Source organism: Gilliamella sp. X-60, assembly GCF_057063585.1.
This window is the reverse complement of the sequence record NZ_JBXSQJ010000024.1, coordinates 1-44832: the sequence shown is the minus strand read 5'-3', so window position 1 is coordinate 44832 and position 44832 is coordinate 1. Positions and strand designations below refer to the sequence as shown.

The window sequence follows — 44832 nt, the reverse complement described above, 5'->3', positions numbered from 1 at the left end:
GGCAGTCTACGTGTGCGTAGTGACGAGTTGGTGTGTCATATTCAACGTGTGAAGTGTTGATGGTGATACCACGTGCTTTTTCTTCTGGTGCGTTATCGATTTGATCGAATGCACGAGCTTGACCGCCGTATTTTTTAGCAAGTACAGAAGTAATTGCCGCAGTTAAAGTTGTTTTACCGTGGTCAACGTGGCCGATTGTACCAACGTTAACGTGGGGTTTTGTACGTTCAAATTTTTCTTTAGACATCGATTGTCCCTCAAATGTAATACAAATCGGTGGTGATTCACCACATTAACCAAGTATCATATTTAATATCAACATAATACTAACTTAAAATTAGCTCTGAATGATAACAGATAAAGCTATCTAGTGACAAGCATTAAAGCAGGCAAATTCGATATTTTTAGAAGTTTAGGAAATTAACAAGAATGGTGCTGATAGGCAGATTTGAACTGCCGACCTCACCCTTACCAAGGGTGCGCTCTACCAACTGAGCTATATCAGCAATTGGAGCGGGCAGCGGGAATCGAACCCGCATCATCAGCTTGGAAGGCTGAGGTAATAGCCATTATACGATGCCCGCATGTTCAAACTCGGCTACCTAAATGCTTCAATTAGCTATTGCTAATATTAGATGATGGTGGTGGGGGAAGGATTCGAACCTTCGAAGTGTGACACGGCAGATTTACAGTCTGCTCCCTTTGGCCGCTCGGGAACCCCACCCCGAATCTTTATAAATTTGTCTACTTAGGAAAATGGTGCCGGCTGCCGGAATCGAACTGGCGACCTACTGATTACAAGTCAGTTGCTCTACCTACTGAGCTAAGCCGGCCTAAGTGCTGCGCATTATGGACTAGAATATTTAACCTTGCAAGCAAAAAAAACAAATTTTATTTTGTTTGCTTAAAAAAAAATCAAAAACATAAAAAAGGCCTGAAACATAAGCTATTTCAGACCTTTTTTTAATCAAAAAATTAATTTATATTATTTCTTTTTAGCAACTTTTTTCTTAGGGGTCTCAACACCTTTTGCTGCGGTATGTACAGCAACATCCTCACTAATGTCCCCTTTGTCCTGATATGCACGACCATAATAGGTATCAAGCAGAATTTGTTTTAACTCTGCAATTAAAGGATAACGAGGATTAGCGCCTGTACATTGGTCATCAAAGGCATCAACCGCTAATTGATCGACTTGAGCCAAGAAAGTTTTTTCATCCACACCAAATTCTTTGATAGAAAATGGGATATCAAGATCTTTTCTAAGTTGATCTAACCAACCAATTAATTTCTCGACTTTCTTCTCATCTTTATCAGTAGCTGCGGTTAAACCTAAATGATCAGCAACTTCTGCATAGCGGATAATTGCTTTTGGATAACCGTATTGGCTAAATGTGCCTTGCTTAGTTGGTTTGTCAGTTGCATTAAAACGCACCACATTACTAATTAACATCGCATTTGCCACACCATGTGGAATATGGAAAGCAGCACCAATTTTATGCGCCATTGAGTGACAAACACCAAGGAATGCCTGAGCAAAAGCAACCCCTGCTAATGTCGCTGCACTATGTACTTTTTCTCGGGCAACAGGATTTTTAGCACCTTCCCGATAACTTGTAGGTAGATAAGTTTTAAGTATGCTTAGAGCTTGTAATGCTTGTCCATCAGAAAACTCACTAGCCATGACTGATACATAAGCCTCTAATGCATGCGTTACGGCATCATAACCACCAGCAGCACAAAGCGAGCGAGGCATATTCATCACTAAATTAGCATCAACAATAGCCATGTGTGGCGTAATTGCATAATCGGCTAATGGATATTTTTGCCCCGTTGCATCATCGGTAACAACTGCAAATGGTGTCACTTCAGAACCCGTACCTGATGTCGTTGTTACACAAATTAATTTTGCTTTTTGACCCATATTTGGGAAGTGGCAAGCACGTTTACGGATATCCATAAAGCGCAATGCTAATTCTTCGAATTTGGTTTCAGGATGCTCATATAAAACCCACATGATTTTAGCCGCATCCATTGGTGAACCACCACCTAAAGCGATAATTGTATCCGGTTGGAATGCTTGCATTGAGTCGGTACCTTTACGGACAACACTTAATGTAGGATCTGCTTCAACATCAAAGAAAGTTTCGCAAATAACACCTTGCGCTTCTAATTGGTCAGTGATTTGTTTTGAGTAGCCGTTATTAAATAAAAATTTATCTGTTACCAAAAATACACGTTTTGCACCTTGCTCAACTACTTCATTTAAAGCTATAGGTAGTGAGCCACGTTTAAAATAGATAGAACTTGGTAATTTATGCCACAACATATTTTCTGCTCTCTTAGCGATTGTTTTCTTATTGATTAAGTGCTTCGGTCCAACATTTTCAGATACCGAGTTTCCACCCCAAGAGCCACATCCTAAAGTTAAAGATGGCGCTAAATCAAAATTATACAAATCACCAATACCACCATGAGCCGCTGGTTGATTAATTAAAATACGGCAAGTTTTCATTTTACTACCAAAATAAGCAATACGTTCACGGTTGCTATCTTGATCAGTGTAAAGAACAGAAGTATGCCCCATTCCCCCCATTTCAACTAATTTTTCCGCTTTATCTACCGCTTCAGTAAAATCTTTCGCTTTAAACATGGCTAGCGTTGGCGAAAGTTTTTCATGGGCAAATGGTTCAGATAAATCGACTTTACTCACTTCACCAACAAGGACTTTTGAACCTGCAGGCACTTTAAAACCAGCCATTTCAGCAATTTTTGTTGCTGGTTGACCAACAATATTGGCATTTAATGCACCTTTATCGTTTAAAATGATGCCTTGCACTGCTTTCGTTTCTTTAGCATTTAAAACATATGCGCCATATTGGGTTAATAAACGGCGCACTTCATCATACACAGAATCAACAACCACAATAGCTTGTTCTGAAGCACAAATCATACCATTATCAAAGGTTTTAGACATAAGTACAGAAGCCACAGCACGTTTTAAATCAGCTGTTTCATCAATAACAACAGGTGTATTACCGGCTCCAACACCTAATGCTGGTTTACCAGAACTATAAGCTGCTTTAACCATACCCGGTCCGCCCGTTGCTAAAATAGCTGCCACATTATCGTGATGCATTAATGCATTTGATAATTCGATAGATGGTTCATCAATCCAACCAATAATATCTTTTGGTGCACCGGCTTTTATTGCCGCATCTAACACAATTCGAGCAGCTTCAATCGTTGATTTTTTGGCTCTAGGATGTGGAGAGAAGACAATTGCGTTACGTGTTTTTAGACTAATTAGAGATTTGAAAATTGCGGTAGAAGTTGGATTAGTGGTAGGAACAATTCCACAAATAATACCAAGTGGTTCTGCTATAGTAATAGTACCAAATGGTTCATTCTCTGCCACGACGCCACATGTCTTATCGTGACGATATTTATTTAAAATATACTCAGCAGCAAAAAGATTTTTTATGACTTTATCTTCAACAATTCCCATTCCTGACTCAGCAACAGCTTGCTGTGCAAGAGGGATACGTGCAGCGGCAGCGGCGGTTGCTGCTGCCACAAAGATTTTGTCAACTTGCTCTTGAGTATAAGTTGAATAAGTCTCCTGTGCTTTTTTGACTCGAGCCATTAACTCATTTAACTCATTCATATTAGTTACTGCCATAGATTTCTCCTTGAAATTAAAAAATAAATCGGGATCGTTTGGCGTCTTCCATGAAACTATTTAATGCTTAAGCATAATAACAAAACGAAATTGACGTTATCGTAAATCAGATTTTTACTTTATACAATAATATATTGCATAAAAAAAGCATGTTAATAAAAGTAACTAATTGATTTATGCTTTGAGCTACTGAAAAAGAAAAGAAGTCATTAGGCAGTAAACAAAAGGGTAACTACTTGTAATAAATAAGTAGTTATCTTTTAATACGATTTGTGATGAAGAAAAAAGTGATTAGTTCTAAAAAGTTATACGTTACACAATTTATTTAACACATAACTAACGGCCACAAAACCAAAGGTAGCAGTAACTGTTGTAATTGCTCCAAACCCCGATTCACAGTCCATTTTTTTAGGTCCTTCAGCATCACTTTTTGTAAAACATATCTGCCCGTTTTTAGCTGGATACGTTAATTGTTCGGTTGAAAATACACAAGGAATAGCATATTTGCCTTTACTATCTTTATTTAATTTATAATTATGCTTTAGCTTTTCACGTAATTTCGCTGCTAATGGATCTTGAATAGTTTTGGCTAAATCAGCAATTTTAATTTGTGTTGGATCTTTTTGCCCACCAGCCCCGCCAATGGTAATTACTTTTAATTTTTGTCGCTTACAATATGCAAGTACCGCTGCTTTATCATTTACACTATCAATTGCATCGATAATATAGTTATACCGTGGTGATTGCTTTGTTCCCAAATATTCGCCGACATTATCTATATTAATAAAATCATCAATTTCATTCACCACACATTCAGGATTAATTTGTAAAATACGCTCTGCCATCACTGAAGTTTTAGCTTTACCTATATTAGATTTTAAGGCATGAATTTGACGATTAGTATTTGTCACGCATACATCATCCATATCAATTAAGGTAATTTGACCAATTCCGCTACGCGCAAGCGCTTCTGCAACCCAAGATCCCACACCGCCAATGCCAATTACACAAATATGCGCTTGCGAAAAGCGTTGCAAAGCCGACTGACCATAAAGCCTTGCAACACCACTAAAACGTTGAAGATAAGATTCTGTATTCATAGACAATGATTAATGGTGCTTATACTCAAACACCTACTCTCCTGAAACTTTTTCACAAATTATAACTGCAATATTATTTTATAAACAAGTTATTAATAAGTATTAGTGATACTATACCTTTTCAAGAATAAAAAACTAAATTTCTAGCTCTCATAAAGATCAACTAAATCATCCCGATGATGCGCAATAAGTAGGATATTATTTGTCATTAATTGTATTCGTTTGAGTTATTAATTTTCCCTACAATAAAACGTTGTTAACTATAATTAAAGAGGAAATAAAGAATGCGCAAACCTAAAAAACTACTTAATGATCCCAATAATATCAGACAAGAAGTCATGCAGGGATTGATCTATGCCTATCAGGGTAGATTAACTGCAATTTCTGAGCATTGTGCCGTTTATGGTAACCATATTGCCAGCGATCAAGTAGTTATTGTCTCAGGTGGTGGTAGTGGTCACGAACCAACCTTTGCAGGATTTATTGGTAAAGGCGGAATTGATGGCTGTGCAATTGGCGAAGTTTTCACATCGCCATCTCCAGATCAAATTATTGAAGTAACCAAAGCTATAGAAAAAGGAAAAGGCGTACTATTTTTGTTTGGCAACTATTCTGGTGACGGAATGAATTTTGATATTGCAGCCGAAATATTAGAAGAAGAAAATGTTGTCATCAAAACGATTCGAGCAACAGATGATATTGCCTCGGCACCATTATCTAAGATTTCTGATCGCCGTGGCGTTGCTGGTATTATGTTTTTATACAAAATTGCGGGGGCTGCCGCACAATTTGAAAAATACGACCTTGAAAATCTCTACCAAGTTGTATCAAAAGCAAACAACAATGTGCGTACCATAGGTGTCGCCCTAGATGGATGTGCATTACCTCAATCAAATCATTTCAATTTTGAATTAGATGATAACGAAATTGAAATTGGTATTGGTATTCATGGTGAAGCTGGATTGCGTCGACAAGCTATAACATCATCTGATGAAGTTGTTAAAGAGATGATAGACAGCCTGTGTGATGATTTACCGTTTAAAAAAGGCGACCGCGTGTGTGTATTAATTAATAATTTAGGCGCACTGAGTAACGCCGAACTGTTCATTGTAACACGTAAAGTCGGTATTGAGCTGGATACACGCGGCATAATCAGCCACGATGTCGTTGTTGGCCATTTTTGTACATCCCTTGAAATGTCTGGTTTTTCAATTAGCTTAATGAAATTAGATGAAGAATTACAACATCTTTATGATTTACCTTGCCAAACACTAGGATGGAGAAAATAGAATGAATTTATTACAAGTTCGTAAAATGATGTTATTTACCGCCCAAAAAATGATCGAAAGTGAACCAACATTAACCGCTTTAGATCAATTAGTGGGCGATGGCGATCACGGCATCGGTATGAAACGTGGATTTACGGCTATCATGGTGCTACTACAAGACGAAAAATTTCAACCAACTAATATAGGTGATTTTTTTACGCAAATTGGTACAAAATTAATGATAAGTATGGGCGGAGCTTCTGGTGCTATTTTTGGTACTTTATTTAGAGCGGGCGGAAAAAGTATTACAGGCGTAACAGAGTTTGATTCTGATACATTATCAAAGCTCCTTAACGAAGGTTGGCAGGCAGTCTATCAACGCGGAAAAGCCAAACCAGGGGATAAGACTATGGTTGATGCCTTAGCCGCTAGTGCAACAACCGCAAGTCAATTAACATCTTCGAAGTTAATCGATGCGCTCCCTAAAATAGCACAATCTGCTATGGAAGGCGCAGAAAAAACGAAACAGATGATCGCTGTATTTGGACGAACTAAAAATTTAGGCGAACGCGCAATTGGTCACATGGATCCGGGAGCGGCTTCAATGGCGTATATCTTAAAATATATGAATGAATATATCCAAACCCAATAAAACAATAAATCCGCCGATATCATCGGCGGACATCATCATCGCAATATCGATAAAAGAATATTCTAAGTATTATTGATAAAATGTCTAAGTATTCAAACAACATCTAATTTTTTAAAATAAAATTTTTTACTGATTCACTATTTTTCTATTAGTTGACTAAAATAAATAAACTAAAAATTATTTTTTAAATTTAATTTGTGAAGGATACGCCCAGCTTTGTAACTCCTGTGAAGGAAACCCTCCGGGATCTTTGCCACCATTAATAAGTAGAGCGTGATAGTAAATTTCAGCCATTTCTTCAATATATGCAGCTTTTAATACAGCTTCATAAGGGTCTTTGTCTACGGCAATAGCACCATGCTTTTCCATTAAAATGGCATCAGCTCGTTTTATGGGTTCTATAACGCTATTTGAAAGGTCTGGAGTACCTGGTCGTCCATAGGGTGCAACAGGAATCACACCATCTTTTAAATTAAGAATTGCACACTCATAAACAACGGCAGGAATAGGTTTTGCTAATACAGCAAATGACGTTGCAAAAATAGAATGCGTGTGTGAAATAGCAAAAACATCTGGACGAGCTTTATAAATCTCAAGATGCATTAAACACTCACTGGTTGGTCTCAATCCAGAATCTGCTTCAATAACGTTAGCATCAAGATCCATCACAACAATATCCCGAATTGTTAACAACTTTTTATCAATTGTTGTTGGCGTGACAAGAACATACCCCGAATCTTTATCACGAACACTAGAATTACCTGCTTTATGTTTACAAAGCCCCCACTCACTCGATTTTTTAGCCATATCGACCACATATTGTTTTTGTATCTCTAGCATTTTATAGCTCCTATTTTGATAAGATATTCATTGATAATTGGCAAACAATTCCCAAATTTCATTGCTATTTTTGGCATTTCGTATGCGAGTTGCGCCTTCGTGAAATTCTAGTAATTCATTTAATTGGGCAAGTGCTTTAAGGTGTTTTTGTGGATTATTTGTTGCTAAAACAACAATTAAATCAGCTTGCATATAACCACAAATAGTGATTCTTTCTGATAGCTTAAGTAAAGACATAGCGACTTTATTTACACCATCATCAATACCAGCATGGGCAATAATTAACCCATCGACCAGCATAATATAAGGTTGTTCAAGTTGGATTTTGTTAACCATTCTTTCAAGATAACAACTTTCTATGGATTGGTTGTGTAACAATGGTTGGGCGGCTAATGCCAATGCATCCTCCCATGCTATATTCACTTTTTCTATAATGTTGATATGTTCTTTTTGCATTAAGTCGGCTAATGAAGGAATTTCTTGTTGTGTTATTAATACGGGGTTATCATTCATTTCGTCGTTATAAAGATATGCAGTTAACTCCTTTTGCAGCGCTTTTTGATCTTTGATATTGCTATATTTTTCAATAATTAACATCAGCTCATCAATTTGAATAATGCTAGGATCAATACCTTGTAAAGTACCAATCACTTGATGACGAAAAGCATTTTTATGAAAATTATTCAGTGAAGGATTAACAATAAATAATAATTTATCGGTAGATAAATGTGAGGTAGAAAAAACAATATCGTAATAGTGATGATATTTTTCAAACTCACGTTTAGACATGGCATCAGAAAAATGTAATTCTGGCAGCAATACTTGTAAAGTCAGGTAAAGATAAGTTGAGACAGTTGCACTATTTTCACAAACAAAAATAGCGATCTTCTTTGTTTTAATTCGATTAATCAAACCTTCTCGAGTTAACCAACCGCCCAATAGTACCGTAATAAAAGCGACTTCTTCATCTGGCATATTACAATGCAATATTTTTTCAAAAGGGGAAATTGCTTTTCGTACCATTTCATGTAAGTGACCAAATTCTTGCAATACGATGTCATATACACTGTTGATATTAGAAATATGATATCGAATACGATAATAAGCTGGTTTCCAATGCTGATAAATACGTTCAATCAGTTCGCTCTTATCTTTAAAGGTGATACAACTAATCTGTTCAAAATTAGCAATAACCTCAACGACACTTTCTAATAGCACCGCATCTAAATGGAAATATTTATCGGATAGCGTTTGTATATTAGAGCTTTGTACTAATACCATTAAAAAAATTTGCTCATTAAGATCAGTGATACCAAATTTTTCAATGAGCTTTTTCAATAATTGAAAATCACGACCATTTGCAACTTCAGTATAATTTTCAGGCAAATGCTCAATTTTTTTATCGGTTTCTATGCGCTGTAACATAAAACAAATAAAGTAAGTCAGCTCTTGCAACTGTTCATCAGTAAAAACAATTTTTAATTTTTTTTCTATTTCACAAAAAACCTGCCCTACTTGTTCTAAACGACCTTGGGTAATAATCTCATTTTCTCTAAAAATTTTGTCAGCTATTGGCATACTAATAATTCGACGAATTAATTTTAGCAACAAATAACGTTTGTCAATTTCATTACCGATAATACGATAACCATTCTCGCGGTCATAGTTGATTTGTAAATGATATTGAACAATCATTGCTTGTACTTTTTTGATATCATTGATAACGGTGTTTTGACTGACAGTAAGCGAAGAAGAAAGATGTATTAACGACATCCTTTCCGTTCTAATTAACAGAAAAAAGAGTAGTAAATGAACTCGTTCATCTTCAGAATAAATATAACGTCCAATAGCAAGCGATACAGGCTCATCCCTAAAGGTTTCGATCACTAATTTAGGAACACTAAACTTACCTGTTTTAAATCGTTTAATTAATTCAAGATTAGATGATTCAAGAAAGTCATTAATTTTCTTAATGGTATAACTAAGCTGTTTACGAGTTAACCCAAATTCAGATTGAAGCTCAACGCCACTCATATTTGGATTATGAATTAATGCTTTTAAAACAGCATGAATTCGCTTATCGACAACCATATAATAATTACCTTATTGTTCGTTGTCTGATGGTAATTAACATTACCATCAGATTTACGGCAAAAGATGTTCAACGAATACTTTATAACTCATTTATTCATTATTTTTTTCCGCTATATCCTGCATGGTCTCTTTACGCAGTTCACGAGCATAAAAGAAATATCCCGTACACCAATAAATAGCGAAAAACAACGGTACAAAATAGCCTTGCATGCATTGCCAAATAAATGAAAATGCATAAGTAAAAATAGGTGCATCGATAGAACTATTTGAAATTAACTGATGGTCTGGAATATCAATAGCCTTAGTTGTTAATCCTAAATCGGTAATAATCGGTGCAAATTGAGTTCCAACAAATAAGAAAAATGGCACACCAATAATGGCTAAAATCACCATTCTTAATGTGTTTCCTTTAGTTAAAATATATGCAGGAACAATAAGAGCCAAATTGATAATGCCAGCAAAAGGGAGAAGTTTGTTACCTGGTAAAATAACAGCCCAAATTAAGGTAAAAGGAATAGCAACAATTACTGTAAACCAAATCTCGCTCGAACCACCCATAAATGGCCAGTCCAAACCCACAAATAATTTACGCCCAGCAAATCGTTTATTCATATAATCACTAATTGCTTCAGAAATTGGCGATAATGCCTGCATAAATAACTTAGAGATCATTGGGAATAACATAAGCGCAGTAGCGGCTTGTACACCTAGCATTAAGATAGCGGCAACATCATAACCAGCAATGATCCCGAAAATCACACCTAATAAAAAACCAATCACATGATTTTCAGCAAATATACCAATTTTGGAACGTAATGTTGCTGCGTCCATTGGTTTATTTAAAATAGGTATTTTGCGAAGAAGAAGATCAAAAGGATAATAAATCGCACTGAAAAACAACATTCTATGAGTACAAGTAACCCCCGGAATACCTGTGAGTTTTTCAATTCGATGTTGGTTAATATCCCCCGAATTAAGCTCTAATATGATCTGCAAAGTAGCAATAACAAAGGCAAGAGGCAAAGCCGCAACAGCACCTAAAATTGGGGTAGCGACGGCAACCACAATAAATGCGGTAAAAATTTTTCCCCACACATTCCATAAGTCTGCGTTAAAGGTATCAGTCTTTTTTAATACCAACATTAAAATATTGACCCCCACTTGCAAAGGAAACATAAGAAAAGCATATGGCCAAGCCCAAGATACATTCGCCATAGTTGTCCAACCGCCATCGATAATACTCAATTCAATTCCTGTTCGCTCCATCATAGTTTGCGCAGCTAAGCCAATAGCTCCCACCATAAAACCAATCAACATACTCATACCAACAAATGCTACACCTAGCGTAATGGCAGCCGAAGCACCATCTCTAAATTTCATGCGTACAATTAAACCCGCAATGAGCATAATGAATGGTACAAAAACTGGTGCACCTAAATTCAAAATATAATTTATAATTGTTCCTAAAAATTCCATATTTGTACTCCTATTTACAGGCATCAATAATTTTTTGTAGCTCCGCTTCCATATTTATTCCTGTTAGAAACGCAATACCATTGATGACAGGAATAGGGTACTGTTTTTCAATTTTAGTTATCGCTATATAAGCAGCACTATTTTTAATGTGAGTATCGACAGATTTCAGATCTACAACTTCTACTTTTATCTCATCAAGATTCCGTTCTTTTAATAAACGAGTAACCTTGCTGGCGACGGTTTGTGATGTGGCCACTCCGCTGCCACATGCAACAATAACTTTTTTCATAATGCCTCCTTATAAATTGATATTGGATGTCAATAGTGTAAAAATTTCATGTTCAGTTTTTGCGTGATAAAGTTCTTCTAAAAAACGCGAATTCACAAAGCAGGACATCAATTTTTGCAATAAATCAATATGCCCATCCTTTTGATTAAACCCTAGCAAAAACACAAAGTTAGCCTTTAACACATGGTCATTATTTGCCATTTCACGCCATGGAATGGTTTCTTTGGCTCGAGTAAAAAAGATAAACGGTCTAATAACATGTTCGACATCAGTATGCGGCATCGCAACCACATAAGGCTCAGTTGGTAATGCGGTAGGAAATGAAGACTCTCTTTGTTTAATTGCATCTAAAAAGGAATGATTTACATAACCACCACTTTTTAAAATAGGAAAAGTAAAATCGAAAAATTGATTTGTATCTTGAAAGTCTTTATCTAAAAGAATCAAATCTTGAAAAAACATTTGGTCGTTAGATTCATTTCCCATTTCATCCTCCATCATGATGTGATCAGCAAACTTTTAGAAATATTGTTAATTTGCTATTGCTAGAGTTAAATCAACACTAATTTGATAGCATCAATTGTAGGAAATTAAGATAAAAGAAACGAATGGAATTGATACCAAATAATATCCATGATATTGCTCATCACAGGGACAATGATGTAGCTCTCCCTTAAACTATTGCAACTCAAAAGTAGCAATTCGCTATTATAAAAACAGAAGGGAGTAAACTAGAAAACCATGATGAAGCACCAAATTGTATCAATATAAAAAAGCAAGCGCTGGCATTCGAGTTAAATCTCTATGCTATGGAGTGGCCTCTAAATAATTTAAATAAGGTGCGTTAATCAACGGCATTGTTAATGATAACAAACTGTTGCTTGACAGCAACGTGAAATCGGGTAAGGATATTGTTTAATATTTTCTCTATTTTAATGTTGTTACTATGAATCAAACGCACTTATCTTACCCTGTCTCTCCCCTTGATTTTAGTGATGATCAGATAAATGTTAGCTACCTTAAACAGCAACTTGATGAGTTTCAGCAATGGTCAATGGCTCAATTTGAGCAACAAACAGATATTGATATATTAGTGCATTTGCGCAGCCAATTTATTGACCGTTTACTTCAGCGTTTATGGTGTTTTTACCAAATTCCTAAACATGTCTCTTCTTTTTTCAAACGCAATCGCATCGCTTTGGTTGCCGTTGGGGGCTATGGTCGGGCTGAATTACATCCATTGTCAGATATTGATATTTTGATTCTAAGTGACTACCCATTGACTAAAGAGATTGAAAAACAGATCGGTGATTTGGTTCGCTTGTTATGGGATTTGCATTTAGATATAGGTCACAGTGTTAGAACATTGAGAATTTGTCTACAAGAAGCGAAAAATGATATCACCATAATGAGTAATTTGATTGAATCAAGACTTATCTCTGGCAATCAATTACTATTAGATGAATTACACAAACAAATTTTTAGCGATAAGATATGGCCTTCTCGTGCTTTTTATAAAGCAAAAATTAAAGAACAACAAAATCGCCACCAGCAGTATCACAGTACCTCTTATAATCTAGAACCTGATTTGAAAAATAGCCCAGGCGGATTGCGCGATATGCAGATAATCCAATGGATCGCCATTCGCCATTTTGGGGGTGAATTTTTACAAAAAATGGCTGACTTCAATTATTTAACCCCTGAAGATATTGAAGACTTCAAAACTTGCCGTAAATTTTTATGGCGAATGCGTTTTGCCTTACACTGCGTGATCTCACGTTATGATAACCGCTTGCTTTTTGATCGGCAGCTTAGCATTGCCAATATGCTAGGTTACAAAGGTGAAGGTAACACACCAGTAGAAAAAATGATGCACGACTACTACCGTGTCGCTCACAATATTACTGAACTCAATCAGATGTTATTACAACTGTTTTATGAATCGATACTTGAGCATAACCCAAAAAATAAGCCTTATGATATTGATGAATATTTTCAAATTAGAGAAAACTTAATTGATATAAAAGATGATAACCTCTTTAAAAAAGATCCTGTCATGATTATGCAGCTTTTTTATACTATTTTGCTTAATCCACAAATTACAGGGCTTTATTCAAACACCATTAGGCAGTTACGTTCGGCAAGAAGAAAATTAAAAGCTTTGCTATGTGAAGATCCTAAATCTCGGCAAATTTTTATGATGATCATCAAACACCCTGACGCAATAAAAAAAGCCATTTTACCCATGCATCAATATGGCATATTAGCCGCATATATTCCAGACTGGAAGCATATCGCTGGCATGATGCAATTTGATCTTTTTCATGCTTATACCGTTGATGAACATACCATTCGATTGCTAATTGAATTAGATAACCTAAAAACAGATAGCGGCAAACAAAAGCATCCTAATAGTTCTAGGGTATTTGCTAAATTATCCAAACCCGAACTACTTATTATCACAGGTTTATTTCATGATATAGGTAAAGGTCGCCATGGTGATCATTCTGAAATAGGTGCACAGCTCGTTGAAAAATTTTGTCAATTACACCAGCTAGATGCCAAAGATACCGATTTAATTATTTGGTTAGTACGCTATCACTTACTGATGTCGGTAACCGCACAAAGTCGCGATTTGCAAGATCCCGCCGTCATTAGAGAATTTATTCAACAAGTAAAAAGTAAGCGCCGCTTACAGTATTTGCTCTGTTTAACTATTGCCGATGTTTGTGCAACCAATGAAACGCTTTGGAATAGTTGGAAGCAAAGCCTAATGCGTGAGCTCTATTTTACCGCAATGCGATCTTTTGATTCAGGTATCCACCAAATTCCAGAGCAACGAAGTATTGCAAGGCAACACAAACAAGAAGCACTCGCGACTTTACTCAAACAAAATTACGATGAATGGCAAATCAAGAATCTTTGGCAAGACTGTCGAGTTGACTACTTTCTGCGGTATACAACAGAACAAATTGTTATACATGCTCAAAATTTATTACATCATGATTTAACGCAAACCTTAGTGTTAATCAATCCAAATCCATATCATGGTGGCAGTGAGATTTTTATTTATTCGCCAGATAGACCTTATCTATTTGCAACTGTTTGTAATACACTCAGTATGCATAATTTAACTATTCATGATGCACTCATTATTACCAATAAAAAAGGATTTGCCCTTGATACATTTATTGTACTTGAACCAAATGGGCAAACAGTGCAAGCAGATCGGCATCAAGGCATTATCAAAGCTCTAGAAAAGGCACTACAACACCCTGTTTATCAAGGAGTGACAATTAAACCACCAAAGAAAAGATTGCAATCTTTTTCTGTACCAACACAAGTCAATTTTTTATCCGCTTTCAATGAAAGGCAAACGTATATGGAGCTCATTGCATTAGACATGCCTGGCTTACTTGCTTGTGTCGGCGAGATATTTGCTAATTTAGATTTATCATTACGGAGTGCTAAAATTGCCACTATTGGTGAACATATTGAAGATTTATTTATCTTAACAGATAAATACAACAATGCACTGGATGACACTACCTGTAATCAATTACGAGAATTGATCGTAACTACCATTGATTCAATGAACTAATTAATCAAATTAAAGACATCGCTTATGCAATTTTTTATTATTTTGTTTCCCATTTTTGCTATTTTTATTGTCGGGTTTATCGCACAAAAAGCCTTAAATTTTGATGTTGCTAATCTATCAAAAATGTCACTTTATGTACTATCCCCATTTTTGGCATTTAAAACATTTTATACGCATACGTTAACAGCCGATTATTTATTTTATATCTGTTATATTTTTGGTCTCTGTTTTTCATTAGTCCTTATCATTTCCATTTGGTCTATGATGATGAAATATTCAGCCAAAGAGCGCTGTGCCATGATTTTAAGTTCATGTTTTATGAATAATGGTAATTATGGTACTCCCGTACTGTTAGTCTTTTTTGGCACCGTGGGATTTGACCTTGGCGTGATTATGATGGTATTGCAACAATTTGTAATGAGCACAGTTGGCATCTATTATGCAGCAAAAGGCAGTGCCCGTAGTGATATTGTCAGTCAAAAAGATGTCATCAATAAAGTTATCCGCATGCCTGTAGCTTATGGCGCTTTATTAGGTATGCTTTTTCAGTTGTGCCATATTCCTTTGTCCAAATCCATAATGACATCCATTGGCATGATTGGTGATTCTTCAATCGTTGTCATTATGATTATTTTGGGAATGCAATTAGCCAAAATCAAGATCCAACAACTGGATTATCCTAAACTTTCATTTTCATTACTAACCCGAATGATCATTTCACCGCTAGTCGCATTTGGCATGGTCTATTTTATGCCTATTTTGCCAGTTTATAAGCAAATATTAATCGTATTAGCGGCCATGCCGAGTGCCGCCAATACAACTCTCATGTCAGTACAGTTTGATACTCATCCAGAACTGGTATCAAGTGCAACCTTAGTTAGTACATTATTAAGCTTAATCACATTACCTATTGTGCTATGGCTTGTTGGTGCACCAATACCGTTTTAATCGTAAAAAGCGCTCTCTAGTAAGAGAGCGTTGCGCCAGATAGTTTAAAATCCGTTTTACAGTCGCCAAAATCATTGCCCACACTTTACCGTTTATAAAAAATAAAACAGCAACTAATTAATCCTTACCTAGCCACTCTTTTTCAAACTGATTTACAAACTGAACCAAAAAATGATGCCGTTGCTCAGCGAGCTTTTTAGCTATTGGGGTATTCATTTTATCTTTAAGCAAAAAAAGCTTTTCATAAAAATGATTAATGACGGTATTGCCTTGTTTATAATTATCTTCATTCAATGCAGCTCGTGGTGAAATATCAGGATCGTACATAATATGATGTTTATTGCCGCCATAATAGAAGGTGCGAGCAATACCAATTGCTCCCAATGCATCTAACCGATCAGCATCTTGCACAATTTGCCCTTCTAATGATAATGTTTTTTTCTGATTAAGATTTTTTCGATATGACATATTTTCAATAATGTCAAAAATCATTTTAATTTCGCTATCAGTTAACGCCTGTAATATTAAATAATCACGCAACTCCATAACAGCTTGATTCACATCTGCAACCACTTTTTCATCAATCACGTCATGTAAATAAGCACTAACAATCACAATAAAGCCATTCGCTTTTGGCTCATGCTTTAAAATCTGCTCGGCCAATCTCACCACTCGCTCAATATGCGCCATATCATGACCGGAAAAATCATTAGCCAATTTTTGTTTAACAAAAGCTTGTATGGCTTGAATCACACTCTGTTTATGCTCATTTATTTTATTATTCATAATATTATATCGCTTATTTAATTAACACAAACTGTATTTCCAGACGCCCAATAGCCAACCGACCCCATATTGCTGTATATTAAAAGATTATAAGGTTTAGTGCCTTGATATGTATTTTGAGTCCAATAAACCTCATTACTTTTGAAATTACTACCAGGGTAGCTGTTAGCAGACTCATAAATTTCTCCCCATTCTGCCAATAATCCCCCACCAATACGGCGTTGATAATTATTCCTCTGACCTGCTAAACCTTGATTCCACTCTCGAGAATTAGCATTAGTCAGTTGATCAACTGTAGGTATTTGATAGCCTAACTGATTACAGTATTGTACAGCTTGAGCATAACTACGATTGCTACCACTATAATCCTTTCTTGCGATAAACCATTTTTTGATGGTAAAACTATATACTTTATTAGTTTTGGCTTTATCGGAATATAAGAAAAAGGTCGTCGGCAGTGCGGTTGCTGCCTCGGCGGCGCTAGCCCCCTCTTTGGGTCCGACTAATCGAATCTTGGCAATACTGCCATTGCCCGTTATAGTTAAATCAATGCCCGATGTTGCTGGTGACTTGTCAAACGTCATCTCACTACCTAAGCTATCAACCATATCCATGGTAAAAAATAGCCCATACGCCCCCATGGTTGGAAAGTTTGATGCCGGATTATTTAAATCTTGACGTTTAAAGCCTTTTGCATCGTCCCATTCGCTCGGTGGCCCTGAATAATTCGACCCACCCCAATTATGTTTGCGACTATTACTTAAAGACAAATTAGGCTTGGCAGAATAAGTACAAGCGCCTTTGGGTGGATTTAGGTAATAAGTGGCGCTATTAGCCGCTATTCGAATTGAATTTGGGTAGCCATAAGCCGTTGATAAAATACTATGATCACTCTGCATTGTTACACTATATGGCGCATTGCAATCCTGAAAGGTATCATCTAATCCCATTTCGGCACCATTGGCATCTCGACCAATAATGGTTAAATTCCCTGTTGCGGTAATATCACCATCACCATCTTTATCGGCCCAAAAACCATTATTATTCAACAAATCGGTCATTGAAATAGTATTTTGACCCGTTGGAATGAGCGTCTTAATATCGCTGAGTTTTAAGCCATCACGTGACAATGGTAGCGGATTGGCTTTAGATGAGGGATTGTTTTTTGGGGTTAGCACCTGACCATCAGGTAGCTCGATATCTAAAAATCTATCCGTATCCCATGATTGGGTTTGCCCACCATCAAACGTTAAATAAGGCGCCGAACCCTGTATTGCTTTTGCGGTTTTTGCGGGTTCAACATTAGGTAACTGAGCAAATAAAGGATGATTAATGCCTATACAACAATACAAAAATAAAATGGATTTAAAAGTAATGACCTTTTTTTGCAATATCAACGGTAAATCACTACAGGAACATAATCGACACAGATAAAAAGACCGAAAGTAACTTAATGCCAACTGCTTAACTAACCAACTTTTGCTCTTCTTTTTTATTCTAACTCGTTGCTCCTTTAACTTCATGATGATGTTCCTTTACATTGATATCCACATCATACAAACGCTATACTACAACGCTGCTAGCATAGTTTATTGCCAACTTATCATATCGTGTAACACTTGCATGGTAATGTTTTATTTTTGCAAATACATTTTCAACAAAAAGATCTAATTTCATAAATTAAAAATTAAGTCAATACCATTATAATATAAAATACTGTTTTTTAACAGAAGATTTTCAATAAAATGATTATCTATCACATGTAAAAAAGCATATTCCTACCGCCTAAACATAATATTAGCAAGTTAAATGCGCTTTCTATGGTAACTTAATCTTATATGGCTAAAATAAATACACCGCCGTTAATAGTAAAATTTCAGTAATTAATGTTTTTTTATTGTTTCTTTATTTTCTTTCGATTGTTTTCAGTAGATTGGAAAGGTAGAATGCGCAGATCTCAGGCATCATGAAAGCAAATTTTGGAGTTCACCTAGTGAAAACATTAGTACGCAAGGTTTTGCCATGGCAGTTCATTGAACGCTTCACTCGATACCGCCAACGTCTAGCTTTATTACTAGGGCTATCTATCTTTTTTATTGCATTAATGATTTGTTGGAATCTATTAAAAGAAATTAATCTGAGAGATTTAAAACAAGCCTTTCGAGATCTTCCAATTAACGCAATTTTATTTTCTTGCTTATCGGCTGTTGGTAGTTATTTTATGTTGATTTGTTATGAATGGTCAGCAGCCCGTTATGCGGGAGTCAAATTAAAAGCATCAATGTTAATTCTTGGCGCAATTTGTGCCTCTGCAATTGGTAATGCTATAGGTTTGTCTGTTTTATCTGGGGGAGCTGTGCGATGCCGCCTTTATTTTAAACAAGGCTTAACCGCCATAGATGTGGCCAGAATGTCACTTTTTGTGACGTTATCATTAGGTTGTTCATTACCTTTATTTGCAACAATTGCCGCATTAATCCACACACAACAAACAATGCTAGCGCTTCATATGTCAAAAAATGGCATATGGTTAACCGCAATATCGATATTTTGTGTTTATGCCTTAGTTTTTGTTTTTTTGTATCGACATCAATTACCCGAAAAACCCAATAAAGACACAAGGCTATTTCAACTATTCCGCTGGACAATTCGCTTACCAAGCATCCGCTTAGCAATCTGTCAGCTTATTATCACGTTATTTGATGCTATTTTAGCTGGTGCTATTCTCTACTTTTTATTACCAACACAGCCTAATTTCATCACTTTTATTATGGTTTACATTTTAGCTTTAGTTGCTGGCGTACTAAGCCATGTCCCTGGAGGGGTAGGTGTTTTTGAAGCAATTATGTTAGCGGCATTATCATCAGAAATTGGTGCTGCACCATTAACCGTTGCGCTTGTTATTTATCGAACTATTTATATTTTAATCCCACTTATTCCCGCAGGGATCTTATTACTGGTTAATGAAGGCAAGCACTATTTAACTGCACCACAGGTAAAACAGACCGAAACAGGTATTGCTGCGTTGGTCATGGCCTCTACCGTGTTTTTCGCAGGTGTTGTCATGATGTTTTCAAGCGTATTACCCGGTTTTAATCATGACTTAGTTAACACATTGATTCCCAAAAAAGTGATCAACATTGCCCATTTAATTGCGAGTTTAATCGGTATTTTATGTTTATTGCTCGCAATGGGATTACGTCGTCGGCTCTTTTCGGCTTGGTGGGGTGCGGTCATATTATTAATAATAGGAAGTGTGCTTTCCTTATTACGGGGATTACATTGGATCGAAGCTACCATATTATTAAGCATTGCCCTCTTATTAATCAATTTTAGGCACTCTTTTTATCGAAAAAGCCGCTTGATGATCATTCCTTTTTCTTTTAAATTTTTTGCCATCTGTTTTGGTATGATCGCACTGTTTGTATGGGTGATTTTATTTATCTACCAAGATATACCTTATAGTCATGCTTTATGGTGGCAATTTGAATTAGACAGCAAAGTGCCACGAGCATTACGTGCCGCCTTGGGCAGCTTTATTTTATTAAGTTGTGTGATGCTATTTTGGATTTTTCGCCCAGCATTACCTATTTTAACTAAACCCAACAAAGCACAGCTTAGCAAGGCTTACCAAATTATGCTAGATTCCAAACAGCCTGAAGGCGGGCTTGCTATGACTGGAGATAAGTCATTACTGTTTAATGAGGCCGAAACCTCATTTATTATGTACGCAAGGCGTGGGCGAAGTATGATTGCACTTTATGACCCCATTGGCGATAATGCTGATCGTGCTGATTTAATTTGGGCTTTTCGTGATCTTTGTGATCAACATAATCTTCGCCCTGTTTTTTATCAAGTCAAAGCAGCAAATTTACCTTTTTATATGGATATTGGTTTACGTACCGTTAAATTAGGTGAAGAAGCCTTAGTCAATTTAAAAATATTTGATTTGGCGTCAAAAGATTATAAAGATCTTCGCTATACTTGGAACCGAGGGCAACGTGATGGACTTTCGCTAAAGTTTTATCCACCAGGAGCAGCACCGATCGATGAATTAAAAGCCGTCTCTGATGCATGGCTAAAAAACAAACATTCGAAAGAAAAAGGGTTCTCATTAGGATCGTTTTCTAAACAATATTTGGATAATTTCACCATCGCGGCCATTACCTATGAAGATCGCATTATTGCTTTTGTCAATCTGTTAGAAACCAAGCAACACCATTCAGCGAGTATTGATTTAATGCGAGTGGTGCAAGATATACCTAAATTAACCATGGAATTTTTAATGGTTGGATTAATTTTACATTATCAAGAAAAAGGATATAAATATTTTAGCCTAGGCATGGTACCCCTTGCTGGCATGCAAAGGCGCCGAGGTGCTCCCATGATTCAAAGACTAGGTGCATTAGTTTTTCGCCGTGGTGGGCGTTTTTATAATTTCCAAGGCCTACGTCGCTTTAAAGAAAAGTTTGCAACGCATTGGGAACCCCGTTATATGGCAGTGCCTGCTGGACTGGATCCTTTAGTTGCACTCATTGACACAACCATGCTTATTTCAGGCGGCATAACGGGTCTAAAAAAGAATAAGAATCCATAATATGAAAAAAATCATACGTTGTATTTTATTTTTAATTATCATGCTCCTCATAACCTTGCTGGGCTTGGTTGGTTGGTATCTGATAAAAAACCAAAGCAGTGCATCAGTAAACGTCATCACTATCAACAATGATCTGTCTATTATATCGGCAAGTCCTAAACAAACTGCTGAAGCAGCAGCTGTTATAGTGGCCACCAAAGATAATCATTTTACAGAACAACAACTATTAAATTTATCAGAAAAAACGGGCGCAAAACTGGTTCAGTTTGAATTAAAGCCACAGGCAAGCTGTGCCGAACAAAAAAATCGGTTTAAACAAGCCGTAAAAGTGTTAGACGAGTCTAATTTTGCTGTCGCAGGTATGCAAGAAGGAGCTGCTTTTGCATACCGTTGGTTAGCCGAACAACAAAGTGATGATGCTAAAGCACTATCAATTGAATTCACACTCGATCATAAAGATTGTGATGCTGCGCTACCAACACAAGCAAACCACGGGGCATGGCAAGTAATTTGGAATAATCCTCCCGAAGAAGAAGTGGCTGTATTTCCTCGTGAGCAAAAAAAAATCGCTGTTACAACGGCAATTGGAGAATATCAGGCTTCGCCAGTGGAACTACTGAGTATACACCTTGCGTCGATTTTATTTGGCAAACATGAACAGCTACCTGTTATTGAATTACCCGCAACTAGCAAAGAAGTTCACCCTAATATGGTTACGCTTTATTATTCGGGTGATGGTGGCTGGCGTGATTTAGATAAGGTATCAGCCGAGTATATGGCTTCGCACGGTTATTCGGTAGTGGGGGTTGATGCATTAAAACTATTTTGGCAACATCGTTCTGTTGAACGTAGTGCAAAAGATCTTGCTTACTTAATGCAACAATATCGTGAAAAATGGGGAACAACCCGTTTTGTGCTTGCCGGGTATTCATTTGGCGGAGATATCTTACCTGCACTTTACAATCGTTTATCAAGCGCAGATCAAAATAGCGTTCAAGCCATTGTGATGATCGCATTTTCAAAAAATGCTAATTTTGAAATTGAAATCAGTGGTTGGCTTGGTCAATCGGGTAACGAAATGAAAACAGCTCCAGAAGTCAATAGCATTCCTGCCAGCAAACTATTTTGTATTTATGGTGAAGAAGAAATAAATGATACTGGATGCTTACAACCAGAAATGAAAGGAGAAACATTTAAATTACCCGGTGGACACCATTTCGATGAAAATTATGAACATTTGGGTAAAATTATCATGGATGCCATTGATAAAAGAATGCAATAATTCGATTCATAATACCAAAATGTTTTAAAAAATGATTAAACAGGCGCTAATGCGCCTGTTCATATTCAATTTAGCAAAAACGGCTTATTTTCTTTTTACGCTGATTTTGCCTTCTGATAATAACACGCCACAAAGCGTAAACAATGTCCCAATAGCGGCAATCCAAGTAAACGGCTCATGCAAAATCACAACGGCAGCGATAATAGTAAGAATCGGAACCAAATATAAATAAATACTAATCTTAACTGCTCCTACTAATTTAACGGCATAATTCCAAGATGCAAAACAAATGGCCGAAGCGCCAACACCTAAAAACAAAATATTGAGTAGATTTACAGGATCGGTAAAACGAGACAATTGCCATTCAAAATCGAAGAAAGGCAATACAGGAAGCATCAACATCAAACCATAAAAAAAGAATCTTCTTGTTAATAAAATTGTATTGTAACCATAATTACTACTCTTTTTTACTAAAATTGAATAACAAGCCCAAAACAAACAAGCTAACATAGTTAGCAGATCACCAAGGGGATTGAGCGAAAGAACAAACTTGCCATTAAAGCTAATGATCCCAACACCAACAACGGCAAATAAACAACCAATATAAAAACGCTTCGGCGGCGTTTCGATCTTTAAAAAGAATATCGATAATATCGCAGTAAATATTGGTGCTAAAGTAGTAATAACCCCAACGTTAGACGCTGTTGTATAGGTTAATGCAATATTTTCGCACAAAAAATAACAAGTAACACCACACAGCCCAGCACACAAAAACATAACCTCTTTTTTAAAACCCTGCCATGCAAAAAAACGTGGTGCTAAGATCCAAAGAGTTAGATAACCAAGTCCAAATCGAAAAAACAAGATCTCAACCGGTTTAAAATCAATTAATAATATCTTAGTTGCGATAAATGTTGTTCCCCAAAGAAACACTGTCATTAATGCAATTAAGTGTCCTTGTGTCCTGTTTGAAAATAACATAATAATTCTCTCTGCTCACATAACGATTTCGCAACCCAAGCACAGCTTATTGCCTAAGCTATTATTAAAAATAATGATACTCAAAATAGTTTTAAACAATTTTTTGAAAAGGCTTGATAACGAATAAAAAGGCGCTATTTAAATAACCAAAATTTTAGCAATACTATCTTTCTGCCTATATAAGCGCAAATTATTTCTAGCAAAAATAATAAAAAAACTAGCGCCAACTGTTAATAATAAATAAAGGATTTAATAAATTACTTTAGAGGGGAAAATATAAGACAAAAAAAATCCACTCGAAGATTCGAGTGGAAGGCAAAAAATGAAAAACGTAATCTGTTAATATAGACAGATTAAACGGCAAAAAGTTCAATTTAATTTCATATATTTTTTAACTTTTAACCAAATAACAATTAATACATTGATTTTAAATAATAATTATTTTCAAAAATATTTAAAAATAGTTATAAATATTATAAAACTTGCTCATTCACCTTCATCAAAATACAAAATAATTAGCGTGTTATATACCTAATTTGTAAAAAATGTGGTTATGCCACATCACCATAAAAATCCCTATACTTTCGATTTGCCCATTCACTTGTTGGCTGGTGGGTTTTATGAATGTTTGATTGATACCATGGTTATTACACGATCTAATAAATACTGCAAAGTCGCAATGGATCACGAAACGGTATAGAATCCTGAATATTTTTTACAAAAAAATATAACCTGAAAAGCAAATATCACATATTCACTAAAGTCTCTATCGCTTTCAGCTTGCCCATTCATTTATTGGCTGGTGGGTTTTATGAATGTTTGATTAATACCATGGTTATTACACGATCTAATAAATACTGCAAAGTCTCAATGGTTCACGAAACGGTATAGAATCCTGAATATTTTTTACAAAAAAATATAACCTGAAAAGCAAACCTCACATCTTCACTAAAGCACCTATCGCTTTTCGGATTGCCCATTCATTTGTTGGCTGGCGGGTTTTATGAATGTTTGATTGATACCATGGTTATTACACAATTTAATAAATAGAGACTGAAAATTCTCAAATAACCATGAAACGGTATAGAATCCTGAATATTTTTTACAAAAAATTTAGCCTGAAATCAGACTTTTTTAGCGTGTTATATATGGTCAAACGACTGAAACATTGTGGCGGTTATTTTTCTTTATGATATAAACGCTATATCGCTTGTCTGTGATTTGACGTTAGTTTTGTTTTTTATATCTATTTATAACTTATAACATTCGTTTCTCAAATTACAGTAAATAACGCGATTAATTCCGAAACCTAATTTAACTGTTACAAACTTTATTTTTATACTGAAACACATAGTTACCTGAAACTTTTTTACAAAATTAAAATTGGTAAATTTTGATTAAATAGCAAGCCTAAAACGATCGCGATATACTCCGCTCAAAAATCGGGCTAACTCAGATCTTGCCTAACTTGTATTCCATCTTGAATTCACCTATAATGCCCTGATATTGTGCTTAGGTACAATTCACAATTGGGGCTGATTCTGGATTCGACGGGATTTGCGAAACCCAAGGTGCATGCCGAGGTGCGGTAGGCCTCGTAAATAAACCGCAAAAAAATAGTCGCAAACGACGAAAACTACGCACTAGCAGCTTAATAACCTGTATAGAGCCTTCTCTCCCTAGCCTCCGCTCGTAGGACGGGGATCAAGAGGAGTCAAACCCAAACGAGATCGTGTGGAAGCCTTGCTTGGGGCGGAAGCATTAAATTTAATCAAGCTAGTTTATCAGTGGCGTGTTTGTTCGCAGCGGGTAGATGAAATTCAAAAACAAACTACGCATGTAGTACCGAGGATGTAGAGATTTCGGACGCGGGTTCAACTCCCGCCAGCTCCACCACTTCAATATTTTGTAAGATTTTTTAAAACCCACTAAAGCCCCCCAGAAATAACAAGCGTTAGAGACAGTTTTATCACTCTGTAAGTATTAACAAGATACATTTACAACCAAAATTTTAGGTATATGCTTAGTTATACAGGTAGTATATAACTAAAAAATCGTATAACGACCTCATTGACAGATACTCAACTCAACCCAAAACAGCCAAACCCTAGGGTAAAGATTATTCATTGACGACAATAACGGATTATATTTAATGATTGAAGACTTGAACTTATAAATCTCCTCTAGAGCATATAACTATATCTAATTTTTAAGATATTCTTCTAAAGAAATTCAAAAAAGAAATTTTAGTATTTAGTCACTGTAACTTGAAAATAATATAATATTTTTTAATTGAATTCTGCAAGTTACCAAATTTTGTTATAATTACAGCTAAAAATCTCCTTCTCAAGTAACCAACGTTGGTAAAGATAATGAAATTTAATGAAGATACTCGCGTAAAAATTCCTGTTATTCTGCATTTAGTCCGTTTAGACTATCAATATCTATCACTCAAAACCCAGCAATGGGATAAAAATACCAACATATTTCCAGTTCAATTTCATGAAGCCATGACTCGAATTAATCCTGAGCTAACTCAGGATGATATTAATCGTCTGTTGCAAGATATTAGCCTGAGCCTTGATAATGAAGACCTTGGTAAAGCTTTTTATGAAATGTTAATCAATCGTTCAGGTATCAAGTTAATTGATTTTGAAAATTTTAATAATAATAGCTTTCATGTTGTGACAGAGTTGACCTATCAAAACGAAGATGAAGAGTTTCGTCCAGATATTACCTTATTGATTAATGGATTACCGCTTATTTTCATTGAAGTAAAAAAACCGAACAATCGGAAAGGGATGCAAGATGAGTATAATCGCATCAATAGACGTTTTCAAAATAAAAAATTTAGGCGTTTTATTAATATAACTCAGTTTATGATTTTTTCTAATAATATGGAATATGATGAAAACGCATTGCAGCCAATTGATGGCGCATTTTATGCTAGCCCATCTTACCATAAACTGAGTTTTAACTATTTCCGAGAAGAAGAAGATTTAAACTTTACAACGTTACTTAAACCATTAAATGAAGAACAAGAGCTGGTCATCTTAAAAGATAACAACTTGGAAGTTATTCGTGCCAGTTCGGAATTTGATATTAATAAAGACCCCAATCGACCAACTAATCGAATTTGTACGTCCCTAGTAAGTCGGCAACGCTTAGCTTTCATCTTACAATATGCTTTAGCTTATGTTTCTGAGCGTGATGGTTTGCAAAAACATATCATGCGTTATCCGCAGATCTTTGCTACTAAAGCTATTGAAGAGCGACTTAATAGCAATATTAAAAAGGGTATTATTTGGCACACTCAAGGTAGTGGAAAAACCGCATTAACCTATTATAATGTCCGATTTTTAACCGATTATTTCCAAAAAAAGCAAATTATTCCTAAGTTCTATTTTATTGTGGATCGGATTGATTTGCTGGAACAAGCTCAACGCGAATTTACTAACCGAGGATTAGTCGTCCATATTATTAATTCTCGAGAGCAGTTTAGCCAAGAAATTAAAAATCAAAAAGTGATTCATAATCATAGTGGCCGTCCTGAAATTACGGTAGTTAATATTCAGAAATTTAAAGACGATCCTGATGTTATTTTAAATAACGATTATAACCTTTCGATTCAGCGTATTTATTTTCTAGATGAAGTCCATCGCAGCTACAAACCCACGGGTAGTTTTTTAGCCAATCTTACTGAGTCTGATCGAGATGCCATTCATATTGGTCTAACCGGAACACCACTGTTAGGCGACAATAACTCACGTCGTTTATTTGGTAATTATATTCATAAATACTATTACAACGCCTCTATTTCTGATGGTTATACATTACGTTTAATTCGTGAAGATATTGCAACACGTTATAAACATTCGTTACAAAAAGCGATTGATGAAATTGAAGTTAAGCAAGGTGAAATTAACCGTTCTTTAGTGTATGCCGATCCCCATTTTGTCGAGCCAATGCTTGATTACATTATTACTGACTTTGAAACCAGTCGTCATGCCTATAATGACGCATCAATTGGCGGTATGGTAATTTGTGATAGTGCCGAACAAGCAAAGCAAATGTTTGCGATTTTTAATGAAAAATACACGGGGCAATCAAGACAAGCACCACTCAAGGCGGCCAATGAAAGTATTTATTCCGTTTTAAAAATCGCAGAACCGAACAGCCATTATGAGACTAAAAAATGGCAAAATTGTCGGGTGAATTCTGCTGCACTAATTTTACATGATGTTGGAACCAAAGAAGATCGTAAAATATTGGTAGAAGAATTTAAAGCAGGAAATATTGATTTTCTATTTGTTTACAATATGTTACTTACTGGTTTTGATGCCAAACGGCTTAAAAAGCTCTATCTTGGACGTATTATTCGCCAACATAACTTGCTACAGGCACTCACACGAGTTAACCGACCTTATAAAGATTTTCGTTATGGCTATGTTGTCGATTTTGCGGATATACGTAAAGAGTTCGATGCAACAAATCGCGCTTATTTTAATGAGCTACAAGAGGAGTTGGGTGATGAAATTGAGCATTATTCACACTTATTTAAGTCGTCTGAAGAAATTGCAGCAGAAATCGAGCATATCAAAGATGTATTATTCCGTTTTGATTGTGAAAATGCAGAAATTTTTAGTGATCAAATCAATCAAATTGATGATAAAAAAACGTTAAATATATTAAAAAGAGCGTTAGAGGATGCCAGAAGCCTTTATAATATTATTCGTTTACAACAAGATTATGCTTTTTTAACTCACCTTGATTTTGAAAAGCTCAATCATCTTTATCGAATGACGGTCGATAGGTTAACTACTTTAAATTATAAAGAAAGCATTGAACAAGGCCGTGATGATCTCAACTTAATCAATATCGCCCTAGAAGATATTATTTTTGAATTTATCAAAGTCGGGGAAGAAGAACTAGTACTTGCCGATGAATTTAAAGAAACACTTCGTAAAGTGCGCGAAGCATTAAGTAACAATTTTGACCAAGAAGATCCCAAATTTATCACGCTCAAAGAAGAGTTAGAAAGACTGTTCAAAAAGAAAAATTTACGTGAAATCACACAAGAAGAGATGAAACAAAATATACCAGTATTAAATCATATTTATCAGCGTATTAAAGAGCTAAACCGTCAAAATGAACTACTTAGGAAAAAGTATCAAGGTGATCGAAAGTACACCCGATTACATAAACGTTTGTTAGAAAATCATCAAACTCAAGCATCGGAACGCAATATTTATGAAGCACTATTCGGTGTTAAACAAAATACGGATGATTTAGTTTTGCGTAACTTGCAAATATTGGATAACGAAAGTTATTTTAAACGAATGGTTATGCCAAATATTATTGAACATTTTGTGGAACGCCAAAATATCAATCTTAGCATTAACGCATCAGACTATCTCAATCAATTGATTGTAAATGAATATTTAAAAGAATTTAATTATGGAGCCTATTCGTGGTAATAGAAACTAAGTTACAAACTAATACCCTAAAACTTATTGACGATTTAAAAAGCGTTTGTGCTAACTATGGGTTAGGCAACGATGGCAATGAATTTAAAATCATTACTCAAGCATTTTTATACAAATTTTTAAATGATCAATTTATTGCTGAGGCTAAAAAGAAAGATAAAAATCTTGCTAAAGTCAAAGATGCTGAAGAGTTTTATAAGTGTATATCAGCAATGAGTGAAGATGATTTCGCACAATTAGAGCGAAAAATGGATGGAAATATTGCTAAATTGAAGCCAATTCATTTTATCCGTTTTTTGTTTCAGCGACAAAATGAAGGTGACTTTGCTAAATTAGTTGATGATACCTTGATTGATATAGCAACATTGAATAATGATATTTTTGCAATCAAAACGGAAGGGGAAGCCAAGGTCGTTCTTTTTGATCGCATTAGCCAATTTATTGCCGATCCCGCAAAGCGGGATGAATTTTGTCGAGCCATTATTAATAAGCTGGTGAACTTTCAATTTAGTTTTGAAGGTAGCTTTGCAAAAGGCTATGATTTTTATGCCACAATCTTTGAATACCTCATTAAAGATTACAATAGTAACAGCGGGGGGAAATATGCTGAATACTATACACCACATGCAGTAGCACGCATTATGGCAGCAATTTTGGTGCCCAAAGAACAACATAAAGTATTAAGAAATATTAGCTGCTACGACCCTGCGGCAGGCTCTGGGACACTATTAATGAATCTTGCTCATGCGATTGGTGAAGATCGCTGTGCTATTTACACGCAGGATATTTCGCAAAAATCATCTAATCTTTTACGCCTTAACTTAATTTTAAATAGTTTGGTTCTTTCTATTTCTAATGTGATTCAGGGCAATACATTACTACATCCCTATCATAAAGAAGGCAATCGATTAAAACGATTTGACTATATCGTCTCTAATCCTCCGTTTAAACTCGATTTTAGCGATTTTAGAGAACAGTTGGATTGTGATGAAAATCGACAACGTTTTTTTGCTGGAATTCCAAAAATTAAAGCAAAAGACAAAAGTAAGATGGAAATTTATCAGCTTTTTTTACAGCATATTATTTTTTCGCTTAAGCCAGCAGGAAAAGCGGCTGTTGTTGTACCAACTGGATTTATTACCGCACAATCTGGTATTGATAAAGCGATCCGTCAGTATTTGGTCGAAAATAAAATGCTAGCAGGTGTCGTGTCAATGCCCAGTAATATTTTTGCAACAACAGGAACGAACGTTTCAATTTTATTTATCGATGGCGCTAATAAAAGTGATGTTGTTCTAGTTGATGCCTCCAATTTAGGTGAAAAGATTAAAGATGGGAAGAATCAAAAAACCATTTTAACAACAGCTGAAGAACAACAAATTATTGAGATTTTTAACCAAAAACAAATAAAAGATGATTTTTCGGTAGTAGTGAGCTATGAAGAGATTGCTAATAAGAACTACTCATTAAGTGCTGGACAATATTTTGATGTCAAAATTGAATATGTCGACATTACCCCAGAAGAGTTTGCTGCAAAAATGAAGAAGTTTAGTGATAATTTGGAAAGCTTATTTAGTCAATCTCGCCAGTTAGAAGATGAGATTAAAAATCAGTTGGTGAAGGTGAAGTATGAGTAAAAACGAATTAAGACAATTGGGTACTATAGCTATCTTTAACCCTCCAGAAAGGGTATCTAAAGGAGATAGATTAAAAAAAGTTCCTATGGAATATTTAACGGCATGGCAAAAAAAAATTACAGGATTTATTCTTAGTGAGTACAAATCAGGTAGTAAATTCAGAAATGGGGATGTTCTATTAGCAAAAATAACACCATGTCTTGAAAATGGAAAAACAGCTTATGTAAATATTTTGAATAAAAATGAAATAGGTTTTGGTTCAACAGAATTTATTGTTTTAAGGGCTACCGAAGATCTTGATAGTCATTATTTATATTATCTGACAATAAGTCCTACTTTTAGAAAAAAAGCAATTAGTTGTATGGAGGGGACTTCAGGTCGTAAACGAGTAAATGAAAACGCTTTAAAGCGTTATGAAGTTTTGATACCCGCTAAAATAGAGCAAGAAAAAATTTCTAATTTTTTGAACTTATTAGACAAAAAAATCGAGCTCAACAATCAAATCAACGCTGAACTTGAGTCAATGGCTAAAACACTATATGACTATTGGTTTGTACAGTTTGACTTCCCCGATGAAAATGGTAAACCCTACAAATCTTCGGGTGGAAAGATGATTTATAATGCGGTGCTTAAGCGTGAAATTCCTGAGGGGTGGAATAATGGTTCATTAGATAACATTGGCCAAATAGTCGGAGGAAGTACACCTGATACAAGTGAAGAGAAAAATTTTTGTAAACATGGTATTCCATGGATTACTCCAAACGACTTATCAAATAACCGAGGCAATAAGTTTATATCAAGAGGAAGCAAAGATATATCAAATTTGGGGATGAAATCAGCCTCTCTAAAAAAATATCCGGCAGGAACTGTTTTATTAAGTTCAAGAGCCCCCATAGGATATATGGCTTTATCTAGAAATGAAATAACTACAAATCAAGGTTTTAAATCTTTTATTCCAAATAAAGGATATTCCTCGGGGTTTATTTATTACACTGTATTAAATTCATTAAAGGCTATTATACAATCATCATCCGGCTCGACTTTTAAAGAAATTTCAGCCTCAGTATTAAAAACTATAAAAATAGCGCTTCCACCTGAAAAATTAGCATTATTATTTTCCAATAAACTTGCTAATTTATTGGAAAAACAAGATATTCTAGAACAAGAAAATCAGAACCTCACAGAACTCAGAGATTTTCTTCTTCCGATGTTGATGAATGGACAAGTAACCATAAAAGATTGATTCACCCTATTAAGCCGTTTTTATGACGGCTTTATTCGTTATTTTGCACTAAGTTTATTTTGTGCTCTTCAGGCTGTCATCAAAATAGTTATACGGTTAGTTGTAGACACCCCATAAAACAGCATAGTTTTAAAACTGCTGCTAAGATAGCATTTCATTGCTTTTCAAATATGTTAAAATGCAAATAAATTAGGATAAGGAAATAATATGATAACAATTAATATGTTAACTCAGAATCAAAAGCTATCTGATTTTGAAGATGTCATCGCGTTCTTTGATAAGATTTATGAGTGTATCCCTTGCGAATCAGAGCTAAGCACAAAACTGGATCGAAATGCTTTCTATGCTTTTGTTGTCATTCATACCATTAGTCATTGGCAAAGTGATGGTTGGTGTAATCTTTTATGGAATTATGCTACAGCAAAATATGTTGTACCGGCAATGAAAGCAGTAAATTTACCGCAAATTGCAGATGCTTTTGAACAAGTAGAACAAACTTATCCCTTTTCCTATTCAGAATGTGAAAATGAGAAAGAATTATGTAGTTTAGGCAATTTTATTGAAAACCCACGGCAAAAGCGCAAATACATTTCGTCAGAAAGGTTACTAGCCATGTCAGATGAACAACGTCAAACCTATTCAAAAAATTTTCTCGCTAAATTGCAAATATTAGATGAGTTGGTTACACCTTTATGGGATTATCAAGCACCCGAACAAGAAATTTGGCAACCTGTCATTGATTTTATAAATCAACATATAGAGAAGCAATCTATATAAATAACGATTTAATCAAACTAGATTTTCATTATTTATTTCACTTGCTCCAATATGGTTATAAGTGTGATAAAGGACTATATAAAACGCCAATATCTGACAAAAGTAAAAGGCAGTCACAAACAACTACCTTTTACTATCTTTATTGAGGTATAACTTTTGTGGGAAATATGAACATATCCCCCGAGATATCCAAACTAATATTAATTTATTTTGCTTTTTCAGTACTACACACTAATTTAGCAAGTGTTCCTTGATGCTGATCTTGGCTGTCAACTGCCCAACAAGTTTTCAGTGATGCATCAATAGGCTTTGTCAATTGTACTTCGTTATTATAGTTATAATTACAGCTAGCCCAAAAGATCAGTTTATTAGTATCATCACTGCCCTCTAACAACCAAACTGCCTGATATTTTTTCCCATTTATCATTGCGGGCTTGGGTTTTATTCGTTTTGCTGAATCAGTTGATTTTCCGGAATATACTTCAACTTGATTGAGTCGAATAAGAGAGCTGGTGTGAGCGATATCTTCTGGCAAAATTAAACCATTAATTTTATTCGTATCATAGCCTTTTTCAGACACTTCCCAGCCTTCAGGCACAACTTCTAGTTCAGGTTTAGCATATTTTATTTTTACCGATTCGGGACAAACTATCTCTTGATTTGCATTAGCTGAACGGCAAAGACTCCCCCCCATTACGACAATTGCAGCTAAACTTAAAATTTTACCTTTCATGTTTGCTATTCCTTCTTAATCTTATAAAAAATGCAATGATTTCTAATAGTTAATATCATTTTATTAAGTTAAATGCATTAGACTATTAACTATCTAAACCAAGGCTATTTTTGCTATCTAACTTTATCCGATGTTAGAGCTTAAACTAACTTTATTTTCACGTTTAGAATATGATTGTCGACCTTCATGTATTTTTTTATCGCAATTTAGTTTTACTTTCATATTACCTTTTGCATCTTTTGAAGAGATTACCCAGCAGGTTTTCATAGTCGGATCGATGTGTTTTATCAGGCGAACCCGATTACGTGAATAAGAACAATTAAACCAATAACCAGTATCATTAGGTGTATCATAACGAGTATCAACACTCCATGAATCCTTATATTTTTTACCTTTAATGGTAGTTGTAAAGGGTATCATCTGTCCTAAATTCACTGGTTTACCATGGTATACTTCACCACTATCAACTCGCAACAACAGATTTTTTTGTTCGAATATTTGCCACCCTTCAGGTAATGTTTCTAATTCGGTGGGGATAGCGTTTACCTGAACAGAATCAGGGCAAGTTATCTCATAAATTGCGTTAGCAGAAAGGGGCACACAAGTCCCAGCTAATAATATTATGACAATACTAAAAATTTTTCCTTTCATGTCAGCTGTTCCTTTTTAATTATAAAAATGCAACTTTTATTGTTGAATAATATAACCTTTTTTAAAATTTAAGTCATTAAGCATTTATATTAGGTGATCGATTGTGGATTAAGTACATTATTACAAACCTGACTTGTTTTGTAATTCATGCTGGATTAAGTATTACTGTTATATTAGTGGGCGCAATTGCTCTTAAGTTGGGGAAACTTTTCTTTGATGATTTGACCTTAATTTGCCAATAATCATGCTTTCATCCCTAAAAGCATATAACGATAGGTGGTTCAGTTAGTTTAACCTATCCACTCGTATTTATAGAATATGATTGAAGACAATCAAGATGCTGAGGCACTAAAGATAAGATAAAGATAAAAAACACCTGAACATAAAATCAATAAAGCAGTCCTAATTATATGACTTTTCATGTTTTGACAGGATATTAATATTATTTGATGATAGCGTAAAATTTTTATACGGTATTCGTGTAATGTTTAATGACAAAAAGCCATTAAAAAATACATTATATATTTTAGTGTGTTATAAGTGATAAGTGCAGTAATTATTGGCTCTACTTGCTCTTACCGATAGAGCCAAAAAGTATTAATTAACTATCACACGACCATTTAAAGGCTGAATTGGACGGTTGTTATCGTGATGTATAATTGAATGGAACTTTTCAATTTGTTCAGCAGATGCACTACTTTCTTGCTCTAACACAATCCATCGAACACCTTCAGAGCAAGGTGGCGTTGTCAAAGATCCACTAAAGCGATAAAAATCTAACCTATTCGGTAATAAAGCCTTAATATCGACAGGCTGATTTAATGCTGCTGTATCCCCTTCTTCTTCTGGTATTTGTTGCCAAGCTTTCGCCAACTCAGGGTTAGCTTTTCCCTTATTAAACATCAGGCCGATAACCGCTAAGTCACCATTTTTGTTTTTATAAACAAAATGAGCCTCCATAGGGAATTGTTTGCCTTTAATCTTATTTTCGCTTGGTGTATGGAAATGGAATTGTTGTAACGTAAACACTTCGTTGTCAATTTCAAGCGTATTGCCATCATTAACATTAACTTGAATTGTATGACCGTTATTGATGATTTCTTGCTTACTTTGTTTAAATGCTAGTTTAAGCTTGTCATGGTGCGTTTTAAAAACATGCTCAATATTGATGGGTGATTGGTTTTTTCCAGTTTCGCAAGTTGAAAATTCAGGTGAAAGTTTTCCCCAATTTTCGGGTTTGAATTCGCCTTCATAATCCCAATGCGGAGCAAGCTCTACAGCAGCACAAGATAAACTGGTTGCCATTAAGGCTGCAATGATTATATTAAATTTCATGTTGATTTTACGGTAGAAAGTTGTTTAGTGGATACCAAATTATACGTCACAAAAAACCACCTTACTACAATCACACTTCATCACTTTTTGATATTTTTATAAAAAAATCGTTTGACATTTATACAAAAAAACCAGCTAAAAAATAGCCTGTTTTGTTTGGTACTAATTTTACTCAATTTTTATTATGATAATGTCTAATTGTTTATGTTGAGTAACTTTTTACAGCTTAAGCGTCGTCAGTCGGGGAAGTGCTTTTTGATTTTCCGTCATTAAAGCGCAAAGCTCGCAGGCTCTGCCTGCTCCCCCCAACTGACACGCGGGAGCTGTTCTTTGATAACTTAACCAACTACAGTCATATAAGTATCACTGCGCCTTAATGATTAAGAACTCAATGCTAAAAGTTAAGGGGCAGTGCAAATAACACCACTGAAATTGCCAGAGTCATCGTCGACGTAGATTACATCGTAGTACTCACCTTCGATAATAACCTTGCCGCCATATTCAGAATCTACACAAAAGCCGTTAGTCTGGAAAACTTCATCAGGGTAATAACTTAAGTAGCCCCACTCGGGTAAAAAACCTGCTCCTATTTGACGCTGGAAATAATTACCACTTGATGACGGTGTGGCACCCTCTATGCCTTCTAAGCATGGAAACCACTTATCCTTACCACATTTCGAATTGGTTAAATCTCTGACTCGTGACAAACGATACCCCAAACTACTACACCACGATGCTTGTTTAGAATAGCTCCTCCATTTATGACCTCGATTGATAAACCACTTCTGCAATACAAAACCGTACTTAATCACCACATTACCACTTTTATCCCTACCCTCTAATTCAAAGGTCTGCGGTAAAATAGGTCTACGAAGTGGACTAGGATTATCTGACTGTATTTGCGCATCACTCGCTCTAGGACCATTTAATGTTACTCGCGTTACATACTGAGATTTATCATCAATCCATGCATCGTATTCTGTTATGTTCCATGCGCCTGCAAATGAGCCAGAACGTGGCTGTGTCCAACTCACAGTAGCCGTTATTCCACCATGAGTAACAGCCGACCAGGTCAATTGACTTGCATCCACCCCACCTATATCTAAATCAAAATATAATCCATCAGCACCTGTAGTAGGAAAATTTCGGTCGTAGAATGTTGTATTTGTTGACTGAGTTAAAAAACCCTTATCAGAATTCCATATGCTAGCAGGTCCTGCCACTTCATATTTACCAAAGTAAAGATTCGGCCTTGCGTAACAAACTTTAGGCGGTGAATTTGGATTGATATAATACGTCACCGTACTACCCCCGAAATTCCTGCTATTCGGTATACCATACTGGGTAGTTAAATTACCATCTGTACTACTTAATGTCGCCTTATAAGGAGCACTACATATATCTAATGTATCACTACGACTTACTGCATTACCATTTTTATCAGTGAAACTCACCGATATACTCCCCGTTGCAGTCACCCCATTAGTACCCTGACCATCTCCATCATCATCTCCCCAATAGTTATACGGCGCTCGAATAAGTGCATCTAATCCTATTGTGTTGGTTGACGGCGACACCAACATCCCTATATTACTAAGATTACTTTCATTTATTAGCCTTATTGGATTTGTTGCACTTGATGTATTGGTTGATGGCGTAACCGTTGTGCCATCTGGCAAGGTAATAAACAATAACGCATCAGTGGTAGTCACTTTAGTTTGACCTCCTCAAACGTTAAATACGGCGCACTACCTTGAATCACTTGGCTAGTATGTGCCGTTAATGCTTGCGAACCTTGCGAATACGGCAATAACAACACTGGCACTAATGCCAACGGGATTTTTGCAAATAATTCGGTGGATAATTTTGATGATATAAACGAGGAAAGGATAAAAAACCGTCTAATGCGATTATTGGATAAATTTAAGACATAGGTTTGCCATGTCTGTTGTCTGTTGTCTGTTGTCTGTTGTCTGTTGTCTGTTGTCTGTTGTCTGTTGTCTGTTGTCTGTTGTCTGTTGTCTGTTGTCTGTTGTCTGTTGTCTGTTGTCTGTTGTCTGTTGTCTGTTGTCTGTTGTCTGTTGTCTGTTGTCTGTTGTCTGTTGTCCAAGATTATACTTCATAACATTCCACCTTACAAATAAAATATTGTTTTATTTGTTTTTTTATGATTATTAGCCTGTAAAATGAGCTAATTTAATTTTTACCGTTAAAATTATAATATTTAAAAAAAGCTTGGCTAGTTTTTTTGGGGAATTTTTTGTAAGGGAATGTAAAGGAAAGAATGGTTTAAGCTTTGAAGGAAACTTTAAATGGTTGAAATTTTTGATTTTTGAAAAAAAACAACAAGATAAAAAAATAATAAAATCAATGCACCACCTGACTATTTTTATAGTTTTTGGGTTAGGGTGACAATATTTGACAATAATTTGTGTGGTTGGGTTTCGGACATTTTGAGTTTTTTGTGGTGGAATCAATAGCAACAGTGACAACGGTCAAGTTAGGAAATTAGCAAATTCCTTAACACCCCACACTTTAGCTACAGAATGCGACCGACTTATATTTACTCGTATCAACCTGATACTCGCCTTTTGATGTCATCTTCACTTTGCTCAGGTGTTCAAATTTATTCCTAACAAAGCCCAAACTCGCCAAACATCCATACTTGTTGTGCTAACCTCGCTTAGTTGTCGACGCATTCTAGCGCGGTGAAAGGGCAGCTATATTGACCTTACAATATTATGGGAATGTTTTTTACTATAAAAACCATTCATTTACTAAGTTAATTTTAATTAATATTTAAAAATAACTACAATGATAACATTCAATCCAATGTGTTCATTTTAATTTCTTTTAGCAACTCATTAATTTGATAAGAAGATTAAAAAATTAAATACATATCCCCAAAAAAACGTGGTTTTAAGCGTATTTGTTGTAACAACGAAATAAATAAGTAGGTATTTTAAGATACAAAAAAACCTGCTATAAACAGGCTATAAGAATTCGGAAATTGGCTCCTCCAACAGGACTTGAACCTGTGACATACGGATTAACAGTCCGCCGTTCTACCGACTGAACTATGGAGGAACACTTAACACGCAGAATATTAACTATTTATAATGACAATGTCAATCTCTAAAACACTAAACAAAATCAACTGCTCAGCTTATAAGCAAATTCTGTGATTGCTGTGTTAAAATAATAGGTAAATGATATAAAAGGTAGAATAAAATTGATGAAAAAAAATATTTGTGTTTTTTGTGGTGCAAGCGATGGTAGTCGCCTAGAATATCGGACTCATGCTGAACAATTAGGTAAAATATTAGCTGAGCAAAACAGGCGTTTAATCTATGGTGGTGGTAATAAAGGCTTAATGGGTATTATTGCTAACGCAGTCTTAGCTCATGGAGGCGAGGTAATTGGCATCATTCCTGAACGTTTAGTCAAAGCCGAAACGGCTCACCACGGTATCACTCGTTTAGAAGTGGTGGATAATATGCATCAGCGCAAAGCAAGACTGTCTGAGCTTGCCGATGGCTTTATTGCAATGCCAGGCGGAACAGGTACGCTAGAAGAAATTTTTGAAGTCTGGACGGGTATGCAAATCGGTTATCACAAAAAGCCAGTGGCTTTATTTAATCCAGCTGAATTTTGGCAGCCTATGCTCAATTTTTTACAACATGCCGTGAACGAAGGATTTGTTCGAGATAGTTTTTATAAAACCTTAATCGTTTCGGAAGATCCACAATTGATATTACAACAAATAGATCACTTTATTCCTAAAGATCTACAGCGTTGGGTAAAAAAATAATGTATTGATGATAAAAAACGCCATCTTTTGATGGCGCTTTTATTTATATGATTAAAATTAAGCGGCAGTTGCAGCTTCTGACTCTGGTTGTTTAATAAATGCATAAGCCACACCAGCAATAACAGAACCAGTCACAATAGATAACAAGTAACCAACTACAGGTTTAACCACGCCAGGAATTGCTAAGGCAAATAACCCACCATGTGGTGTCATTAATGTTGAACCAAAGGCTAACGCCATGCCACCAGTAATTGCCCCACCAATAATACAACATGGGATAACACGTAATGGATCACGAGCAGCAAATGGAATTGCCCCTTCGGATATAAAGCACAAGCCTAATACCAATGAAGCTTTACCACTTTCTTGTTCAGTTTTAGCAAATTTTTTGCTCGCAATAAGTGTTGCTAAGCCCATAGCTAACGGTGGAACCATACCACCAGCCATAACCGCAGCCATTGGTGCATAAACTTGTGCTGAAATTAAACCAGTACCAAATGCGTAAGCAACTTTATTAATTGGCCCACCCATATCAGTACACATCATTCCGCCTAAAATAGCTCCCAATATAACCGCATTCGCCGTACCCATTGAGTTTAGCCATACTGTTACAGCGTTCATTAACCATGCAATAGGGGTACCAACAATAAATTGCATCACAAGACCTGTAATAAGCGTTGCAAATAGTGGTACGATTAATATTGGCTTTAATGCCTCTAGCGTTTTTGGTAATGGTAAATATTTTGTGATTAATAGCGCCAAATAACCAGCAAAATAACCAATAATAATCCCACCTAAAAAGCCTGCACCCGTTGATACCGCAAGTAAACCACCCACAAGCCCCGGTGCAAGCCCAGGTCTATCAGCAATAGAATAAGCAATATAACCTGAAAGCAATGGTACCATAAGTGAGAAAGCAAGCCCTCCAATTTGAGCTAAATGCGGTTCACCTATTAATTTTTGCACCCCTTCAACCATTTCAAATGAACCAAAAGCAAATGAAAGCGCAATAATCAAACCACCTGCAACCACCATTGGTAACATGTAAGATACGCCAGTTAATAGATGTTGATAAACACCTTTTTTATCATTGCTTGATTCAGTTTTTGCAGCGTTTGCTGGCTGATAAACCGTTGCTTCTTCAAATGCTTTATCAAATTCTTGTGCTGTTTTTTTCAGGGCAGGACCTGTTTTGGTACGATAAAGTTTTTTACCCGCAAATTTGCTTAAGTCGACATCGATATCACAAGCAGCGATAACCACATCGGCAGAAGCGACTTCTTCTGGTGTTAATTCATTACCAACACCAACTGAACCGCGAGTTTCAACTTTACACCACCAACCACGTTTTTTGGCCTCTTCTTCAATGGCTTCTGCCGCCATAAAAGTATGAGCAACGCCTGTTGGACAAGCAGTAACAGCAACAATACGTTTTACACCATGACTTGACGTTGCTGTTGGTGTCACCTCGGCAGATTGTTCATAAACACTCGCTTTATTTTGTGCATCAGTTAAAATCTGTTTTGGATTAGCAAAAAGTTGATTTAAGTCTTCAACGACATACACTTTTTTGCCAACCACAGATTTATCACTAATGGTTCCCGAACCGACAGCAACAATAATATCTGCTGATGCAGCAGTGTCAACGATGTTTAAATTTAAGGCATTTGCCGCTAAAGCTAATTCTGCTTTAGCTAAACGTCCATTAACTGGACCTGCATGACTACCTTCAATAATATATATATTCATGAATACTCCTTATGCAGCAATTATTTCAATTTTTTCTAGCATATTATTTACAGCTTGACGCTCAGCAATGCCAACACCAGCCTGTCCAACCGATAGAGCCGCAACACTTGATGCAAAGACTAAAGTGTCTTTAATTGATTGCTCAGTGATTAAACCATACATTAAACCAGCGACCATTGAATCGCCAGCCCCCACAGTACTAACTACTTGGCATTTAGGTGGTTTTGCTAACCATGCTTCATTTTTAGTGACCCATAATGCACCTTTGCTTCCAAGCGAAATGATGACATTGTCAACGCCGCCATTAACTAACTCCATAGCAGCCTTTTTTACATCATCCAATGTCGATAATTTACGACCTATCCACATTTCAAGCTCTTTATCATTTGGTTTGATTAACCATGGTTTTGCTTTTAATCCTGCGACCAATGCATCTCGACTACTATCGAATACAATTTTTGGACAAATCGCTTTAACTTGTTCCATCCAATTTGTAAATTTATCAAGTGATACTCCAGCAGGTAAGCTACCACTAATAGCAACCATATCAATGTCTTTTAACCATTCAAGAGAGTTTTTTACAAAGTTTTGCCAGTCTTGCTCACTAATAGTAAAGCCCGAAAAGTTCAAATCTGTTACTTCACTATTCTCTTCGGTCAACTTAACATTAATACGTGTACGCCCTGCAATTGTTTCGAATTTATCAACCACATTTAATGATTTAAATAATAAATTAAAGCCATCACGATTTTCTTTACCTAAAAATCCACCGACAGTTAGTTGAACATCTAAATCAGACAAAACCTTAGCCACATTGATGCCTTTACCAGCAGCAAGTAACGCATTAGTTTGGACTAAATTAACATCACCAAGCTCCACTTTTGGGCAAAAACCTAAAAGATCATAAGCAGGATTTAAGGTGATTGTTGCAATACGATAAGTCATTTAAACACCCTCACCTAGACCGCTTTCAATCGCTTTACCAATAGCATCAAGTGCTTGAGCCGCATCATCACCAACCGCTGTAAATTTTAATCGACTGCCTTTTTTGGCACCCAATGCAACAATTTTCATTAAACTTGTTGCACTCACTGGCTCGCCTTTGCCATCTAAATTAGCAACAGTTACTTTACTGTTAAATTCTTTAACGAGTTTGACTAAAACAGACGATGGGCGAGTATGTAAACCATTCTCATTAGGAATAATAAATTCACGACTTAATGATTCATTGTTTGATTCGGTAATAGCCGACTCATTTGGAGAAGTTGATTGAATTCCTGATTCATCAGATCCTACAGTTTGAGAACCAGATAACAGAAGATTGATAAGCCCATCAATATTTGCTGATAATAGTAACGCTAATTTTTGATTAAAAGCTAAAGTAGCAATGTTATTTATAATTTCAGAAACAGAATCATCAACGACTGACATAGTAATAAGTAACTTAACAGGCTTACCATCTTCATTGAGATTACTAGTGGTACGGCTAATCGCCACCGCATTTTTTAAATTACCTTCTTTGCTATCATTTAACCAAACACCCTCGCCTAGGTAAGTTGGTTTATTATCTAATACATCAGCAATAAAACTTGCATTGACTGCATTTTGCTGTTTTAAACGTGATGCATTTAATGCTTGTAGTGTTGATAAACTATCAGCAGGAATATCCAATAATAATGCAGATTCATTTACAGTAAATTGACTATCTTCTGAACTTGTTTTGCCAGTTAAAATGGCAATTGCTTCGTCGGCCGATTGAATTTTTTTGATTCGTTCCTCTACCCCATCAGCACCAAGCACATGAGTGAGTTGACGAAGTAATTCTAAATGCTCATCAGAACTTGCTGCAATACCAATTGCAAGATAGGCTTTTTCACCATCATCCCCCCCATTCAACACCATTAGGAAAACAAAATACTTGCACCCCTGTTTTTTTCACCAAATGGCGAGTTTTAGTGGTGCCATGGGGAATAGCAAGACCAATGCCTAAATATGTCGCTGCTTGAGATTCTCGTTCAAGCATGCCATCGACATAACCATCTTCAACATATCCTGCTTGGGTTAATGCCGATGCAACTTTCTTTATTGCTTCTGTTTTATTTGTAGCTTGTTCATTTAAATGAATGTTTTCTTTAACTAAATGAAACATATAATAAATACCTCTGGGTTAAAATGTTGGGTCGACTAAAATGACTCAGCAAATATAAATCCTTGAATTAACATTATTGAATCGTTTCAGCAATAATGAATAAATTAATATTAATTATCAAATAAATTATTTCTATTGATCAATAATTTGTGATCTGGATCTTATTTTTTATTTAAAATTTAAACTGTTTTAAAGCCAATATTGCGTTTGGTGTCTATCAATATCTTAACGGCTTAAGCTACCTCGATAGATCAATCGCCTCGGAATTATTGTCGTACCTGATTGATAATTCTCGTTATGCAGATAGTTTAAAAACAATTTTATTGTTACATGGGCAACTTCTTTGTGATCTTGTGAAAGCGATATGACTTTACATGGCAAAAAGTCTAATAACTCATTATCACCAAAGGTAGCAATCGTTAAGGCTTCGGGTAGATGTCCAAATTTTCTTAAAATTGCATCAATACTTCCTTGCAATAAAGAAAAAGAAGTAGTAAAAATGCCATTAGGCATTTCATGGTTTTCTAACCATTGACTAAAAGCAAAATCAGCATCTTGACGACTATAGTTATTTGCATATAAAAAATCAATTTTACTACAATTATTAAATTTGATACCTTTAAAGCCATCTAGACGAAGTTGACTAACCGACAAGTTTGGTAAAGCCCCAATATAAACCACTGAATCTTTTACAAAGTTATTAAATGCTTGGGCCAGTGATTTAGAATCTTGTTTATCGGCACCTACAATATTTCTAAATTTAGATATAGATAATATTCTATCAAGTGCGAATAATGGAATCTTTTCGTTTTGCCAGTCGTCATAAAAAATATAATCCTGAGCAGAAACGAATGATGATGAAATAATCAAAGCATCTACTCGACGTTGCTGAAGATGCTTGACGCACTCTTTTTCGATTTGTGGATCATCTTCAGAACATGCTAGTAATAATTGATACCCTTCTTTTCTTACTAGTTGTTCTAAATAATTGGCAATGCGGGTGTAACTGTTGTTTTCTAAATCAGGAATAATAAAACCGATAGTACGTGTTTTACCGGCTCTAAGGCCTGCTGCTACGGCATTAGGTTGGTAATTATGCGCTTTTACCACCGACATGACTTTTTCAACTGTTTTGTCACTTACGCGGTACTTTTTGGCTTTTCCATTGATCACATAACTCGCTGTTGTTGTTGAAACACCAGCCAAAAGAGCGATTTGTTCTAATTTCATAACACCATCCCAACTAAATATAGTTAGTTATTTAACCTGAATCAAAATAATTTGTAAATACCGATTCTAATGTCTACTCAATAAGTTAGCTGTATTTTACGTTTTATACAAAAAGCCTAAAGATAAAAATGACTAATCAAAAAAATAGGATTTCGTTAGATCTTACCAAAAATGATAAGTTCATTAATCATTAGGGGCTGTTGATCTTTTCTGTACATAAATTGCTCAACAATACATTGGCAGCCACATTAACATAAATGCCAGTGATACCATACTGGCATAATTCCTTTCTAACTTATCGTATCTAGTTGATATTGAACGATATTGCTTGATTCTAGCAAAGGCATTCTCGACTAAATGACGATAGCGATAAAGGCACCTATCCATACTGCTTTTATCTATATCCTTACCATAATTACGTTTAGCAATCACCGT

The 44832-nt window shown here is 35.6% G+C and carries 31 protein-coding genes, 5 tRNA genes, 1 other RNA gene and 2 pseudogenes; 12 read left to right on the top strand and 27 right to left on the bottom strand.

Features of this window, described 5'->3' with window-relative positions; genetic code table 11:
* The 7 genes from ACYIAM_RS11275 to tcdA all read right to left on the bottom strand — a co-directional run.
* Window positions 1-247 (bottom strand): GTP-binding protein (locus tag ACYIAM_RS11275; RefSeq protein ID WP_483748328.1); only part of this gene is annotated, 247 nt, incomplete at its 3' end.
* A 183-nt stretch (window positions 248-430) separates the two neighbouring features.
* Window positions 431-506, bottom strand: a tRNA-Thr gene (locus ACYIAM_RS11270).
* A 3-nt stretch (window positions 507-509) separates the two neighbouring features.
* Window positions 510-584: transfer RNA gene (locus ACYIAM_RS11265), tRNA-Gly, on the bottom strand.
* A gap of 55 nt (window positions 585-639) precedes the next feature.
* Window positions 640-724 (bottom strand) — tRNA-Tyr (locus ACYIAM_RS11260).
* 33 nt (window positions 725-757) lie between these two features.
* Window positions 758-833 (bottom strand) — tRNA-Thr (locus tag ACYIAM_RS11255).
* 152 nt (window positions 834-985) lie between these two features.
* Complete coding sequence (gene adhE, locus ACYIAM_RS11250) at window positions 986-3682, bottom strand: bifunctional acetaldehyde-CoA/alcohol dehydrogenase (protein ID WP_483748327.1); 2697 nt, start codon at window positions 3680-3682, stop codon at window positions 986-988.
* 305 nt (window positions 3683-3987) lie between these two features.
* Window positions 3988-4782 (bottom strand): tRNA cyclic N6-threonylcarbamoyladenosine(37) synthase TcdA, encoded by a 795-nt coding sequence (gene tcdA / locus ACYIAM_RS11245; RefSeq protein ID WP_483748326.1) that lies wholly within the window; start codon window positions 4780-4782, stop codon window positions 3988-3990.
* 284 nt (window positions 4783-5066) lie between these two features.
* Between tcdA and ACYIAM_RS11240 the strand changes: the two genes are divergently transcribed.
* Together ACYIAM_RS11240 and dhaL are read left to right on the top strand one after the other, a co-directional pair.
* A complete protein-coding gene (locus ACYIAM_RS11240; RefSeq protein ID WP_483748325.1) occupies window positions 5067-6071 on the top strand; it encodes a dihydroxyacetone kinase subunit DhaK in 1005 nt (334 codons plus the stop codon).
* A 1-nt stretch (window position 6072) separates the two neighbouring features.
* Entirely contained in the window at window positions 6073-6702 is a 630-nt protein-coding gene (dhaL, locus tag ACYIAM_RS11235) for a dihydroxyacetone kinase subunit DhaL (protein WP_160402815.1), read from the top strand.
* 177 nt (window positions 6703-6879) lie between these two features.
* On the opposite strand, the gene ACYIAM_RS11230 is transcribed toward dhaL, so the two are convergent.
* The 5 genes from ACYIAM_RS11230 to ACYIAM_RS11210 form a co-directional block, all read right to left on the bottom strand.
* The gene (locus ACYIAM_RS11230; RefSeq protein WP_483748324.1) at window positions 6880-7542 is read right to left on the bottom strand and encodes a class II aldolase/adducin family protein; all 663 of its coding nucleotides are present in this window, start codon (window positions 7540-7542) and stop codon (window positions 6880-6882) included.
* Between the two features lie 27 nt (window positions 7543-7569).
* A complete protein-coding gene (locus ACYIAM_RS11225) occupies window positions 7570-9633 on the bottom strand; it encodes a BglG family transcription antiterminator (protein WP_483748323.1) in 2064 nt (687 codons plus the stop codon).
* A 93-nt stretch (window positions 9634-9726) separates the two neighbouring features.
* A complete protein-coding gene (locus ACYIAM_RS11220; protein WP_483748322.1) occupies window positions 9727-11112 on the bottom strand; it encodes a PTS galactitol transporter subunit IIC in 1386 nt (461 codons plus the stop codon).
* A gap of 10 nt (window positions 11113-11122) precedes the next feature.
* Window positions 11123-11401, bottom strand: coding sequence for a PTS sugar transporter subunit IIB (locus ACYIAM_RS11215; RefSeq protein ID WP_065566501.1), 279 nt, complete (start codon window positions 11399-11401; stop codon window positions 11123-11125).
* Window positions 11402-11410: 9 nt separating this feature from the next.
* A complete protein-coding gene (locus tag ACYIAM_RS11210; protein ID WP_483748321.1) occupies window positions 11411-11887 on the bottom strand; it encodes a PTS sugar transporter subunit IIA in 477 nt (158 codons plus the stop codon).
* A 460-nt stretch (window positions 11888-12347) separates the two neighbouring features.
* Here ACYIAM_RS11210 and glnD point away from each other — a divergent pair, with 460 nt between their 5' ends.
* A complete protein-coding gene (gene glnD, locus ACYIAM_RS11205) occupies window positions 12348-15002 on the top strand; it encodes a bifunctional uridylyltransferase/uridylyl-removing protein GlnD (protein ID WP_483748320.1) in 2655 nt (884 codons plus the stop codon).
* A gap of 24 nt (window positions 15003-15026) precedes the next feature.
* Window positions 15027-15950 carry an AEC family transporter gene (locus tag ACYIAM_RS11200; protein WP_483748319.1) on the top strand — a complete coding sequence of 308 codons (924 nt, stop codon included), beginning with the start codon at window positions 15027-15029 and terminating at the stop codon, window positions 15948-15950.
* Between the two features lie 117 nt (window positions 15951-16067).
* Here ACYIAM_RS11200 and ACYIAM_RS11195 read toward each other — a convergent pair whose 3' ends face one another.
* The 3 genes and pseudogenes from ACYIAM_RS11195 to ACYIAM_RS11185 all read right to left on the bottom strand — a co-directional run.
* Window positions 16068-16736, bottom strand: a complete 669-nt coding sequence (locus ACYIAM_RS11195; protein WP_483748318.1) for an HD domain-containing protein — start codon at window positions 16734-16736, stop codon at window positions 16068-16070.
* Window positions 16737-16753: 17 nt separating this feature from the next.
* Window positions 16754-18259: a hypothetical protein gene (locus tag ACYIAM_RS11190; protein WP_483748317.1), complete on the bottom strand. Its 1506-nt coding sequence runs from the start codon at window positions 18257-18259 to the stop codon at window positions 16754-16756.
* A 40-nt stretch (window positions 18260-18299) separates the two neighbouring features.
* A pseudogene (locus tag ACYIAM_RS11185) lies at window positions 18300-18395 on the bottom strand (IS5/IS1182 family transposase); the annotation flags it as partial.
* A 334-nt stretch (window positions 18396-18729) separates the two neighbouring features.
* Here ACYIAM_RS11185 and mprF point away from each other — a divergent pair.
* Window positions 18730-21333, top strand: coding sequence for a bifunctional lysylphosphatidylglycerol flippase/synthetase MprF (gene mprF, locus ACYIAM_RS11180; RefSeq protein ID WP_483748316.1), 2604 nt, complete (start codon window positions 18730-18732; stop codon window positions 21331-21333).
* Between the two features lies 1 nt (window position 21334).
* Window positions 21335-22615 (top strand): virulence factor family protein, encoded by a 1281-nt coding sequence (locus tag ACYIAM_RS11175; protein ID WP_483748315.1) that lies wholly within the window; start codon window positions 21335-21337, stop codon window positions 22613-22615.
* Between the two features lie 84 nt (window positions 22616-22699).
* Here the strand turns inward: ACYIAM_RS11175 and ACYIAM_RS11170 are convergent, their stop codons facing one another.
* Window positions 22700-23596: a DMT family transporter gene (locus tag ACYIAM_RS11170; RefSeq protein WP_483748314.1), complete on the bottom strand. Its 897-nt coding sequence runs from the start codon at window positions 23594-23596 to the stop codon at window positions 22700-22702.
* 1531 nt (window positions 23597-25127) lie between these two features.
* Between ACYIAM_RS11170 and ssrA the strand changes: the two genes are divergently transcribed.
* The 5 genes from ssrA (at window position 25128) to ACYIAM_RS11145 (ending at window position 32739) form a co-directional block, all read left to right on the top strand.
* Window positions 25128-25492, top strand: a transfer-messenger RNA (tmRNA) gene (ssrA, locus tag ACYIAM_RS11165).
* Between the two features lie 476 nt (window positions 25493-25968).
* Window positions 25969-29073, top strand: a complete 3105-nt coding sequence (locus tag ACYIAM_RS11160; RefSeq protein WP_483748313.1) for a type I restriction endonuclease subunit R — start codon at window positions 25969-25971, stop codon at window positions 29071-29073.
* Window positions 29067-30719 (top strand): HsdM family class I SAM-dependent methyltransferase, encoded by a 1653-nt coding sequence (locus ACYIAM_RS11155; protein ID WP_483748312.1) that lies wholly within the window; start codon window positions 29067-29069, stop codon window positions 30717-30719. The genes ACYIAM_RS11160 and ACYIAM_RS11155 overlap by 7 nt, the downstream gene beginning before the upstream one ends.
* Window positions 30712-31962, top strand: a complete 1251-nt coding sequence (locus ACYIAM_RS11150; protein WP_483748311.1) for a restriction endonuclease subunit S — start codon at window positions 30712-30714, stop codon at window positions 31960-31962. The genes ACYIAM_RS11155 and ACYIAM_RS11150 overlap by 8 nt, the downstream gene beginning before the upstream one ends.
* A gap of 207 nt (window positions 31963-32169) precedes the next feature.
* Window positions 32170-32739, top strand: coding sequence for a hypothetical protein (locus ACYIAM_RS11145; RefSeq protein WP_160430361.1), 570 nt, complete (start codon window positions 32170-32172; stop codon window positions 32737-32739).
* A 205-nt stretch (window positions 32740-32944) separates the two neighbouring features.
* On the opposite strand, the gene ACYIAM_RS11140 is transcribed toward ACYIAM_RS11145, so the two are convergent.
* From ACYIAM_RS11140 to ACYIAM_RS11115, 6 genes are all read right to left on the bottom strand, one after another.
* Window positions 32945-33472 (bottom strand): STY0301 family protein, encoded by a 528-nt coding sequence (locus ACYIAM_RS11140; protein ID WP_483748310.1) that lies wholly within the window; start codon window positions 33470-33472, stop codon window positions 32945-32947.
* Window positions 33473-33595: 123 nt separating this feature from the next.
* Complete coding sequence (locus ACYIAM_RS11135) at window positions 33596-34123, bottom strand: STY0301 family protein (protein WP_483748309.1); 528 nt, start codon at window positions 34121-34123, stop codon at window positions 33596-33598.
* A gap of 597 nt (window positions 34124-34720) precedes the next feature.
* Window positions 34721-35458, bottom strand: coding sequence for a carbonic anhydrase (locus ACYIAM_RS11130; protein ID WP_483748308.1), 738 nt, complete (start codon window positions 35456-35458; stop codon window positions 34721-34723).
* A gap of 401 nt (window positions 35459-35859) precedes the next feature.
* Window positions 35860-37170, bottom strand: a complete 1311-nt coding sequence (locus tag ACYIAM_RS11125) for a hypothetical protein (RefSeq protein ID WP_483748307.1) — start codon at window positions 37168-37170, stop codon at window positions 35860-35862.
* Complete coding sequence (locus ACYIAM_RS11120) at window positions 37167-37568, bottom strand: hypothetical protein (RefSeq protein ID WP_483748306.1); 402 nt, start codon at window positions 37566-37568, stop codon at window positions 37167-37169. Before ACYIAM_RS11120 ends, ACYIAM_RS11125 begins: the two co-directional genes overlap by 4 nt.
* 901 nt (window positions 37569-38469) lie before the next feature.
* A tRNA-Asn gene (locus ACYIAM_RS11115) sits at window positions 38470-38545 on the bottom strand.
* 148 nt (window positions 38546-38693) lie between these two features.
* On the opposite strand from ACYIAM_RS11115, the gene ACYIAM_RS11110 reads away from it, so the two are divergent.
* Window positions 38694-39269, top strand: coding sequence for an LOG family protein (locus ACYIAM_RS11110; protein ID WP_483748305.1), 576 nt, complete (start codon window positions 38694-38696; stop codon window positions 39267-39269).
* Window positions 39270-39326: 57 nt separating this feature from the next.
* On the opposite strand, the gene fruA is transcribed toward ACYIAM_RS11110, so the two are convergent.
* The 5 genes and pseudogenes from fruA to ACYIAM_RS11085 all read right to left on the bottom strand — a co-directional run.
* Entirely contained in the window at window positions 39327-41018 is a 1692-nt protein-coding gene (gene fruA / locus ACYIAM_RS11105) for a PTS fructose transporter subunit IIBC (protein ID WP_483748304.1), read from the bottom strand.
* A 9-nt stretch (window positions 41019-41027) separates the two neighbouring features.
* Window positions 41028-41963 carry a 1-phosphofructokinase gene (gene fruK / locus ACYIAM_RS11100; RefSeq protein WP_483748303.1) on the bottom strand — a complete coding sequence of 312 codons (936 nt, stop codon included), beginning with the start codon at window positions 41961-41963 and terminating at the stop codon, window positions 41028-41030.
* Window positions 41964-43167: pseudogene (gene fruB / locus ACYIAM_RS11095) on the bottom strand (fused PTS fructose transporter subunit IIA/HPr protein).
* Between the two features lie 225 nt (window positions 43168-43392).
* Complete coding sequence (cra, locus tag ACYIAM_RS11090; RefSeq protein ID WP_483748302.1) at window positions 43393-44397, bottom strand: catabolite repressor/activator; 1005 nt, start codon at window positions 44395-44397, stop codon at window positions 43393-43395.
* Window positions 44398-44622: 225 nt separating this feature from the next.
* The coding region (locus ACYIAM_RS11085; protein ID WP_141671378.1) for a transposase at window positions 44623-44832 on the bottom strand (210 nt) is incomplete at its 5' end.

What these genes read in the sequence shown, in the direction of transcription:
- adhE (WP_483748327.1), bottom strand. Translation starts at nt 3,682, where the DNA reads ATGGCAGTAACTAATATGAATGAGTTAAATGAGTTAATGGCTCGAGTC.
- tcdA (WP_483748326.1), bottom strand. Translation starts at nt 4,782, where the DNA reads ATGAATACAGAATCTTATCTTCAACGTTTTAGTGGTGTTGCAAGGCTT.
- ACYIAM_RS11240 (WP_483748325.1), top strand. Translation starts at nt 5,067, where the DNA reads ATGCGCAAACCTAAAAAACTACTTAATGATCCCAATAATATCAGACAA.
- dhaL (WP_160402815.1), top strand. Translation starts at nt 6,073, where the DNA reads ATGAATTTATTACAAGTTCGTAAAATGATGTTATTTACCGCCCAAAAA.
- ACYIAM_RS11230 (WP_483748324.1), bottom strand. Translation starts at nt 7,542, where the DNA reads ATGCTAGAGATACAAAAACAATATGTGGTCGATATGGCTAAAAAATCG.
- ACYIAM_RS11225 (WP_483748323.1), bottom strand. Translation starts at nt 9,633, where the DNA reads ATGGTTGTCGATAAGCGAATTCATGCTGTTTTAAAAGCATTAATTCAT.
- ACYIAM_RS11220 (WP_483748322.1), bottom strand. Translation starts at nt 11,112, where the DNA reads ATGGAATTTTTAGGAACAATTATAAATTATATTTTGAATTTAGGTGCA.
- ACYIAM_RS11215 (WP_065566501.1), bottom strand. Translation starts at nt 11,401, where the DNA reads ATGAAAAAAGTTATTGTTGCATGTGGCAGCGGAGTGGCCACATCACAA.
- ACYIAM_RS11210 (WP_483748321.1), bottom strand. Translation starts at nt 11,887, where the DNA reads ATGGGAAATGAATCTAACGACCAAATGTTTTTTCAAGATTTGATTCTT.
- glnD (WP_483748320.1), top strand. Translation starts at nt 12,348, where the DNA reads ATGAATCAAACGCACTTATCTTACCCTGTCTCTCCCCTTGATTTTAGT.
- ACYIAM_RS11200 (WP_483748319.1), top strand. Translation starts at nt 15,027, where the DNA reads ATGCAATTTTTTATTATTTTGTTTCCCATTTTTGCTATTTTTATTGTC.
- ACYIAM_RS11195 (WP_483748318.1), bottom strand. Translation starts at nt 16,736, where the DNA reads ATGAATAATAAAATAAATGAGCATAAACAGAGTGTGATTCAAGCCATA.
- ACYIAM_RS11190 (WP_483748317.1), bottom strand. Translation starts at nt 18,259, where the DNA reads ATGAAGTTAAAGGAGCAACGAGTTAGAATAAAAAAGAAGAGCAAAAGT.
- ACYIAM_RS11175 (WP_483748315.1), top strand. Translation starts at nt 21,335, where the DNA reads ATGAAAAAAATCATACGTTGTATTTTATTTTTAATTATCATGCTCCTC.
- ACYIAM_RS11170 (WP_483748314.1), bottom strand. Translation starts at nt 23,596, where the DNA reads ATGTTATTTTCAAACAGGACACAAGGACACTTAATTGCATTAATGACA.
- ACYIAM_RS11160 (WP_483748313.1), top strand. Translation starts at nt 25,969, where the DNA reads ATGAAATTTAATGAAGATACTCGCGTAAAAATTCCTGTTATTCTGCAT.
- ACYIAM_RS11150 (WP_483748311.1), top strand. Translation starts at nt 30,712, where the DNA reads ATGAGTAAAAACGAATTAAGACAATTGGGTACTATAGCTATCTTTAAC.
- ACYIAM_RS11145 (WP_160430361.1), top strand. Translation starts at nt 32,170, where the DNA reads ATGATAACAATTAATATGTTAACTCAGAATCAAAAGCTATCTGATTTT.
- ACYIAM_RS11140 (WP_483748310.1), bottom strand. Translation starts at nt 33,472, where the DNA reads ATGAAAGGTAAAATTTTAAGTTTAGCTGCAATTGTCGTAATGGGGGGG.
- ACYIAM_RS11135 (WP_483748309.1), bottom strand. Translation starts at nt 34,123, where the DNA reads ATGAAAGGAAAAATTTTTAGTATTGTCATAATATTATTAGCTGGGACT.
- ACYIAM_RS11130 (WP_483748308.1), bottom strand. Translation starts at nt 35,458, where the DNA reads ATGAAATTTAATATAATCATTGCAGCCTTAATGGCAACCAGTTTATCT.
- ACYIAM_RS11110 (WP_483748305.1), top strand. Translation starts at nt 38,694, where the DNA reads ATGAAAAAAAATATTTGTGTTTTTTGTGGTGCAAGCGATGGTAGTCGC.
- fruA (WP_483748304.1), bottom strand. Translation starts at nt 41,018, where the DNA reads ATGAATATATATATTATTGAAGGTAGTCATGCAGGTCCAGTTAATGGA.
- fruK (WP_483748303.1), bottom strand. Translation starts at nt 41,963, where the DNA reads ATGACTTATCGTATTGCAACAATCACCTTAAATCCTGCTTATGATCTT.
- cra (WP_483748302.1), bottom strand. Translation starts at nt 44,397, where the DNA reads ATGAAATTAGAACAAATCGCTCTTTTGGCTGGTGTTTCAACAACAACA.